This is a genomic window from Acidovorax sp. FG60 (assembly GCF_057808995.1).
In genome coordinates, this window is the sequence record NZ_JBMDJC010000004.1 from 56,241 (window position 1) to 110,710 (window position 54,470).

Below are 54,470 nucleotides of genomic sequence, written 5' to 3' on the forward strand. Positions count from 1 at the left end.
CCCATCTGCAGCGCCACGGCCACAAACCACAGCTGGCTCAGGCGGCTCTCCCAGCGGCCGGGCAGGTCCAGCAGGCTCGCGCCCACGAGCAGAGCCACCACCAGCATCAGCGTGCGGCTGGTGCCTTCCAGCACATCCACCATGGTCTGCGCCATGCCGCTGTGCGACTGCGTGGCCCACACCTTGGCGCGGCGGGTCAGCAGGTGCAGCACCACAAGGATTGCTGCATAGGTGGCCGTGGTGGCTGCCAGGGCCACGCACAGGCTCCACAACGGCACGCCGGCAAAGGTGGTCTCCTGGACCCAGGTCATAAAGGTGGATGGCTGCATGCGGGGGCTCTCCTCTTCGTGGTGCAGTGACGGGATGGGGGGTGCGGGGGCGGGGCTGATACACGGGGTCGACCCGTGACATCGGCCATGCAGGGCGCTTCAGCCCCGCAATGGAGCGCTGAGGTGCGCAACGTCCTTGATCGAGACCCCGTGGAAGTCAGAGTTCCGCAGTTGATCAGGCAACGGCCAATGCGCCGCTGGTCTGCCCCGTTTGCAAGTGTTCGTAAGACATGCCCCACAGCAATACAGAGGCAGGGCCTACGCCCCGGTACTGCACGGGCCCCAACAATGCATCAACACCAGAACACCGCTGGCTGCCCGCCCGAAACCTCGGTGCGGCACATCCCACAACCTCCACAGGAGTCCACCACACCATGCATTCATCCGCACTGATCCGCACCGCCACAGCGGCACTCGCACTGGGCGCACTGGCCGCCTGTTCCTCCACCCCCGCACCCACCGAGCAAATGGCCGTGAGCCGCACCACCGTGAACCGCGTTGCGGCTGCCCCGGCTGTGGCCACCAGCGCCCCCGTGCAGTTGCAACAAGCGCGCGAGAAGCTCATGCAGGCCGAAAAAGCCATGGCTGAAAAGGACTATGTGGCCGCGCGCCGCCTGGCCGCTGAGGCCGAGGTAGATGCCCGCGTGGCCGAAACCCGCGCCGACGCCGCCAGCAATGCCGCCAACCTGACGCAAGTGCAAGACGGCATCCGAGCGCTGCAAGAAGAAATCAACCGCCGATCGCCGCGCTAGGCCAGCGCCAGACGTTGAAGCCTTAGCGCCCAACCTGGCTTCGACTCACGCCCAACACCGTTGAGGCCCCGCGATTGACCTCCCCCCCATTTCAAGGAACACCTGACCATGCATCGCTTTTTTCACCGAACCACCGCCCTGTGCACCAGCCTGATTGCCGTAGGCCTGTTGGCCGCCTGCGCCAGCACCACCCCATCGCCCGCGCTGGAAGAGGCCCGTACCGCAGTGAGCACCGCTGCAGGAGACCCGGCCGTCAACCAGTACGCGCAGCTCGAACTGAAGCAAGCCACCGACGCACTGGCCAAGGCCGACCGCGTGTGGGCCGATGACCGCGACACGTCCGAGACCAACCACTTGGCATACATCGCCCGCCAACGCGCCGAGATCGCCACCAACGCGGCCCGCGCACGCCAGCTCGATGCCAACATCCAGCAAGCGGGCAGCGAAGCCGACCGCATCCGCCTGCAGGCCCGCACCCAAGAGGCTGACGCAGCCCGCCTGCGCGCCCAGCAAGCCCAACAACAGGCGATGAGCGCCGAGCAACGTGCGGCCCAACAGCAGGCCCAGGCCACGGCCGCCATGGCCCAGGCCAACGCCGCACAAGACCGTGTGCGCGCCCTCGAAGCACAACTGCGCGAACTCGAGGCCCAGCAAACCGAACGCGGCCTTCTGGTCACTCTGGGCGATGTGCTGTTTGCCTTCAACAAGGCCGAGCTCTCCGCCCAGGCCGGCCCGCGCCTGGACAAGCTGGCCAACTTCCTCAAACAGTTCCCGGACCGCAAACTGCTGATCGAGGGCTACACCGACAGCGTGGGTAGCGACAGCTACAACCAGGACCTGTCAGACCGCCGCGCCCAAGCCGTGCGCGACGCGCTGGTGCAGCGCGGCGTGGACACCAGCCGCATCACCGCACGCGGCTACGGCAAGGCCCACCCCGTGGCCGACAACGCGTCGCCCGAAGGCCGTGCAATGAATCGCCGCGTGGAGATCGTGATCGCCGATGACAAGGGCAACCTGCGCGGGAGATAAAGTACACCACCTGAGGCGCTGCGCGGCGGCCACTGGCTTGAGCCACGCCGGTTTCTGCGGCCTATATCAATAAACGCTTCAAAGACCGCGCCGCTTACGCCCCGCGGTCTTCGAACGTTTCTGTATCCACTTCGCGCGCGCTCTGGGCGTTGTAGCGATTGCCCACCACCGTGCGCTCATTGATCAGCGCGCCTAGACGCTCCATGGTGGCCGCATCCAGTCGCACGTTCACGGCACCCAGGTCGTCGTGCAGATGCACCACGTTCGTGGTTCCTGGGATGGGGATGATGTGCTCACCTTGGTGCAGCAGCCACGCCAGGGCCAGCTGGGCGGATGTGCAGCCCACATCGCGTGCAATCGCCTGGTAGCCATCGAGCAGCTTCAGGTTGGCCGCATACGCCTCGGGTGCAAAACGCGGCATGGCACGGCGGATGTCCTTGGCGTCCAGCGTGCTCACATCGGTCAAGCCGCCACACAAGAAACCCCGTGCCACCGGGCTGAACGCCACAAAGGCCACGCCCAATTCTCGGCAGGCGTCCAGCACGGCAATCTCGGGGTTGCGCGTCCACAGCGAATACTCGGTCTGCATCGCCGTGATCGGGAACTCGGCATGCGCGCGGCGCAGCGTGGCAGCAGACACCTCGGAGAGACCCACAGTGCGAATGTGCCCCCGCCGCACCAGCTCGCCCAGTGCGCCCACGCTTTCCTCAATCGGCACGCTCTTGTCCCAGCGGTGCAGATAATACAGGTCGATCACATCGGTCTGCAGGCGGCGCAGGCTGTCTTCGCAGGTCTTTCGCAGCGTATCGGGCCGCCCGTCGATCACGCGCACCAGCTTGCCGTCACCCGCCACATCCACGCCCTGCATGCCGCATTTGCTGGCCAGGGTGAAGCGGCTGCGATGGTGCTTCATCACGCGCCCCACCAAGGTTTCATTGGCACCAAAGCCATAGAGCGTGGCGGTGTCAAACAGCGTCACGCCCGCGTCGAGTGCGGCCAGCAGCACACGCTCGCCCTGCTCGGCAGACACGGGCGCTCCATAGGCGTGCGAAAGGTTCATGCAGCCCAGGCCGATGGCCGAGACGGAGAAAGGTCCAAGGGTTCTTTGTTGCATGCCGCGAGCTTACGGCAAGCGCGGCAACCCAGCGGGTGGCTCGGGCTTGGGTGCGGGTCTAAGGCTTTGCGACAAGTGGCCGCTTGGCCCACAGCTCAATGCGCTCGCCCGCAGCGCAGGCAGCCACCAGCTCCGCAAACCGCGCCTCGCGGGTCGCATCGCGCTTGGCCGACGTGACCCAGTGCAACATGCTCTTGCGGTAGCTGGGCGGCGTGGATTCCTGAAAGAACCGCCACGCGGCCTTGTTGCGCTGGAACGCGCGCAGCATGGGTGCGGGCAGCGCGGCCACCCCCGCCTGCTCGTGGGAGTAGACGGCCGACTTGTCTGCCTTGCGGTGTGCAAAGGCCGCGAGCCCCGCAGGCGTCATGCGGCCTGCCGCCTGCAACTGCTCCACCTTGGCGATGTTGACCGCGCTCCAGATCGACGACGGCTTGCGCGGGGTGAAGCGGATCGAATACGTGTTCTCATCCATGCGCCGCCGGATGCCATCGATCCAGCCAAAGCACAGGGCTTCGTCCACCGACTCTGACCAGCCCATGCTGGGGCGGCCCGAGCCCACCTTGTGAAAACCCACCAGCAACTCCGGTGCGCTGGCCGCATGGCGCTCCAGCCACTGGCGGAATGCCTGGGGCGTGGCAAAGAAGGTGGGCGCGGGCGGCTGGGTCATGGTGCGGCAAACGTCCTTCTGTCTGGCCTTCTTTCTACCAACTGCAGCTGCGGGTGCATACGTCAGGCCACCACGGCGTCGTGCACTGGCTCGGCGCGTGGCCCCAACGGCACCACGCACAGCGTCACACCATCCAGCGTGAGCACCAGACCCAACTGTCCACCCACTTGCACCACTCCACCTACCTTGGCCGGTGCGCACATGGCATGCGGTGGCACGGGCTGCACGGAGCCCTGCATTGCCAGCGCACTCACGGGCGGCGGGCGCAGCAGGGCCCACAGGCCCTGGGGATCTCGCAATTGCAGCGACTGCAGGTACAGGCGCAGCACCGCAGGGTCGGCGTCCTTGGATTCATCGCGCCCATCACCTTGGTGCACACCGTCGCCTTCCCGAGCCTGCCGAAGACGCAGCAACGCGCGGCGCAACTGCTGGCGACTGGCCGCTTCAGAACTGCCAATGGCCTGTGCCAGCTCGGCGTGGCTGGCCTCAAACACCACATGCAACAGCACCGCAGCGCCCTCGGCGGGCGTCACACACGCCGCCAACCAGCGCAGCGCGAGCGTGGCTTGCTGCGCCAGCGCGGCATCGGCCTCTGCCGAGGGTGCGACCGAACCGGCAACATCGCCATGCGCGGTCTGCGTGGCTTCGGTCAGCCACTGCGCCATCCACTGGCGCCGCCGCAGGCGGTCGATGGCCAGGTTGCGCACCACCGTCAGCAGCCACGCCTGGGCCGCATTGAGCGCCGGGGTCTGGGCCTCCAGCGCACGCACGTAGGCGTCCTGCACGGCGTCCTCGGCCTCGGCCGGGCCCAGCAGGCGCGTGGCGGCGCGCAGCAGGGTGCTGCGGCTGGCGTTCACCAGCGCCATCAGGTGTTCATCGTTCTGCATCGGGGCATGGTGCCACAGGCTGAATCAGGCCGCACACCGGCAGGCAATGACACGCAAGGTGTTGTCATGACCTCCATCGCATGGATTGGCGGCGTTCAACAGCCCGCAGCGCAAAGGGTATGGTCAACTTTTCCGGCGCCTTGCCGATAACCAGGGATGCAAATTGGAAGCACCACCTCCTCCACCGGCCCGGTCTCTTCCTCCAGTGGCAGCAGCGACATCGCCAAGCTGCAAAAGCAGCTGCGCGAGCTGACCGAGCAGCTCAAGGGCTTGGCCAGCTCCGACATGGATGCCAAGGCCAAGCAACAGAAGGCCAAGTTGCTGCAGGCCCAGATTCAGATGGTGCAGGCCCAGATCACGGCGATACAGCGCACGCAACAGCAAGAGCAGCAACGGGCCCAGGCGGCGAAGGCCGAAGGCGCGGCGGCCGGTGCCGCGCAGCAGCAGAAGGCCCCATCGGCAAAGAATCCACCTGCTGGGCTGGGCAACAACGTCGATACCTACGCCTGACAAAACGGCTTTCTGAACGGGTGGCCTCTGCCTACGGCCCCCGCCCCGGCATGCGCCCAGTGCCACATTTGCCTGCGGCGTCCGCGACAAGCTCCACCCGCCATTGCATGGACAATCCCGGCATGTCTGGCGTACCTCCTACCACTTCACACCCCTCTTCCGCCCGCCCCGTCTTGATCGCCGGTGGTGGCATTGGTGGCATGGCCACCGCCCTGACCCTCCACAAGATCGGCGTGCCCTGCGTCGTCTTTGAGTCGGTGCCCGAGCTGCAACCGCTGGGCGTGGGCATCAACCTGCAGCCCAACGCCGTGCGGGAACTGCACGACCTGGGGTTTGGCAACGACGTGCTGGACACCATTGGCCTGCAGGCGCGCGAATGGGCGCTGGTAGGACGCAACGGAAACGAGGTGTATGCCGAGCCGCGCGGCCTGGAGGCGGGCTACCACTGGCCGCAGTATTCCGTGCACCGGGGGCAGCTGCAGATGATGCTGTACCACGCCGTCAAAACCCGCCTGGGCGACGATGCCGTGCAGCTGGGGCAACGTGTGGTGGGCTACCGGCAGGATGCGCATGGCGTCATCGCCATCGTCGAGACACGCGACGGAGACAAGCGTGAAGTGACGGGCTCGCTGCTGATTGCGGCCGACGGCCTGCACTCAGCCGTGCGGGCGCAGATGCACCCCGCGCAGCCGCCCATCCAGTGGGGCGGTGCCATCATGTGGCGCGGCACCACGCCGGGGGTGCCTGTGCGAACGGGCGCTTCGTTTGTGGGCGTGGGCTCGCTGCGGCACCGTGTGGTGTTCTACCCCATCACACCGCCCGACCCGGCCACGGGCTTGGCCACCATCAACTGGATCGCCGAGATCACGGTGGACAACCAGGGCGGCTGGCAGCAGGGCGACTGGAACCGGCGTGTGGCGCTGGAGGAATTCGCTCACCACTTTGACGGCTGGAACTACAGCTGGCTGGACGTGCCCGCGATGCTGCGGGGTGCGAAGGACATTTTTGAATACCCCATGATCGACCGCGACCCCGTGCCCACCTGGGTGGACGGCCGCGTGGCGCTGCTGGGCGACGCGGCGCATGTGATGTACCCCGTGGGCTCCAACGGCGCCAGCCAGGCCATCGTGGATGCGCGCGTGCTGGGCGCACAGCTGATTGCGCAGGGCGTGGGCCCGCAGGCGCTGCGTGCCTATGACGACCAGCTGTGCAAGGACATCTCGGCGCTGGTGCTGCGCAACCGGGGCTCCGGCCCCTTTTGCCTGCTGGGGCTGGTGGACGAACGCTGCGGCGGGGTGTTCGACCACATCGACGACGTGCTGCCGCGCGAAGAGCGCGAAGGCTTCATGGCGCGCTACAAGGCGGCGGCGGGGTTTGCGATCGAGACGCTGAATGCGGCGCCGCCCACCATCGTGCCGGGGCAGCGCGTGGCCGCAGGCTGAGGGGTGTCACGCCCGGCGTGTCTCGTTCGTCATGGCAGTCCTGTCACTCTTTTCAAGGACCTGCCCCCATGGACACGCCAGACACCAACACCCCATCCTCCACCCAAGGCGCCGAGCCGCGCACGTCGTACTTGGAAGAAAAGGCCTTCAAGGCCCGCACCCTGCTGGTCTTCGGCACCATCACCGACACCCTGGCCGCCGATGTGGCGCGGCGGCTGATTGCGCTGGATGCAGACAGCGCCGAGCCCATCGACATGCTGGTGAGTTCGCCCGGTGGGCACCTGGAGTCGGGTGACACGATGCATGACCTGGTGCGCTTCATCACCGCGCCGGTGAACATGATCGGCACCGGCTGGGTGGGCAGCGCGGCCACGCACCTGTACTTGGCCGCGCCGCGCGAGCGGCGGTTCTGCCTGCCCAACACGCGCTTTTTGATCCACCAGCCCAGCGGCGGCGCAGGTGGCCCGGCCAGCGACATTGCCATACAGGCGCGGGAGATCGTGAAAGCCCGCGAGCGCATTGCGCGCACCATCGCCCGGCAGACGGGCAAGCCGCTGGAGGTGGTGCTGGCCGACATCGAACGCGACCACTGGCTGTCGGCCGAAGAGGCGGTGGACTACGGCCTGGTCTCGCGCATCATCGAGAACAAGGCCGCGTTGAGGGCGTGACGCTGCCCCATCGAATTGCTATCAAACCAATAGCTTATAGCGCTTGATACACAGGCGGTAGCGGCCGGTTTCTCTTGAAATCAGCCTGCGTTGAGCTGCAGCTCCAGGTTGTGCAGCACCTGGTAGCACGGCAGCACCTGCGCCACGCTGGCGTTGGGCTCGCGGCCTTCCTTGATGGCGGCGAAGAACTCGCGGTCTTGCAGTTCGATGCCGTTCATGCTCACATCGACCTTGCTCACATCGATCTTCTCTTCCTTGCCGTTCACCAGGTCGTCGTAGCGCGCGATGTAGGTGGCGGTGTCGCCGATGTAGCGGAAGAAGGTGCCCAGCGGGCCGTCGTTGTTGAAGCTGAGCGACAGCGTGCAGATGGCACCGTTGGCGGCCTTAAGCTGAATGCTCATGTCCATCGCAATGCCCAGCGTGGGGTGGATAGGGCCCTGGATGGCATTAGCCTTCACGATGGGGCTGCCGGCCTGGTAGGCGAACAGGTCCACGGTGTGGGCAGCGTGGTGCCACAGCAGGTGGTCCGTCCAGCTGCGCGCCTGGCCCAGCGCGTTCATGTTGGTGCGGCGAAAGAAGTAGGTCTGCACATCCATCTGCTGGATGTTGAACTCGCCCGCCGTGATCTTTTTGTGCACGTACTGGTGGCTGGGGTTGAAGCGGCGGGTGTGGCCGCACATGGCCACCAGGCCGGTCTGCTTTTGCAGGGCAACAACCTTCTCGCCATCGGCCAGGATGTCGCACAGCGGAATCTCGACCTGCACGTGTTTGCCCGCTTCCAGGCAGGCAATGGACTGGCTGGCGTGCATCTGCGTGGGTGTGCACAAAATGACGGCGTCCACCTCCTTGATGGCCAGGCTGTCGGCCAGGTCAGTGGTGACATGCTTGATGCCGTACTTGTCGGCCACTTCCTGGGTCTTGGCGAGGTCGCGGCTGATGAGGGAGACGACTTCGACGCCGTCAATGTTCTTGATGCCGTCCAGGTGCTTGATGCCGAAGGCGCCGGCGCCGGCGAGTGCGACTTTGATGGTCATGGTGTGTGTCCTTTTACGTGTTCTCAAGAATCAGATGGCCCACGGCGGTGTTGGACGCGGGCACATGGTAGAAGCGGTGCGCCAGCTTCGGCGGCTTGCCACCGGCCACGTCGGCCATCGCGCCACGCGCGATGAGCCACATCACCAGCTCGATGCCCTCGCTGCCCGCTTCACGCACGTAGTCGATGTGCGGAATGCTGGCGGCGGCCTCGGGGTCATTGATGAGCTTGTCGAGGAAGGCGTTGTCAAACTCTTTGTTGATGAGGCCTGCGCGCGGACCCTGCAGCTGGTGGCTCATGCCACCCGTGCCCCAGATGTGTACGTTCAGGTCTTCGTCATAGCTCTCCACAGCCTTGCGAATGGCCTGGCCCAGGTTGTAGCAGCGGCGGCCGCTGGGCACAGGGTACTGCACCACGTTCACGGCGAACGGGATCACCGGGCAGGGCCAGGCGCCCTTCACGGGGTCTTGTTCGCCAAACATCAGCGACAGGGGCACGGTCAAGCCGTGGTCCACGGCCATCTTGTTGACGATGGTGAGGTCAAAGTCCTGCTGGATGACCGACTGCGCAATGTGCGCGGCCAGGTCGGGGTGACCGATGACCTTGGGCACAGGGCGTGGGCCAAAGCCTTCGTCGGCCACTTCGTAGTCGGCAGCGGTGCCGATGGCGAACGTGGGGATCAGGTCCAGGCTGAAGGCCGTGGCGTGGTCGTTGTAGACCAGGAAGATCACGTCGGGCTTGTTGTCCTTGATCCACTGCTTGCCAAAGTCGTAGCCCGCGAACACGGGCTTCCAGTAGTCCTCGTGGGTCTTGCCCAGGTCCAAGGCCGCGCCAATGGCAGGCACGTGCGATGTGAACACGGAGGCGGTGATTTTGGCCATCGTCAAATTCCTTTCTTGCCCGCGCTACCTTGCGGCTGGCGGTGCGCCTGAGCGTCGCCATCTTCGCCCACGTAGCGGTTGCCTTCGGCGCTGCGGCCGCCGTTGATCATCATGTTGCGGTATTCCTCTTCGGTCATGCCGGTCATGCTGCCCGCCATCTGCTGAAAGCTCTTACCGTCGGTCGAGCCGATCTTGGCCAGGAAGTAGATGTTGCCGCCCAGGCGAATGCACCAGTTCAGGTCGCGCGCCAGCACGGCCTGCTTCTGCTCTTCGGTCATCGCCCATTCGTCCAGGTAGGCGCGTTCGTTGGCCTTGAAGCGGACGCGGTTCTCGGCCTTCATCAGGCTCATGCAGAACTGGTTGAGCCAGTAGCCCTTGCGGCTTTGCTCGGCGTCGAAGATGGTCGTGCCGGGCACGTCGAGGTAGGGTTTATCGAGAGACATGGTGTCAGTCCTCCACGGTGACTTCTTCGGGCCAGTACAGGCGCATGGGGTTGTCCACCAGCAGCTTCTTTTGCAACTCCGGTGTCGTTGCGATGTGCGGGATGAAGTCCACCAGCAGGCCATCATCGGGCATGTGGTCCTTGAGGTTGGGGTGGGGCCAGTCGGTGCCCCAGAGCACACGGTCGGGGAACTCTTCCACCACGCGGCGGGCGAAGGGGATCACGTCGGTGTAGGCGTTCTGCTCGCCGTTCAGGGCCTTGGGGCCAGTCACGGAGAGGCGCTCGGGGCAGCTCACCTTGCTCCACACATTGGGGTGCTGGCGCATGAACTTCAGGAACAGTTCGAACTCCGGCCCATCCACCGGCTTGCTCACATCGGGGCGGCCCATGTGGTCCACCACCACCGTGGTGGGCAGGGCGGTGAAGAAGTCCCACAGCTCGGGCAGGTCCACCGCTTCAAAGTAAATCACCACATGCCAACCCAGCTGGTGGATGCGCGCGGCAATCTCCATCAGCTCGTCCTTGGGCGTGAAGTCCACCAGACGCTTGACGAAATTGAAGCGCACGCCACGCACACCGGCCGCGTGCATGGCCTGCAGTTCTTCATCTCTGACCGAGCGCTTGACGGTGGCCACGCCACGCGCCTTGCCGCCCGAGTGCACCAGTGCATCCACCATCGCGCGGTTGTCCGCACCGTGGCAGGTGGCCTGCACCACCACGTTGCGCGCAAAACCCAGGTGGTCGCGCAGCGCGTACAGCTGGTGCTTGCTGGCATCGCAGGGCGTGTACTTGCGCTCGGGCGCGTAGGGGAACTCGGCCCCGGGGCCGAACACGTGGCAGTGCGCGTCCACCGCACCGGCAGGCACCTGGAACCGGGGTTTGCTCGGACCCGCGTACCAGTCGAGCCAGCCAGGGGTTTTTGTGAATTCGCTCATGCGCGTACTCCTTGGTTTCTTGCAGGCTCGCAGATCAATCGAGCGACACGTTGGCCTTGCGGATCACGTCGCCAAAACGCTGGCTCTCGTCCTTGACGAACTGGTTGAACTGCGCGCGTGTGGTGGGGAACTGCTCGTAGCCAAAGGTCTTGAACTTCTCGGCCACTTCGGGGCCAGTCAGGGCCTGTTCGATGTCCTTGCGGATCTTGTCGGCCACGGCGGCGGGCAGGCCGGGCGGCACGGCAATGGCATTCCAGCCCGTGACGGCAAAGTCCTTGGGGCCACCCGATTCGGCCACGGTGGGCACGTCGGGGAACTCGGCCGAGCGCTGGGGCCCGGCAAACGCGACCAGGCGCAGCTTGCCCGCGCGGTACAGCGGGCCTGCGGTGGCGGCGCTGCCCAGCGCAAAGTCGATCTCGCCGGTGGAGACCGAGGTGTAGAGCTGCGTGGTCTCCTTGAAGATCACATGCTCCATCTGCGTGCCGGTGGCCGATTCGAACAGCTCCGAGCCCAGGTGCACCGGGTTGCCCACCGACCAGCTGCCGTAGTTGAGCTTGCCGGGGCGCGCCTTGGCGTCGGCCACGATGTCGCCCACGGTCTTGTACTTGCTGCCCGTGCCCACGGTGAAGAAGAAATGCGTCTTGAACAGCGGCAGCAGCGTGTCGAAGTCCTTGGCCACGTCGTAGGGCAGCTTCTTGAACAGGCTGGGGTACGCGGCCAGGTGCACGTTGTCCAGGATGAGCAGGTCGTGACCATCCTTGGCGCCGCGCTTCCAGGCATCGATGGCGATGAAGCCATTGCCGCCAGGGCGGTTCTCCACGATCACGCCCGTGCCCCAGGTGCGCGAGAGCCTGTCGGCCACCAGGCGGGCCACACCATCAGGGCCGCCGCCCACGGGGAAGGGGCTGATGATGCGCACCTGCTTGGTGGGGAACTGCTGCGCGGCGGCGAATTGCGGCGCCAAAGCTGCGGCCGCGGCCACGCCCAATGCCAGGGACAACGTGCGGCGGAGACGGAAAGAGGGAGACACAGAGAACGTCATGGAATACAGAACAGAAGAAAAACAATAGCTATAAATTAATAGCTACTAGCGCTTATTGAATAAGCGCTAGAGGCCAAAAAGACTTGAGACCGGGGTTCAGTCGATGTACCTGAGGCCTGCCTTCTCCAGGCCGGGGCGCATGTTGTACATGTCCAGGCCCAGCACGCCGCTGGCGAGCTTGGCGCGCTTCTCGCCCTCAAAGCTCTCGCGCTTTTGCGCGGCGGCCAGGGTGTCGGCCGCGCGGGCGGCGGGCACACACACCACACCGTCGTCGTCGGCCACGATCACGTCGCCCGGCGTGACCAGCGCACCGGCGCACACCACGGGGATGTTGACCGAGCCCAGCGTGGCCTTGATGGTGCCCTTGCTGCTGATCGCGCGGCTCCAGACGGGGAAGTTCATCTCCTGCAGCGTCTTCACGTCGCGCACACCGGCGTCGATGATGAGCGCGCGCGCGCCCCGGGCCTGGAAGCTGGTGGCCAGCAGGTCGCCAAAGTAGCCGTCGGTGCACTCCGAGGTGACGGCCACCACCACGATGTCGCCGGGCTGGATCTGCTCGGCCGCCACATGCATCATCCAGTTGTCGCCGGGCTGCAGCAGCACGGTGACCGCCGTGCCGCTGACCTGCTGGCCGCTGTAGATGGGGCGCATGTAGGGCTTGAGCAGGCCCACGCGGCCCATGGCCTCGTGCACGGTGGCCGAGCCCAGGGCGGCCAGGCCGTCAGCGGCTGCGCGGTCGGCACGGTTGATGTTGCGGTAGACAACGCCAAGTTCAAACATTTCAGAGCCCCTTTGCTTTCAGACGGGTATCGAGTCGGGAGAACACACGGCGCGTGTTGGCTTCGTAGATCTGGTGCTTGTCTTCGGCACTGAGGATCTTGGACGCCTCGATATAGCGCTTGGTGTCGTCGTAGTAGTTGCCAGTAGTGGGGTCGATGCCGCGCACCGCGCCAATCATTTCGCTGGCGAACAACACGTTCTTCACCGGGATCACGGTGTTGAGCAGGTCGATGCCGGGCTGGTGGTACACGCAGGTGTCGAAGTACACGTTGTTCATCAGGTGCTCGTCCAAGAGCGGCTTCTTCATTTCCTGCGCCAGGCCCCGGAAACGGCCCCAGTGGTAAGGCACCGCGCCGCCGCCGTGCGGGATCAAAAACTTGAGCGTGGGGAAGTCCTTGAACAGATCGCCCTGGATGAGCTGCATGAAGGCCGTGGTGTCGGCGTTCAGATAGTGCGCGCCGGTGGTGTGAAAGCACGCGTTGCAGCTGGTGCTCACGTGGATCATGGCGGGCAGGTCGTACTCCACCATCTTTTCGTAGATGGGGTACCAGTGCTTGTCGGTCAGCGGGGGGCTGGTCCAGTGGCCGCCGGAAGGGTCAGGGTTCAGGTTGATGCCCACGGCGCCGTATTCGTGCACGCACTTTTCCAACTCAGGGATGCAGGTGGCGGGGTCCACGCCGGGGCTTTGCGGCAGCATGGCCACGGGCACGAAGTGGTCGGGGAACAGCGTGGAGACCCGATAGCACAGCTCGTTGCAGATGGCGGCCCAGGTGCTGGACACATTGAAGTCGCCGATGTGGTGGGCCATGAAGCTGGCGCGCGGGCTGAACAGCGTGATGTCGCTGCCGCGCTCCTTCATCAGCTTGAGCTGGTTGGTCTCGATGGACTCGCGCAGCTCGTCGTCGCTGATGTGCAGGTCTGCCACTTTGGGCATGGCGGCTGGGTCTTTGATGCCGGCGATCTGCGCATTGCGCCAGTTCTCCAGCGCCTTGGGGGCCGTGGTGTAGTGGCCGTGGCAGTCGATGATGAGGCTCATTTTTGGGTGCTCCTGGAAGGTGTTCTTGTGATCGGTCAGGCGGGGGTCATGCCCTGCTTTTGCTTGGCGTCCGCCGCAGCGGGAGAGGCCAGGTAAGCCAGCAACGCACGTGCTGCATCCGCCTGTTGCGAATGCACGCCAACGCCTGCGGAAAACGTGGTGGTGATCTGGATGGCCGGTGGCAACGGGCCCACGATCTGGATGCCCGGCACGTGCAGCAGCTCGCTCAACTGCTGAAAGCCCAGCGCCACCTCGCCCTTGGCCACCAGCGAGCCCACCGGCACCCCAGGGGGCGCCTGCACCATGCGCGGTGCGATCTGTTCGGCAATGCCCCAGCGCTCGAACAGCTTGGCCAGTGCCACGCCGCTGGGGCCGGTGGACAGGCTGATGCTGGGCGCGGCCAGCACGGCCTGGCGTACTGCGTCTTCGGTGCGGATGTCGGGCAACGGTGCGCCTGCAGGCACGGCCACGGCCACGCCGGAGTGCACCCAGTCCACCTTGCTGTCGGGCAGCAGGTGACCCGCAGCCAAAAGCTTGTCGATGGCATCGGAGGCAAGGATGACGACGTCGAACGCCTCACCGGCCGCCACACGCTTGGCCGCGTCCACGCCGCCCACCGATTCGATGGCGGCCTGCGTGCCCGATTGCTGCGCAAACCCGGCCCCCAGCTCGGCCAGCACCTGGCGCGTGGCCATCGACGAAATGCCGCGAATTTCTGGGGGGGTCATGCTGTGTCTCCTGCCGGGCTGCGGGTGGCCCGCGCGTTGCGTGCGCTGGGGTTCCATGGCGCTGATTGTGGTCAGCGCAGGGCCAAACAAGAAGGCGGCACCGGCACTACCAGATATATCATTCCGTGATCGTTGACTTGGAGCTATTCAAATAGCAGAGAGCATTCCCCATGGACCTCAAGCAGATCGAATACTTTGTGCGCGTGGCCGAGCTGGGTAGCTTTACCCGGGCTTCGGTGGTGCTGGACATTGCCCAGCCCGCCCTGAGCCGCCAGGTGCGCCTGCTGGAGGTGGAGCTGCGCCAGAACCTGCTGGTGCGCAATGGCCGGGGTGCCACGCCCACCGAGGCGGGCAAGCTGCTGCTGGAGCATGGGCGGGGCATCCTGCACCAGGTGGAGCGTGCGCGCGAAGAGCTGGGCCGTGTACGCGGCGCCCTCGCCGGGCGTGTGGCCATTGGCCTGCCGCCCAGCATTGCCAAGGTGCTGACCGTGCCGCTGACCCGCGCCTTCCGCGTGAAGCTGCCCGATGCGGCGCTGGCCATCAGCGAAGGGCTGTCGGTGGCCATGCGCGAGTCGTTGACCACAGGGCTGCTCGACATTGCGCTGCTCTACAACACACCCCCTGCGCCGGGCATCGAGATCACCGCGCTGCTGGAGGAAGACCTGTTCCTGGTGCAGCGCCGCGCCGTGGGCCCGAGCGAGGCGGAGGCCGATGCCCTGGCCCGCACGCCACTGCCGCTGAACGAGCTGCCCCGCTTTCCGCTGGTGATCCCCACGCGCCCCAACTCGATCCGCATGCTGGTGGAATCGGAACTGGCCGCGCGCGGCAAACGCCCCCAGATCAGCCTGGAGATCGACGGTGTGGCCGCCATCCTGGACCTGGTGGCTGATGGCGCCGGGTGCGCGGTGTTGCCCATGAATGCTGTCACCACATCGGGCAAATCGGAGGTGTTCAGCACCCGGCCGATTCTTGGCGCCAACTTCGATGGCGAGGACAGCGCCCGCCTGCGCAGCAAGCTGTTTCTGGCAGTGAGTTCGCAGCGCCCCGCCACGCTCACGCAGCAGGCGATGGCAGAGCTCATACGCACCACGCTGCAAGCGCTCTATAAAAGCCCCCCCTGAGCCGCTGCGTGCAGTCCCTCCCAAGAGGGTCGGCGCCCTTGCCGCCGGACGCCCCTTGCACGGCGCCCCTGGCATTGCGCCACGCCAGTTTCACAGGTTGGTAGCGATGCGCAGCATCATCCGTTCTCAGGCGTGTTGGGCAGACTGCCCAACACCCTGTCTGCATAGTCCTGCCAAGGCGCATTCTTGGGCAGGTCCGCAAAAACACCGGCGCGCGCCAGGTCGGCCACCCACTGCTGCTTGGCTGCAATGGCCGATGCCATTAGCGGGTCCATGCCCGCCTCGCGCACAGTGTGTGCCGACTCGCGCATTTCCTCGGAGCGGCGCTGGCCGTGCTGCACCACGCGGCTGAAGAAGTAGCTGCCCTGCTGCTGCCAGTCGATGGATGGAAAGGTTTCGGCCAAGGTGGGCAGCACATGGTCTTCCACACCGTAGTGGCGGGCCGTGGCGTAGCTCTCTATCACCAGCGCCTCCAGCCCCTTGATCATGACGCTGCGGCACATCTTGATGGCACTTGCCACGCCCAGCTGGTCGCTGACTGGCTTGGCGTCCATGCCCCACCCGCGCAACACGGGCGCCAGTGTGGCGGCGTAGGGGCCTCCGAGCAGCATGGGCACGGCGATGCCATAGGGCGGCACCGACGTCATCACTCCCGCCTCGACGTACCGGGCGCCACGCGCATGGATCAACGCGGCGGCCTGCTGCTTGGTGCCGGGGGATGCGGAATTGAGGTCCAGAAAGAACGCGCCAGGCCCAATGTGCAGCGCCACCGCCTCGGCCACCGCCAGCGTGTTGCTGGCCGTCACGGCCGACACAATGAGCTGGCGTCCGGCGCACAGGGCCACAACACTGTCGGCCGCAACCGCGCCCGCCACCTGTGCGTGGGCGAGCGGCTCGGGGTCCTTCGCAGGGTCGATGAACTTCAGGTCCCATACCGCCAGATCGCTCACACCGGCTTTGCGCAGGCCTGCTGCAAAGATACGGCCCACCTCGCCGTAGCCGACGATACCCAGGCGGTCCACGCGGTCCACAGGGGGCAAGACTGGGTTCTCTTCGGTCTGCATGGTGCTGTCAGGTTTCATTGCTTGGGGATGCCCGCGCGCTCCATCACGGCGCGCCAGCGGTCGATGTCGGTTTTGAGCAGGGCAGCGGCCTGCTCGGGTGTGGAGGTGCGGGGCTCGACGTTGAGCGCGCGCAGCTGCTGCTGCACGGCGGGTGTCGCCACGGTGGCCACCACCTCGCGCTGCAGCCGGTCCACCACCGCGCGCGGTGTGCGCGAGGGCACGGCCAGCGCGTTCCATGAAGCGGCCACAAAACCCTTCACGCCCAGCTCCACCGCCGTGGGCGCATCGGGCAACACCACAGAGCGCTGCTCGCCCGTGACCGCCAGAACGCGCAACGCCCCGGCGCGCACCTGCGGCAAGGTGGGGCCCAGAATCTCCACGCCCACATCCACCTGCCGACCCCGCAGCGCGGTGATGAGTGCGGGCGTGCCGTTGAACGGCACCACCTGCGCATCAATGGCCGCGCTGCTTTTGAACAGCTCGGCCGCCAGGTGCTGGGTGCTCCCGATGTTGATGCTGCCGATATTGAGTTGGCCTGGATGGGCCCGCGCATGCGCCAGCAGCTGGGCCAGCGTGCGGTGGGGCGAATCGGCAGGTACCAGCACCGCGATATCGAAGAAACCCAGCGTGCTGACCGGAGCGAAGTCGGCCAGCGTGTCGTAGGGCAGCGACTTGAAAAGGCTTGCGGATACCGCCGTGCCGTTGGACAGGAGGAACAGCGTATGCCCGTCGGGCTCCGCGCGTGCGACCGCATCGGCAGCCGCCACACCCCCGGCGCCGGGGCGGTTGTCGATGACCACGGGCTGCCCCAGCCGCGCGGCCAGCACGGTTGCCACGGCGCGTGCAGTGAGGTCACCCACGCCGCCCGCCGCAAAGGGCACCACGATGCGCAGCGCCTTGGTTGGGAACGCGGGCTGCGCATGCACCCGCAGCGCAGTCAGCGCCAGGGAAGCCGCCGCAGCAGCAAAGACACGGCGGCGCTGCATGGTCAGTGCTCCACTGCGGTACATGCCGCCACAGCCGTCGCAACTGACGCGGCCACGCCAGCGGCCGCCGCGCAAGGGCCGGCCCGCCGCGCTGGCGGCGTCCCCCTTGAGGGGGAAGCTGCGAAGCGGCTCAGGGGGGGCTTCATTCAAAACCTCAAAACGAAGATCACGATGCTCGGGAACGCCACCAGGATCGCGGTGCGTATGAAGTCACTGGCGACAAACGGCAGGATGGCGCGGTAAGTGGCCATGATGGGGACGTCTTTGGCCATGCTGTTGATCACAAACAGGTTCATGCCCACGGGCGGCGTGATGAGGCCCACCTCAACCACGATGAGCACCAGAATGCCGAACCAGATCGCGAACTCTTCGGGCGTGAGGCCAAAGTCCAGCGCAGTGACGATGGGGAAGAACACAGGGATGGTCAGCAGGATCATGGACAACGAATCCATGAAACACCCCAGCACCACATAGATGACCAGGATGGCGACCAGCACCACCATCGGGCTCAGGCCCGACCCGGCCACCATCTGCGCGGCCTCCTGGGGCAGTTGCGACAGCGCCAGGAAGGTGTTGTAGACACCCGCGCCCAGCACGATCATGAAGATCATGCCCGTGGACACGGCTGTGCCCATCACGGCGCCGACCAGAGTCTTGCGGTTCAGCCCACCCGATAGCCAGGCTGCCACGCCCGTGCCAAAGGCCCCCACGGCAGCGCCTTCGGTGGGTGTGAAGAATCCGAGGTAGATGCCGCCCACCACGGCAATGAAGATCAGCAGCACCGGCCAGACCTTGGCCGTGGCTTTCCAGCGCTCCGCCATGGGCATCGGGGGCACGGTGCCCATCTCCTGGGGCCGCCACCGGGCGTAGAGTGCGATCACGATGACGTAGCCAATCGCCGCCATGATGCCCGGCACGAAAGCGGCCAGGAAGAGCTTGGCAATGTTCTGCTCGGTCAGGATGGCGTAGATCACCAGCACCACCGAAGGCGGTATCAGAATGCCCAGCGTCCCCCCCGCCGCCAGCGTGGCAGTAGAGATGCCGCCTGCGTAGCCTGCCTTCTTCAGCTCAGGCAGCGCCACCTGACCCATGGTGGCCGCCGTGGCCAGCGATGAGCCGCAGATGGCACCAAAACCCGCGCAGGCGCCCACGGCCGCCATGGCCACGCCGCCCTTGCGGTGGCCAATCCAGGCCTCCGCCGCCTTGAACAGCGCCTGCGACAAGCCACCCAGCGCCGCAAACTGGCCCATGAGCAGAAACAGCGGAATGACCGACAGCGAGTAGCTGGAGAACGTGCTGAAGGTGACCTGCTTGAGCTGGTTGAGCACCGGCGCCGTAGTGCCGTAGATCAGCCACGCACCCACCAGGCCGCAGACCAGCATGGCCAGGCCAATGGGGATGCGCACAAAGATGAGGAACAGCAGGATCGGGAACGACCAGGCTGCGAGTTCGACGCCGCTCATCAGTGCACCCCCGCTTCGGTGGTCCAGCCTTCGGGCTCCTTGCCGAGGCCCAACAGCGTAGCGGTGCGTGCCAGGTAGGCGAGGCAGCCGATGACGGCGCCCACCAGGCAGGCGGCATAGGCCCACCACAGGGGCATCTGCAGGATGAAGGTGGTTTCCATGTATTGCTTCTTCTCGACCATGCCTTCGTAGAGCTTCCAGGTCATCAGCAGCCAGACCGCCAGCATCAGCAGGTCGCTGACCAGCAGCACCGCACGCTTTGCCCAGGCGGGCAGGTGCGTGTACAGCAGGTCCACCGTGGCATGGCCGCCCTTGAGATACGTCCAGGGCAGAAAGAACAGCACGGCAACACCCGTGCCCATCTCCACCAGTTCAAAATCGCCCGGCACCGGCCCCAGGCCCAGGCCGATCAGCGCCCGGCCCGTGATGCTGGCCACGATCATGAGGGTGAGCGCGACCAGCACGATGCCGCCCACGATGGCGGCCCAACGGGACAGCCGGTAGATAAATGCAATCATGCGGAGTTGTTCCTGCAGAGGTCCAGAAAAGGGGCGGCGCACACAGCCGCTCCCGCAGCGCCCTTGGCGCCGTAGAGACAAAGCAACAAGCAGGCAGCCAGGGCAGGCCACCTTTCGCAACCAGGGCCGGCCCGCCGAGCCACCGGCTTACTTGCTGTGCTTGGCAATCAGTGCGCGGGCTTCAGCAGCGAGCTTGGCGCCATCAAAGCCCTTGGATTTGGACTCGGCGACCCAGTCCGTCTCCACCGCAGCGGCCGTGCGGCGCCAGCGCTGCGTCTCGGCCACATCCAGAGCCACGATGTTGTTCTTGGCGCGCTCGGCAATCTGGCGGCCCACCTTGTCGCCCTCGTCCATGGCACGACCGAACATGGCAGCGGCCTCAATGCCGGAGTTCTTGTCGATCACAGCCTTGAGATCGGGTGGCAGCTTGTCATAGCTGGCCTTGTTCATCGAGAACGCAAAAGTCTGCGTGTACAGGCCTTCCTTGCCAGCAAAGGTCGTGTGGTTGCGCACCAGCTCGGTCACCTTCAACGAGGGCGTCACCTCCCAGGGGATGGTGGTGCCGTCAATCACGCCTTTGGACAGGGCCTCGGTCACAGCGGGCACAGGCATGCCCACAGGCGTGGCGCCCAGCTTGGTGAGCATGTTGTTGATGATGCGCGAGCCCCCACGCACCTTCATGCCGCGCAGGCTCTCCAGGCCGGTGACCGGCGCCTTGGTATGGAACAGGCCGGGGCCATGCGTGTGCACGGCGATCAGCTTGACGTCCTTGAACTCGTCGGCGGCGAACTTCTCGACGTATTCCTGGATGGCGCGCGAAGACGCTTCAGCGCTGCCGCTCATGAAGGGCAGCTCGAACACTTCGGTCTTGGGGAAACGGCCGGGGGTGTAGCCCAGCACCGTCCAGGTGAAGTCCACCACGCCATCGCGCGCCTGGTCAAACAGCTGTGGCGGCGCGCCGCCCAGTTGCATGGCGTGGAACAGTTGCACCTTGATCTTGCCGCCCGAGTCGGCCTCGACCTTCTGGGCCCAGGGCACCAGGGCCTTGGCCGGGATGGTGGCCTGGGGTGGGAGCATCTGGTGCAGCCGCAAGGTCACGGTCTGCGCCATGGCACTGCCAGCCACCGTTGCCAGGGCCGCCGCCCCCAGGGCCGTCAATGCGGCGCGTCGCTTGAAGAAGTTCATTTTTTGTCTCCGGTCTCGATTTATCTGCACATCTGCGAGGCCACACCCCAGGGCCGCAGAGAACCTGCGGCATGGAGCGGGACACTGTCCCGCCCCCACTGTGCATGCAGTCGCATCCACATGCCAGTTCTATGACGGACTTTCAGCTATGCCGTAACGTTATGAAACCGGTGAAACCCGCAGACCCTGCAACCCTCGCGCTTGGTTGGTTGTCCGTCACCCCCGCCGAATGAGCGTGAGGGCGGGCATGTCGGCATGCACCTGCCCACCGGCCTGGCCCGACAAGGCTGCACGCAGGTTGCGCTGCGCGAGGCGCGAATGCTCGCGCATGATCGCCTCGGCCCGCGCGCCCTCGTGGTGCTCAATGGCGTCCAGCAGCTGGCGATGCTGGTCTTGGGCCACCACCAGCAAGTCGCGCGCCTGCGGCGAATGGGTCTGCACCATCACAAAGGCCGAGGGCGACGCAAACGGCAAGCCCTTGACCCGCTCCAGCTCCCGCGCCACCACATCGCTGCCCACCATGCGGCCCAGCAGCAGGTGAAAACGTGCGTTCAGCTCCACATAGCGCGAGAAACCCACGTCGTCCAGCGTGGAAGGGGCCAAGGTGGTGTCGATGGCATCCAGGCAGGCATGGGCGTCGGCCAGCACGGCGGCATCCACCCCGCGCTCGGCCGCCAGGCGCGCGGCCAGCCCCTCCAGCGTGCCGCGCAGTGCAATGGCGTCGGCCACATCGGTTTCGGAAAAGGTGCGCACGGCGTACCCGCCCCCGGGCAGCAGCTGCAGCAGGCCCTCTTGCTCCAGCCGCATGAGCGCGGCGCGGATGGGCGTGCGCGACACCCCCAGCTTCTCGACGATGGCCAGTTCGGCAATGCGCGCACCGCCCGGCAACTCGCCCGCCAGGATCATTTCACGCAGGCGCAGCTGCGCCTTCACCGACTGCGAAGCGCCACCCTCGGCAGCGTCGCCCGGGGCGGAATCCGCCAGGAGGGGCTCAGAGAGGTTCATGTGGAGTGTGCGGAGAGATGATCAAAAAAACCATGCAACCAAGGCTTGGGGCAGCCCGGCGGCCCATTAATGTATACATACAAAAACCAAATCAACTAGAAAATTCAAAAAATAGCTTCAAAAAACAAGGGCATATGCGATATACCCATTCGCGATAGCTGATTTTCAACGATTGAATGTATACATCGAACGGCCTTTTTTGCACAATCCGCTTCACAACACCAAAGCGCTGAAGGCGGCCTGCGGGCCAGGCCAACAACATCCCACCACCCCACGGAGAGAGACAAGCATGTTTCCCAAAAACGCCTGGTACGTAGCCTGCACCCCTGACGAGATTGCCGACAAGCCCCTGGGCCGCACCATCTGCGGCGAGAAGATCGTCTTCTACCGCCCCGCGCCCGACCAGGTCGCCGCGCTGGACGACTTCTGCCCCCACCGGGGCGCACCACTGTCGCTGGGCACGGTGTGCGAAGGCCACCTGCAATGCGGCTACCACGGCCTCAGGGTGGAATGCACGGGCAAGTCGGTGTCCATGCCCGGCCAGCGCGTGCAAGGGTTTCCCAAGGCGCGCAGCTTTCCGGTGGTGGAGCGCTACGGCTTCATCTGGGTGTGGCCCGGCGACGCCGACAAGGCCGACCCCGCCACCATCCACCACCTGCCCTGGGCCAACAACCCCGAATGGGCTTACGGCGGTGGGCTGTACCACATTGCCTGCGACTACCGCCTGATGATCGACAACCTGATGGACCTGACGCACGAGACCTACGTGCACTCCACCAGCATCGGCCAGAAGGAAATCGACGAGGTGCCCTGCAAGACCCGCGTGGAGGGAGACGAGGTGATCACCAGCCGCTTCATGGAAGGCATCGAAGCGCCGCCCTTCTGGAAGATGGCGCTGCGCATGAACGGCCTGCCCGACGACCGGCCGGTAGACCGCTGGCAGATCTGCCACTTCACACCACCCAGCCATGTGCTGATCGAGGTGGGTGTGGCGCTGGCGGGCAACGGCGGCTATGACGCGCCGGCGGACAAGAAGGCATCGAGCATCGTGGTGGACTTCATCACGCCGGAGACGGACACCTCCATCCACTACTTCTGGGGCATGGCGCGCAACTTCAAGCCGCAAGACCCCTCGCTCACCACGCAGATCCGCGAGGGCCAGGGCAACATCTTTGCCGAAGACCAGGACATGCTGGAGATGCAGCAAGAGAACCTGCTGCGTTACCCCGACCGCAAGCTGCTCATGCTGAACATCGACGCAGGCGGGGTGCAGTCGCGCAAGATCCTGGACCGCATCATCGCGGCCGAGCAGGCCGCCGCTGCACCCCAGGCGGTGGCCGCATGACCGCGCAGGAAACGATCCAGGTCCGCGTCGTCAAAAAGCAGGCCGAGGCCGAAGGCATTGCCAGCTTCGAGCTGGCGCGCGTGGACGGCGCCGCACTGCCCCCGTTCAGCGCGGGTTCGCACATCGATGTGCATCTTCCCGGAGGTGTGACGCGGCAGTATTCGCTGTGCAACGCCTCGCACGAATCGCACCGCTACCGCATTGCCGTGCTGCGCGATCCGGCGTCGCGTGGCGGCTCGGTCGCCATGCACGACAGCGTGCACCAGGGCGATGTGATCACCATCAGCACACCCCGCAACCACTTTGCGCTGCACCCAGCGCAGCGCACGGTGCTGCTGGCCGGTGGCATTGGCGTCACGCCGCTGCTGTGCATGGCCGACCGGCTGGCGCGCACGGGCGCCGACTTTGCGCTGCACTACTGCACGCGCTCTGCCGAACGCACGGCGTTTGCTGCCGAAATTGCCGCATCGGCCATGGCACCGCGTGTGCATTTCCATTTCGATGCGGGCCCGGCCGAACAGAAGCTGGACATTGCCGCTGCGCTGGCCGCGCCAGGGCCCGACAAGCGCCTGTATGTATGTGGACCGGCAGGCTTCATCGACCACGTGGTGAACAGTGCCAAGGCCCTGGGCTGGGCGCAGGACCACATCCACCTCGAATACTTTGGCGCCCCTGCGCAGGACACCTCGGGCGATCAGGGCTTTGACGTGCGCATTGCCAGCACGGGCAAGGTCTACGCGATTGCGCCCGATGTGTCGGTGGTGGAAGCCCTGCGCAAGGAGGGCATCGACATCCTGACCTCGTGCGAGCAGGGCGTGTGTGGCACCTGCCTCACGCGCGTGCTGGAGGGCGAGGTGGACCACCGCGACATGTACCTGACGGACGAAGAAAAGGCAGCCAACGAGCAGTTCATGCCCTGCTGCTCGCGCGCGCGCAGCAAGCTGCTCGTGTTGGATTTGTGAAGTTGAACACCCCCTGAGTCGCCTGCGGCGCCTTCCCCCTGAAGGGGGACGACGCCCTCGCTGCGGGGCGGCCCTTGCCACGCGTCCCCCGCGTGGGGCTCGCGAGAGTTTGGCTGAAAACTCCTGAATTGATAGCTGCTAGCGCTTATCTATCAAGCGCTAGCAGCCAATTTCACTCAAAACTCACTCTTCCACGGCCGTGCGGATCGTGTCGCGGCCGTGCCGGTCTTTGACGCGGCCCAGGTCGGTGTCGAGCGCGCGGGCCAGTTTGTCCACAGCGCCGATGAAGGCGTTGGCCATCTTGTCGGCTTCGTCGGTCACAGTGACCGGCTGGCGGCCGGTCACGCGGGCCTCGATGCGGCAGCGTTTGTCATTGGCGCCGGACTTGCCCGCATCCAGATCTGACAGAAACACCTCCAGCCGCGTGATGTGGTCCTGAAAGCGCGTGAGGCGGCTCTTGGACTCGTCCGTGATCCATTGCGCGAGCGACTCGCCGCCGTGGATGTGGTCGTCAGTGTTGACTTGTACTTGCATCAGAGTTCCTTTCAGATGACGTTGCTCAGGGGTCCATGATGGCACCGCAGGCCTTGACCCCGGAAAACACATGTCAAAACATCCTCAGAACCTGTTCAAGGTCTTTTCGGGGATCGCATTGGAGTGCCATCGGGAGGAGTGGAAGCTTCGGATGCGCCGCATGGGCTCGTGCCCATGCAAGCAGCCGGGGCGCCAAAGCTCCGAGTTCATCGGCCCGATTTCACTCCAACCCTTCGGGCAAGTGCCTTGTGCGACCCCGAAAAGACCTTGAACAGGCTCCTACAACTTGTCCAGCGCCACGGCGGGCGACCAGTCGCTGCCAACGGGCAAGGCGCGCGCCTCTGCCACGCGCTGCTGCAGGTGCAGCGCCGCCGCATCCCCAGGCACGCGTGCCAGCACCTGCGCCAGATAGCCGCTGGCACCGTCCCAATCGCGCGCGTGGAAGGCACTGAGCGCGGCCAGGCTGGCATCCCGCACAGCGACATCGTCACACGGTGTGAACACACGCACGGGCTCGGTTTTTCCCTTCACGACCACATCATCGAGCGCGCGCAGAGCCACCGAGGAAGGTAGCTGCGCGGCGGTGGCGGCAGAGAGCAGGATGCCGGTGCCAAAGGCCTTGTTGGCGCCCTCCAGCCGTGCGGCCAGGTTCACCGCATCGCCAATCGCGGTGTACGAAAAGCGCTGCTCCGACCCCACGTTGCCCACCACCACCCGCCCCGTGTGCAGGCCAATGCGCATGTGGATGGGCGGCAGGCCCCGCGCACGCAGGTCGGCCACCAGCACCTGCATGGCCTGCTGCATGGAGATGGCCGCAGTCACCGCGTGCTCGGCGTGCTGCGGGTCGTCGAGCGGCGCTCCCCAAAAGGCCATCACCGCGTCGCCGATGAACTTGTCCACCGTGCCACCCGTGGCGTGCACGATGGGCGTCATGGCGTTGAAATACGCAGTGAGCACTTCCACCGTCTGCTCGGCACTCAGCTGCTCCGATAGCGTGGTGAAGTTGGCCAGGTCAGTGAACATGAGCGTGACCTCGCGCGCCTCGCCGCCTAGGCGCATCAGCTCGGGCTGCGCAATGAGGCGCGAGACCACGGCGGGCGGCACATACTGCGCAAACATCGCCCGCGTCTGGCGCGCGCGCCGGCGCACAAAGGCATAACCCGCCAGCGCCGCTGCACCATAGACCGCCACTGCCGCCGCCGCAGGCAGCAAGGGCGGCCACCACAGCTGAAAGCGCCCGAACAGCCACCACGAGGCCCCCGCTATCGCCGCCACCAGCGCCGCCGCCAGCGCTGCGGCGCCCGCCGGGTGCAGCCTGCGGTTGCCCCAAAGCAGCAAGGGGACCAGCAGCGCTACGAGGGCCAGCGTCCAGCCTTCGGGCACGCTGCGCAGCCCGCCGCCGGTGAGGTAGTTGTCCACCAGCGTGGCCTGCAGTTCCACACCGGGAAACAGGCGCTCGCCCCCTGCGGTGCCAAACGGTGAATTGAACAGGTCGGCCTGCGACCGCGACAACTCGGTCGCGGTGCGCGCCGAGCGCCCCACCAGCACGATCTTGTTCTTGAAGAAGCCCGCTGGCAGCAGGCCCGGCTCCAGCGCCTGGTAGTACGAGCGCGTGTCAAACGTGCCGCGAGGGCCCCGGTAGCCGATCCAGTCGAAGTGGCGCAGCACCGGCAGCCTGGGATGCTCCGCACAAATCGCCGCGCCGTGTGCATCTGTGGCCTCGGGCGGGCTGCGGCGTTGCAAATCCTCGCAATAGCTGCGGCTATTGCTGCGTTTTGCGCCTGGCAGCCCATCCCGATCCACAGCGCACACTTGCCGCTCGATTTGTGCAAAGCATCCCTGCCCCCACGCCTCGGCCGCGCGCTGGGCCAGCCGCAGGGCAAAACCCTCGCGCGCCACGGGCACACGGCGCACCACAAAGTCATCGTCGGGCTCCACCCCGGCATCGCCCGCATCTGCTCCGGCGTCCAGAAACCGCTGCAGTGGCATCACGTCCAGCCACAGCGCAGCGTTGCTGCTGTCGATCTTTTCACGGGTGGCGGCCAGCACCACGGGGCCGGTCTCTGCGATGGCCTGCGCCAGTGCGGCATCTTCGGTTTCGGTTGATGGGTCGGCGAACACGATGTCCAGGCCCACAGCGGCGGCACCCTCGTCGTGCAAACGCTTCAAAAGCGCTGCATGCACGCTGCGCGGGAAGGGCCAGGTGTGTTGCAGCTCTTGAAACGTGGGTTCGTCAATCGCCAGGATCACCACGGGCAGCGCCGTGCGCTGCGGCGCAGTCCAGGCCGTGAGCACGTCGAAGGTCTTGAACTCCAGCGCGTGCCAGGTGCGGCTGAACGTGGCCGCCCCCACCAGCAGCAGCGCCAGCGCGCAGGCTGCCAGCGCGTAGACCTGTTGCTGGCGCCGGACCGCTGGTGATGCGGAATCAGAAGCGGTAGCGCGCGTCCAGAACATACCGGGTCTTTCTGCGGTCTGACTTCGGCGCCCACAGGTTCAATGCGGCCACGCCCACCACCCAGTGTTTGTCCTGCGATTCCCAGAAACCCATCAGGTCCAGGCCCCAGCCGGGCGCCATGCGCGTGAGGTTTTCCTTGTCTTCAAAACGCTCCGACCGGTACACCGCACGGCCGCTGACATAAAACCGCTGCGGGCTGACCCAGGTGGCGCCCAGCACTGCGGTGTGGCGCGGAATGTAGGGGATGCGCCCTGCCGGCCCTTCCGTGTCGTAGATATGGCTTTCGCTGCCCTGGTAGAGGTACTTGGCGTAGCCCGACCAGCGCCGGTTGAACATGTGGTTGACACCGGCACCCAGTGTCTTGAGGGTGCCAGCGTCGAAGCTGGGCGTGTCTTCCAGCAGATCTGTGGTGGAGAGGTTGACCAGCTGGACGTTGCGCATTTCTTCCAGGAACGGCAGGCTGGGGGTGCGCAGGTCTACGCCCACGGTACCGGGGTTGCGCACACGCAGATGGTCTGCACGCAGGCTCAGGAACGTATTGGCTCCCAGTTCCATGCCCAGTTGCGCCACGGTGCGCTTGTGGCGGCCACCGGCTTCCACCAGCCGGTCTTCCACGGGAATGCCGGCCGTTTCCACACTGGTGAGGGTGGAAACGCTGAGTGGCCGCAGCCAGTCCTGGTAGGCCATGCGCACGGTGGTGCCTGCGGCGGGTTGCCACACCATGCCTACGCGGGGGGTGACGACGCGTTCCATCTCTGCGCGGCGCGCTTCCACCTCACTAAATCGGTCCAGCCCCACCAGGTAGCTTTGCGTCAGGCCATCCACGCGGTGGCGTATCTGCTGCAGCCCCAGCGCGGCATCCAGGTTCAGCGCCGGGTCCAGCCGCTGCGTCGTCGCCAGGGTAAGGCCCGTGTAGCGCCGATCCACATGGTTGTAGCCGCCTACCAGCAGGTAATCACGATAGGGCCCCTCACCGGGAATGTCGGCGCCCACCACGGCCTCGCCACCGATCAGGTTGTTCTGGCGCTCGCGCACATGCTCCAGCGCTACGCTCCAGCGGCTTCCGGGCGCTGTGTCTACCGTATGGCGCAGCTGCAGGTCGTTGATCTGCTTCTTCGGTTCGCTGCTCACACCCATCAGGCTTACAAAGGGTGGCTCCAGGTACAGGGTCGGATAGCGCAGCAGCAGGATGTTTTCCACGCTGCGGCCGAGCTTGATCCAAGTCTGTTCGGTCGGGCCCCAGCGGTAGGACATGCCCACGGCGCCCTGGGTACTGGTGTTGTCCATCGCCGTCTCGAACAGGTTCTGGCTGCGCAAACGCATGTCGAACTGGTTGACATAGGCAAACAGGTTGATGCGCTCGGTAGGCTGCATGCCAGCCCCCACCGTGACTGCCCGCGCGCGCACGTCGCCATAGCCACCGCGCACGGCAGGCGCATCGTTGACCTGGAGGTCAAACGGAAAATCGCTGGCATTGGCTGACTGCGCCTTGAAGAACCACGACACGGGCACACGGCTGTTGTCCATGCCGTTGAGCGTGACCGCAGGGGCCCGCATGCGGTACTGGTCGCGGTCCAGCGTCACCCCCACCGCCCCATGGGCCCCGGGTTGCTGCAGCAGCGACGAATAGCGCTGGCTCGCACCAAACGCCATCGGGTCTGTGAGGAAACCCTGGAACAGCGCCGAGTTCTTGTTGAACTCGCCGGCATACCGGTCCGCCAGGAACAGGTGGCTTCCGCCCCAGTAGGGATAGAAGCTCTGCTGCGCCAGTTCCAGCGCCCAGTCTTCCATGCCAAAGAAGGCCATGGAGGCACCCAGGTTGGCGCTGCCTTTCTGGTCGTTGGCGACCTGGTTGAGCGACTTGAGGTAGGGCATGCGTTGCACCGCTGCGCGCGCAGCCTCCACGGCTTCGCCGGGCTGGAACAGGTCGGTGTGGATCTGTGCCAGCAGCATGTAGGGCACGGGGTCCTTGTCGTCCAGGCTGCTGGCCTGGCGCAGCGTGGCCAGTGCGTCCTGGTGGCGGCCGAGCTGGTAGTACGCCACGGCCGTCCAGGTTTTGGCGCGGGCGTAGCGGGGCTCCATAACGCCCGCGCGCAAAAAGGCATCCAGCGCGGCCTGAGGGTCGCCCTGCTTGAGGTGCAGCAGCCCCTGGCCGGTGAGTGCCACGTAGTCCGCCGGGTTGTCGCCCAAAGCGGTGGCAAAGGCCTGGCCCGCCTCGGTGAACTGGTTGGTGAAGGTTTCCAGCGTGCCCAGTTCGCCCCAGGCGCCGGGGTTTTGGGGCGACAGCGCCAGCGCCTGCTGCAGATTGGCGCGGGCGGGGCGGGCGTCTTCGCGTTCGGTGTGGGCACTGCCCAGGCCCTGCCAGCCCCGGGCGTCTTGCGGCGCGAGCTGCGTGGCCTCGGTGTACGCACTCAGCGTGCCGGGGGCATCTCCCCGGCGGCGGGCCAATTCAGCCCGCACCATCGCAAGCTCTGCATGCGCCGTGCCCTGTGCCGGGGCCAGCGTGGCGGTGGCCTCGTCCACGCGGTCGCTCAGCAGTTGCACCCGGGCCAGCTGGGCCACCAGGGCCGGGTGCGCGGGCCAGCGCTGCAGGGCGGCGCGCAGCGTGGTGGCCGCGGCGGCGGCGTCGCCTTCCATGAGCAACACGTCCGACTGCATGAGCCAGACCGGCAGCGGGGCGGCCGGCGTGGCCGCCTGGCGGGCCAGCTGTTCGCGCGCAGCGAGGACATCGCCCGCCTGCAGCGCGATGGCAGTCTCCATCACGGCCGCCCAGGGTGCGGGTGCGCTGCCGTTTGCTTTCGCCTGCGCCAGCGCGGCACGCGCGGCAGGCAGATCGCGGGCCACCAGCGCGGTGCGCACGGGGGCCAGCGCTTCGGGCACGGGTTCAGCAGAAAGGTGCGGCAGCGGGTCGGCGCGCAGGGCGTTCACCCACTGGATGCGGTCGCGCGGCTGACTCAGCACCAGCTTGACCGGGGCCTTGCCCACCTCGGCATAGGCAGCCTCGTTGGCGCCCACCGACACCTGCCCCTGGGCATTGGAGAACTCCACCGTGCCCGACAGCACGGTCAGCAAGGTGCGGCCGTCGTCCTCCACGCTGATGTCCCAGTCGGTGCCCCGGATCGCCGCCGTGGCCGCCGGGGTCTCCAGGTTCAGCCGCGAGCCATCGGCGCGGCGCGTCTGCGTCCAGGCCCGGCCCGCGTTGAGCAGCAGCGTGGTCACCGGCTGGGCGGGTGTGGCCACGCCCTTGACCTGCAGCACCGTGTTCTGGTGCAGGCGCAGCTGGGTGTCGTCGGCAAACAGCAGGGCCATCCGCGCGGCTTGCCGGGTGCGCACGAAATCGCCCGTGGCGAGGGCCTGGGCCGGGCGAGCGGGCTGCCAGTCGGCTGCAGCTGCGGCACGCTGGTCGCCCGTGCCCTGCAGGCTGACGATCTCGGCGGCAGCACCTGCGGGCACAGCAGCCTGGGCCAGCAGCGGCCAGGCCAGGGCGGTCAACGTGGCCAGCGCCGTGAGCGCGGGCAGGCAATGCTTCTTGTGGGACATGTCGTGGGCTTTCGGGGAAGGCTAGAGGGGCACCACCTGGCGCAGCCTCCCTGGCGCCCGGCGAGCAGAAATTATGGCCAGCCCACCGCCCCAACCGGCCTCTTGCGAGACACCGCACGGTTGCATTTTCATGAAGAAAGCCACATTTCGTAGCACTGCTTTACCGGCGGCAGGCCTCGCGCAGCCCTGCACGGCCCCTTCCTACAGACGTGGCGCGGGGGCGGTGCTACAAATTGGTAACCCAAGATTGCATTGATCACACGCCCCGCGCGTGTTCCCTGGAGCCCACCACCCATGCCCGCCGCACCCCGCCTCAAGATTGGCCTGTCCGCCTGCTTTCAACACGCCGACCCCGCCCGCCCGTTGTTCACTGGCAAGACGCTGCAGTACGTCGAGCAGTCCATCGCCCACTGGCTCATGTCGGCCGGTGCCATGGTGGTGATGGTGCCCTGCCCCACGGGCGAGACGGCACGCGGTGACGTGACGCTGGACCACTACGCCGAGTGGCTCGACGGCATCGTGATGCACGGTGGCGCCGACGTGTGGCCGGGCAACTATGGCGAGGAGCCCCTGCGCGAAGAGTGGGTGGGCGACCGCGTGCGCGACCTGTACGACCTGGCCGTGGTGAAAGCCTTTGCCCAGGTGGGCAAGCCCATCTTTGGCGTGTGCCGGGGCCTGCAGCTCATCAACGTGGCCTTTGGCGGCGCGCTGTACCAGGACATCGAGACCCAGCACCCCGGTGCGCAGCAGCACCGCAACGCCAGCACCTACGACCAGCATTTCCACGACATCCAGATCCTTCCCGACTCGCACCTGGCCACGCTGTACCCCAACACGCCACGCGCTCGGGTCAACAGCATTCACCACCAGGGCATCAAGCGAGTGGCGCCCGAGTTTGTGGTCGAGGCCCTGAGCGAGCCCGACGGCGTGCCCGAGGCGATTCGCCTCAAGCCCGCGCCGGGGCGCGGCTACATCGCCGCCACGCAATGGCACCCGGAGTTCCACAAGCAGGGTTCAGACACGCTGGACGACACGGCCATCCTGAATGACTTTCTGGCGGCGTGCGAACAGGCCAAGGCCCACCCACGGCCGGTGCTGCGCCCCGCGCCTTCGTTGCGGGAACGGGCGGCGCGGCGGCTGCGAAAGGCGCTGTCACGGCAGCGCGACTGACCCCGCGGGTCAGGCTCCTTCCACAGGCAACACAGCGGCCAAGACCTCTTGCAGCTGCGCCCGCAGCCAGCGGTGTGCCGCGTCTTGCTGGTAGCGCACATGCCAGATCAGGTACATGGGCAGACTGGGGCAGGCCACGGGCACCGGCACACCCGCCAGCGCGGCCAACGCGGTGCGCCCCATCAGCGACGGCGCTGTAGTGAGCAGCGAGGTGCCCCGCACAAACGCGGGCAGCGCGGCAAAGCCGGGCACGCGCACCACCAGGCGGCGGCGCACACCACGTGCTTCCAGTTGCCGGTCCAGTTCCAGCCCCCGGTGCGCCTCGTAAGCCACCGTGGCGTGGTCCGCCGCCAGGTACTCCGCCTCTGAGGCCGGAGCGCTGCGCACGACCGGGTCATAGAACACGCGGTATTGGTCTTCAAACAGACGCTTTTGCACGATGTCGGTGCCCTCGGGCGGGCGGGGGCTGATGACCAGTTGGCACGCGTCAGACCGCAGCAGCTCGGCACTGGGCGCGCCGCTGGGCACGATGCGCAGCGTGACGCCCGGTGCAGCAGTGCGCAGGCGCGCGGCCAGCGCGGGCAAAAGCAGATCGCGCTGAAAGTCGTTGGCGGCGATGGTCAGCTCGGTCTGCCAGGCGCTCGGGTCAAACTCGGCCCCTTGGGCAAACAGCTGCATCTGGTGCAGCATGTCACGCGCGGGCTGGGCCAGGGCCTCGGCCCGGGCGGTGGGCACGATGCCACGCCCGCGCTTCACAAAAAGCGGGTCGCCGGTAATGGCGCGCAGCTTGTCGAGCAGGTGGCTCACGGCCGACTGGGTGACGCCCAGGCGATCAGCCGCCGCCGTGATGCTGCCCGTCTCCAGCACCGCCAGCAGCAGCTTCAGCAGGTGGCCGTCCAGCGCTGATCCATCGAAATTGCTCATGCATTCGATGATGTTTTGAGGCTTCATCTTTGGCAATGGCGTCGCGACACTGCGGGCTGACTTACATCAAGCCCCGGAGACTTCCATGCCTTCCCCACTGCCCCCGATCCCCGGCACCACGCCGTTCGATGGCGACCAGGCCCGCAAGGGCTACGCGCTGAACAAGATGTGCTTCTCGTTCAACGACGAAGCCAACCGCAAGGCCTTTCTGGCCGACGAAGAGGCGTACATGAAGAAGTACGGCCTGAACGAACAGCAGGCCGCCGCCATCCGCGCCAAGAACGTGTTGCAGCTGATTGCCGCGGGCGGCAACGCCTATTACCTGGCCAAGTTCGCGGGCATCTTCAAGCTGGACATGCAGGACATCGGCGCGCAGCAGACGGGCATGACCAAAGACGAATTCAAGGCCATGCTGGTCGCAGCGGGCAAATAAGGAGACAAACCCATGGCACAACTCATCGGTGGCCTCGGCACCTCGCACATCCCGGCCATTGGCAACGCCATCCACAAGGGCCTGCAGAACGATCCGTACTGGAAGCCCTTCTTCGACGGCTTTCCGCCCATCCGCCAGTGGCTGGACGAGAAGAAGCCGGACGTGGTGGTGATGTTCTACAACGACCACGGCCTGAACTTCTTTCTCGACAAGATGCCCACCTTTGCCGTGGGTGCGGCGGCGCAATACAACAACGCCGACGAAGGCTGGGGCATCCCCACGCTGCCGCCCTTCCCGGGCGAGGTGGACCTGTCATGGCACCTCATCAACACGCTGATCGAGCAAGAGTTTGACGTGACCACCTGCCAGGAGATGCTGGTGGACCACGCCTGCACGCTGCCGCTCAAGCTCTTCTGGCCCGAGGGCGATTGCCCCGTGGCGGTGGTGCCGGTGTGCATCAACACCGTGCAGTTCCCGCTGCCATCTGCCAAGCGCTGCTACGCACTGGGCAAGGCCGTGGGCCAGGCGATCCAGAGCTGGGACAGCGACAAGAAGGTGGCGGTGATTGCCTCGGGCGGCCTCAGCCACCAGCTCGACGGCGAGCGCGCGGGCTTCATCAACAAGGCGTTTGACCTGCAGTTCATCGAGAGCCTGACCACCAACCCCGAATGGGCCACGCAGTTCAGCGTGCACGAGCTGGTGGAAAAGACCGGCACCCAGGGCGTGGAGCTGCTGATGTGGCTGGCCATGCGGGGCGCCCTGGCCACTGCGAGTGCGGGCGTGCGGCGGGTGCACAGCAACTACCACATCCCGATCTCGAACACGGCGACCGCAGTCATGGCACTGGAAACGGTCTGACCTCGTCGATTTCAAGCATTTTTAGCCGCTAGCGCTCATCCATAAAGCGCAAGCAGCTATCAATTCAGGATCGGCAACCTCTCCACAATTCCCCCCAGGCTGGTGTCAGGCATCCGAGATACTGTAAATTCATCCAGTGAATTTACAGTCCAAACTCGCCATCCTGGCCGACGCCGCCAAGTACGACGCCTCGTGCGCATCCAGCGGTGCTGCGCCGCGCAACTCGGTGGGCGGGCGCGGCATGGGGTCCACCGAGGGCATGGGCATCTGCCACAGCTATGCGCCGGACGGGCGCTGCATCTCCCTGCTCAAGATTCTGCTCACCAACTTCTGCCAGTACGACTGCCTGTACTGCGTGAACCGGCTGACCAGCAACGTGCCCCGCACACGCTTCACGGTCGATGAGGTGGTGCAGCTCACGCTCGATTTCTACCGCCGCAATTGCATCGAGGGGCTGTTCCTGTCCAGCGGCATCATCCAGAGCCCGGACTACACCATGGAGCAGGTGGTGGAGGTGGCCCGCGTGCTGCGCGAAGAGCACGACTTTCGCGGCTACATCCATCTGAAGACCATTCCCGATGCAGCGCCGGAGCTGATGGAGCGCGCAGGCCGCTATGCGGACCGCCTGTCCATCAACATCGAGCTGCCCACGGCCGAAGGCCTCACGGCCCTGGCGCCAGAAAAAGACAGCGCCGCCATCGACCGCTCCATGGCCCGCATGGCGGTGCACATTGGAGAATCCCGCGCCGCGCGCAAGGAGCAGGCTGCACTGCCCATCGTGTCCATGCCGCAGTCGCGCACCACACTCCGCGCCAGCGTGCCGCACTTTGCGCCCGGCGGGCAGAGCACGCAGATGATCGTGGGGGCGGATACGACCAACGACCGCACCATCCTCGCCACCAGCGCGCGGCTGTACGGCGTGCACCGGCTGCGGCGCGTGTACTACTCGGCCTTCAGCCCCATCCCCGACGCGGCCCGCGCCCTGCCACTGGCCGCGCCACCCACGGTGCGCGAGCACCGGCTGTACCAGGCCGACTGGCTGATGCGCTTTTACGGTTTCACCCACGACGAGATCGTGCCGCCCAGCCAAGGCAACCCAGGCAGCCAGGCCGGCATGCTGGCGCTGGACATGGACCCCAAGCTGGCCTGGGCGCTGGCGCACCGCGAGCGTTTTCCGGTCAACCTCAACACCGCCCCGCGCGAACTGCTGCTGCGTGTGCCGGGCCTTGGCGTGCAGACCGTGGACCGCCTGCTGACCGCGCGCCGAGTGCGGCGCCTGCGCCATGCGGACCTGGCGCGGCTGCACGTGCCGCTGAAGAAAGTGCTGCCCTTTGTGGAGGCGGCCGACTACCGCCCCGGCCGTGCGCTGGACGCTGCCGACCTCGCCGCGCAGTTCACGCCGCCGCCGGTGCAGCGCAGCCTGTTCTGAGCTGGAGCGACCCGCATGCAACGCCACACCATCACGCTGGACCACCCCACCGACTGGCCTGGCTTTCGCACTGCCGCGCGCGCCCTGGTGCAAGCCAACGTGCCCCCAAAGGCTGTGGATTGGGGCTGCAAGGCCGATGCAGAGGAAGACCTGTTCGCGCCCGAGCCCGCAGCCAGCCACACCTTGCCCAGTCCGGCCCCCGATGCGCCCACGCTGCGCGTGCCCCCCGACTTTGTACACCTGTGTGAACAGCTCATCCTGCACCGCGACCCGGCCCGCTTTGCGCTGATGTACCGCCTGCTGTGGCGCTTGGCCCAGGGTGGCAGCGATGCCGAAGCCGCGCGGCACGACCCGCTGGACGCGGACCGCATGTTGGCCCACCACATGGTCCGTGCCGTGGGGCGCGACAAACACAAGATGCACGCCTTTGTGCGCTTTCGGCCTGTGGTGGAACCCGATGGCCAGACCCTGCACATGGCCTGGTTCGAGCCCGACCACTACATCACCGTGGCCAACGCAGGCTTTTTCATCCGCCGCTTCACGCAAATGCGCTGGGCCATCCTCACCCCCGACGCCAGCGTGCGCTGGGACGGCCAGCAGCTGCACACCGGCCCCGGCGCGCAGCGCAGCGACGCGCCGCCGCCCGATGCGGGCGAGGCGCTGTGGCTCACCTATTACCGCCACATCTTCAACCCCGCGCGGCTCAAGCTGGCCATGATGAAGAAGGAGATGCCCACGCGCTACTGGCACAACCTGCCCGAGGCCGCGCTCATCACCGAGCTGGCGCAGACAGCACAAGAGCGCAGCGCCAAGATGGTGGAGGCCGAGGCCACCGTGCCGCGCAGGCGCATCGCGGGGACAACGGCACCCCGTGCGCGGCCCGCTGGTGGTGCCCCACTCAGTCCAGCGCCGCCTCGCGCATCACCCGGAACTGAGGGGCCGACACCGGCGGTGTCCAGCGCCACGGCAGCACCTGCGGCCGCCACAGGGCGCGCAACACCGTGAGCCGCAGCACACGCTGTGCGCCGGGCCAGGCAGCACGCGCAGCGCGGTCCCACAGCACCTCGGCCTGCGCGGCAATGTGCAGCAAGCCGCCCTCTTCATAGTCCACCACCAGCAAGCCTGCCAGCGGGTGCAGCGCAAGGTTGCCCAGGGTGTTGAAGAACTGGTTGCCAGGGTAGTCCGGCAGGCTCAGCACCACGCCGGCCTCCGTGTGCGCCACCTGCACAAAGCCTGGCTCGCCGCCCCGGTGCGATACATCCACGCCTTCGCTGTGCCCGGCACCAGGGCGTGGCGCCGAGGCACTGGCAATGAACAGGGTGTCGGCACGCTGCACGCGCGCAATGGCGTCGGCGTCCAGTCCGGCGCCCAGCCACTGCACCGGGCCCGGAGCGGCCAGCGCAGCGCGCAGGCCTGGCTGCCGCGCCTGGATGTATTTGGGGCAGTTGCCAAAGCTCTGCACCACCTGCACGTCCAGGCCGCTATCGCCAAACGCTGCCACCCGCCCGTTCATGCGGTTGCGCCGCCGCGTGTGCGGCTCCAGCCCCAGCACGCCCACGGCCGCGCCAGGCGCCAGGTGTGTGAGCACCGGGTCCTGGGAATCCGGCGCGGTCGCGATCTGCATGCGCTGCGCATCGGGGGTGTGCACAAACCCAGGTGGGCCAGCGAGCATCGTGGCCCACGGCTGGCCTTGTTCATCCACCGCCCCCAGCAGCAAGGTGGGCAGCTTTTCAAACAGCTCACGGTGCTGGTCCGGCATGTGATCGCGCAGCACCATCGCACCCACGGCCGCCATGCGCTCGCGCACGCCCACGCGTACCTGCAAGGCCTGCTCACCGGGGTGGAATGCCTCGGGCGGCACCGGCACCACAACCGATGCAGCGGGCACGGTGGCTGTCATGCCGCCACCTGCTCGGCAGCGGGCAGCTGGTCGGCCAGCACCGGGTAGCCCGGCAAGGCCTGCATGCGCGCCACCCAGGCCGCAATGCGCGGGTAGGCATCCAGCGGCAGCCCCGCCAGGTGGGCCTGCGAGGTGTAGCTGACCATGGCCACATCGGCCAGGCTGGGTGCTGAGCCCCCTAGCAACCAGGCACGCCCCTGCAGTTCGTCCTCCATGAAGGCGAGCAGGCGCTTGCCGGTGGCCTGCGCTACCTCGTTCACGGCACGGCCCGTCAACGTCGCAAAGCGCGGCCCCCCGATGCCCGGCGCCAGAAAGCCCGCCGCCAGGCTGAGCCAGCGCTGTAACTGCGCCTGCCCCACGGCGTCTTGTGGCAGCCAGGCACTGCCGGGGGCGTAGCGCTGCACCAGGTACACCAGGATGCCGTTGCTGTCGCAGAGCACTTGGCCTGCGTCTACCAGCACGGGCACCTGGCCCAGCGGGTTGAGCGCGAGGAACTCCGCGCGCTGGTGTTCGCCGCGCAGCAGGTTCACATCGATCAGCACATAGGGCAAGCCGAGCAGGGACAGCATCAGCTCCACGCGATGGCAATGGCCCGAGATGGGCATGCGGTACAGCTGGAGCGGGGTGGTGGGGAACATGGTGAGGCCTCGTCGGTGGGTGAGTGAAAAGATGGCTCGACGATATCTATTGCAAGCTGCGATGTGAATAGCCAATCACCGCTTTTCATAATTGCGGCATCCGCAATAATGGGTCACATGGACTACCTCGACACCTTGCGCTGTTTTGTGGCCGTGGCCGATGCGGGCGGCTTTGCCGTGGCGGGCCGGCGGCTGGGCTGCTCCGCCACGGCCGTCACGCGCGCCATTGCGGCGCTGGAGGCGCGGCTGGGTGTGCTGCTGTTCCAGCGCAGTACGCGTTTGGTGCGGCTGACCGAGGCGGGCGAGCGCTTCTTGCACGACTGCCGCCCCCTCCTGAACGACCTGCACGAGGCCGAGCAGGCAGCCAGCGGTGCACAGGTCGAGGCTCAAGGGCTGCTGTCCATCACCGCACCGCAGATGTTCGGCATCCAGCACGTGGCGCCCATCGTGCAGGGCTTCTTGCAGGCCCAGCCGCGTGTGCAGGTGCGCACGCTGTTCGTCAACCGCCTGGTGCACTTGCTTGATGAAGGCATGGATGTGGCCATCCGCATCGCGCACCTGCCTGACTCCGGCCTCACTGCGGTGCAGGTGGGCGCACTGCGCCGCCTGGTGGTGGCGTCACCCGCCTACCTGGCGCAACACGGCGAGCCCCGGCACCCCGACGAGCTTGCCGCGCACCGCGCCATCGGCTTCTCATTCGATGCGCGGGCCGTGGCACCCTGGAAGTTCAAGGACGGCGCCACGGGCCAGCCGCAGTTTGCATGGATCAGCAACAGCAACGAGGTGGACATCGCCGCTGCCGAAGCAGGCCTGGGCCTCACGCGCTGCCTGGCCTACCAGGCCGCCGCCAGCCTGCGCGCGGGGCGGCTGCGCATCGTGCTGGCCGAGCACGAACTACCGCCCGTGCCCGTGCACATCGTCTACCCCGCCGGGCGGCGCGCACCGGCCAAGGTGCGCGCGTTTGTGGAGTTTGCGCGCGAGCGGCTGGCGGCAGAGCCGGTGCTGCGCGGGCGTGGGCTGGTGCGCGGCGGTGCGCAGTGACAGGCCATACTTCGAGTATTTTTGGCCTCTAGCGCTTATCTATAAAGCGCTGGTAGCTATCAATTTTGAAGTTTTTGCGAGGCAACGTTGTTCGACTGGGATGGGACCGTCGCCCGCTCTTTCACCATGACACGGAACACGCCGCCCGGAGCGGCGGCCGCATCTGGAATACTTGCGCCCTGTGGACACGAGATGTGCGAACGCGCCCGTCACTCACCCATTCAGCGGCCATCCGCTGGAACCCAGCGAACGCAATGACCCGCCGCCCGCCATCCAAGAACGAAAGAAACGAGACAGCACCATGAGCATCTTCGACCGGCTTCTGGGCAGTGTGCGCAAACCGACGGGGAAGCCCGAAGCCCCCGCCGTCCCACCAGCGGCACCCGTGGAACGCCGCCAGCGCAAACGCGTCAACGCCCGCAAGGGCACCACGGTGCTGATCATTGACGACTCGCCGACTGTTGTGGCCGTGCTGCGCAAGGCACTTCGATCTGCAGGCTATGACACCCGCGAGGCGCTCGACGCCGAGCAGGGCCTCGCCCTGATCGCAGAGGAAGCGCCCGAACTGATCTTCCTCGACATCATCCTGCCGGGCATGAACGGGTTCAACGCGCTGCGCGCGATCCGCAAGTTGCCCGCTTCGCAGCACATCCCCGTGATCATGATCAGCGGCAACGAACATGCCACCGAGCAGTTCTACGCCAACCGTATCGGCGCGGACGACTTCATGAAGAAGCCGTTCTCGCGCCACGAGATCTTTGCCCGCATCGAGGCGCTGCTCGACGAGCAGTTCGTCCCCCGGCGCAAGGTGGACGCAGCGCCAACGTCCTCGCCCACTGCGGCCGCTCCAGCCACGCCCACCGCGCCCTGACTACGCCCCCTGACATGCAGGCCGATCGCGCCGCTTTCTTAGCCGCGATCACATGAACAGCCATCCTGGGTCTCAAGCTGCAGGTGGTGCACAGACGCGCAGCGCCGTCGCCGTGGCCTGCAGGATTTCGTCCGAAAAGTCCGGATCGTCCACCGCGCGCGCCAGCACCATGGCGCCGACCATGCTCGCGTAGTCGGCCAGCGCGCGCTGGCGTTTGGCCGCCTTGGTGCGGCCGGGCATCAGCGTAGCCAGGGCGTCCACCTGTTTTTGCACCCCCTCGGTCACGGCCTGCCGCACGGCGGGGCCCTGGCGCGCGGCGTCGCTGCCCAGCGCGGCCAGCAGGCAGCCGTGGCCGGGCGCGTCGCGATGTCGGGCTGACAGATAAGCGGCTTCCACCGCTCCCAGCGGGTCTTGCCCGTTGTGTGCAGCGTCGCGCGCCAGCGCAGCCCAAGCGGTGTGCAGCTTGCCCAGCGCGCGTTCGGTGGCCTGCGCCATGAGGTCGTCCTTGGATGCAAAGTGGCCATAGAAGCCACCGTGCGTCAGCCCCGCGCTCTTCATGAGGTCGGCCACGCCAATGCCATCGAAACCTTTCTCACGGAACAGCTGCGCGGCCGTGTCCAGGATGCGCTCGCGGTTCTCTGCCATCTGTTCCTTGCTGACTTTCATCGCATTCCCCTTGTTTGCTGCGCTGTCTGAAATCACCCGCTTGACATTTTAAATGATGGTCGTCATATAATTCAAACATGATGATCATCATGTAAAACATCTTTCGCCTTTTTCTGTTTTCTTCAGGAGCCTTTCATGTCCACTGCTGCATCCCATTCATCCCGCACCTCTATGCCCTCCCTGGGCACGGCTGTTGTCACCGGCGCGTCGTCCGGCATAGGGGCGGTGTATGCCGACCGCCTGTCCCGGCGCGGCTATGACCTGGTGCTGGTGGCCCGCGACGCTGCACGCCTGACGGCACTGGCCGACCGCCTGGCACGCGAGACCGGCGTGCGCACCGAGGTGCTGCAGGCCGACCTGACCGACCCCGTCGAACGGGCCCGCGTTGAGCAGCGCCTGCAGTCGGACGACAGCATCACCTTGCTGCTCAACAACGCAGGCATGGCCGTGAGCGGTACGTTCCTCGAGTCCGACATCGATGCGGTGGAACGCATGATTGCGCTCAATGTGGTGGCGCCTACGCGGCTTGCAGCGGCCGTGGCCAAGGGGTTTGCAGCACGCAAGGCGGGCACGCTGATCAACATCGCATCGGTGCTGGCGCTGGTGCCCGAGATGTTCAGCGGCACCTATAGCGGCACCAAGGCCTATGTGCTCAACCTCTCCAAGTCACTGCAGGCCGAACTGGGCCGCCACGGCGTGCGCGTGCAGGCTGTGCTGCCGGGCGCTACACGCACGGAGATCTGGGACCGCGCGGGCACACCCATCGCCCACCTGCCGCAAGAGATGCTGATGGATGTGGACACCATGGTGGACGCAGCGCTGGCAGGCCTGGACCAGGGTGAAGAGGTGACCATCCCGTCGCTAGAAGCCGTGCATGAATGGACCGCACTGGAAGACGCCCGCCGCGCGCTGGGCCCCTTCCTGTCGCTGCGCGACCCGGCACGCCGCTACCTGGCCGCCGCTGTCGCCTAACCCGCAACCCACCGCACCAAACGTCACCCCCGAAAGGCATTGCCATGAAAGCCCTGATCACCGCCTATGCCCGCTCGCCCTTCCACTTTGCGCGCAAGGGCGCGCTGGCCGACATGCGCCCTGACACCCTGGCCGCGCAGGTGGTCACCGGCCTGCTGCAGCGCACCGGCATTGACCCCGCCACACTCGAAGACGTGATTGCCGGCTGCGCCTACCCCGAGGCGGCGCAGGGCAACAACATCGCGCGCATCGTGTCGCTGCTCGCGGGCCTGCCGCAGGAGCTGGGCGGCATGACGGTCAACCGCTTCTGCGGCTCGTCCATGTCAGCCATCCACATCGCCGCCGCGCAGATCGAGGCGGGCCTGGGCGAGGCATACCTGTGCATCGGCGTCGAGTCGATGACCATGGTGCCGCAGGGCGGCTTCAACTTCTCGCCCCACCCCGCGCTGTACGAACACAGCGACGCCTACATAAGCATGGGCGAGACGGCCGAGAACGTGGCGCAACGATACGCGGTGACGCGCGCCGACCAGGAGGCGCTGGCCGTGGCATCGCACCGCAAGGCGGCCGCCGCGCGCGATGCAGGCCGCCTGCAGGCCGAGATCGTGCCGATCACGCCGGCATCCGGCGACATGGTGGCGCAGGACGGATGCATCCGCCCTGGCACCACGCCCGAGGCCCTGGCCGCGCTGCGCCCTGCGTTCAGGGACGATGGCGTGGTCACCGCAGGCACCTCTTCGCCACTGACCGACGGCGCCGTGGCCGTGCTGGTCACCACCGAGGCGTATGCCACCCGCCACGGCCTGGCGCCCCTGGCCCGCATCCTGGCTATGGCGACTGCGGGCGTAGACCCCGCCTACATGGGCATGGGCCCGGTGCCCGCTACGCGCAAGGCACTCGCGCGCGCAGGCATTGCAGCGCAAGATCTGGATGTGGTGGAAATCAACGAAGCGTTTGGATCACAGGCCCTGGCCTGCATCCGCGAACTGGGCCTGCGCGAGGACGCGATCAACCTGGACGGTGGCGGCCTGGCCATCGGCCATCCGCTGGGCGCGACAGGTGCGCGCATCACCGGCAAGGCGGCGGCGCTGCTGCAGCGGGAGAAGGGCCGCTATGCGCTGGCAACGCAGTGCATAGGCGGCGGGCAGGGGATTGCGACGGTGCTGGGGGCCGTGTAGCAATCTGTCGTGATCAGTGCTGGTGTCCGTGCGCCCCGTGCACATGCCGGTGTGCAATTTCTTCAGCACTGGCAGCGCGCACTTCGGTGACCTTGCAGCTGAACTTCAGCGCCTGCCCGGCCAGCGGGTGGTTGCCGTCCAGGTGCACTTCGGGGCCCTTGATCTTGACGACGTTGAACAGGGCGGGCTGGCCGTCAGTGCCCATGCCCTGCAGCTGGCCGCCCACCTTCACGCCCGGGGGGAACTCGGTCTTGGGGATGGTGCGCACCATGCTTTCGTCGCGGGCGCCGAAGGCGTCTTCCACGGCCAGGTCCAGCGCGGTGGTGAAGCCGACGGCCTGGCCTTCGAGGGCGGCTTCGACCTTGGGGAAGATGTTTTCATAGCCGCCGTGCAGGTATGACAGGCTGCCCGCGTCCAGCGGCTTGCCCTGCGGTGTAGTGACCTTGTACGTGATGGTGACGGCGGTGTCTTTGGTGATGGTGGTGGCCATGGTGGTATCTGCTTGCGCTAAAAGCGTGCATTGTCCACGAGGCGCCCGGTGGCCGCCGGGCACCTCGGGGGCGGGGCGCGCCGCCCCGGCTTACGCGCCAGCCGTCGCCTCTGCCGGCCGCTCTTCTTCCGCCTGCCCCGGATACCGCGCAAACCGCCGTGCCTCGGTGCCATGCACCGGGTCCTGGTCGGGCCAAGGCCACCCGCCGAACTGGGTGCGGCGGTAGTCGTTCATGGCCTGCATGATCTCCGCCTGCGTGTTCATCACAAACGGGCCGTACTGCGCCACGGGCTCGCCAATGGGGCGGCCCTGCAGCACCAGGCATTCGACGGCGGTGGTACCGGTGTTGGTCAGGGTCCAGTCCTCGGAGGCCCGCACCTGCAGCGCGGCGTGGCGGTCCACGTCTTGCGGGCCGACGCGCAGGCTGTCGCCCACAAAGAAGTACAGCATGCGCTGCGTGGTCTCACCCTTCGCCGCAGGCAGTGTCCATTCCGCACCGGGCTCCAGGTGCAGCGTCCAGATGGCGACGTCGCCTTCGGGCTGGGAGGCCCAGGATTCGGGCGGCGGCGGCAGCGGATCGGGCGCGCCGGACAGCGCACCGGCCACCACTGTCACCGTGGTGGCGCGGCCTGCAGCGTCGTGGTGCACCAGGCGCGGGATGCGCTCGTTCCACAGCATGGTGAAGTGCGGCGCCACCATCTTGTTCTTCGCGGGCAGGTTCAACCAGATCTGGAACAGCTCCAGAGGGTTGGGCTCCGTGGCGTTGAGCAGCGGGAACATCTCGGAATGCACGATGCCCTTGCCGGCGGTGACCCACTGCACATCGCCACCGCCAAAACGCGCGGCTGCGCCCAGCGAGTCGGAATGGTCGATGAGGCCCTTGCGCACCAGCGTCACCGTCTCAAAACCCCGGTGCGGGTGGCCCGGAAAGCCCGGCACGGTGTCGCCGTGGTACATGCTCCAGCCGTCCTTGCCGCTGAAGTCGCTGCCGATCTGGCGGTCTTCAATCGGCACGGCGGGGCCGAACGCTGCGTTGCCTGCCGGGTAGGCATCGTCGTGGTGGGCGCAGAAAAGAAACGGGTCGAGCGTGGGCCACTGCGGACCGAGCAGCTGGGCGCGCACGATGGGCACCAGAGCGGTGCTTGCTGCAGCAGGTGTGGGCGACGACATACGGGGGCTCCTCATGTTGTGCACCGCCACGATCGGGCGGTATGCCTGTGGAATATGGAGCCTATGGTGCCTGAGCAGAAGTGCTGTGGGTGGAACAGTGCGATGCGGCGGGCAGGACAGTGGGGGCTTTGCACCGCGTGCTCTTACAGAACACATAGGGATGACCTGCATAACTCCCTGCGGTCTGTGATGGCACGGCCTCGGGCGGGTTGTGCAGGACATCCCTAGCCAAGTCCGGCCCTGGCGCTTGTCCACCAAGCACCGATTGCTATCAGTTTCGACGGCTGGTCAAGCCTTCACCTCCACCACCTGCTCGAAGCCGCCGAAGATCATGCGTTTGCCATCAAAGGGCATGGGAGGGTTGCCGGGTTGGGACGGGTCCATGCGCGGGTCTTCCATCATCTTCTTCATGCCCGCGTCGCGCGTGGCTTTGTCGGGCCATTCGACCCACGAAAAGGCCACCGTCTCCTCGGCCGTGGCCTGGACCGCGCGGCGGAAATCGGTGACTTTGCCGTCGGGGACGTCGTCGCCCCAACCTTCGATCACACGGATCGCGCCCAGCTCGATGAACATCGCGTCGAAATGGCGCGCGTGCTCAATGAACTTCTGCTTGTTGGCGGTGGGGACCGCGATCACGAAACCATCGATGTAGGACATAGCTTGACTCCTGTGAGGTTGACCAAGGGATGCGCCCGCCTGTGGGCGCCACGTATTCGTTCGGCGGACGCGGACCGGGGCCCGCCCCCATCACTTGCGCCGGTACGTTGCCTGCATCATCTGCGACCAGCTGCCATCCGGCTGCAGCCCGAACGATGTCAAGGTGCGTTCGTTTGCGCTCACCAGCGTGATCACATCGCGGTAGCGGGCGGTCTTGCCGTCGTCCTTGAAGCTCGGGCCTTCGGTCTCCAGGGTCAGCACCTTCTGGTCGGCATCGAGCGTGCCTTCGTACACGAACATGTGGGTCATCATCGAGCCCACCCAGGTGCCGCGAAACACGCTCTTCTCGGGGTCGTAGCCCAGCGTCATCAGCATGTGGGCTTCGCCCCCGCCGGGCATGGTGCCCGTGCCTTCGCACAGCACCCACAGGTCGCCCAGGGCGCGCACATGCTCGGAGCCGGTGGATTGCTCTTGAGCGGGCGCGCCGGACTCGCCGGGTGGAGCGTCGCAGTTGGCGTCGCTGGTCCAGTCGCCAATCAGCTGCTGCAGCCAGCGGTGCATGGCGTGGGGTTCGGCATTCATCATTTCGGTCTCCTTGGTGGTTGGGGTTTGGCAATTCAGTCAGCTTGGGGGTCGATCCCGTCAATCACGGTCTGGCGCCCCGAGCGGAAAGTAGTGGCGGTAGGGGCGGCCGCCCTCCACGGCTTGCGCAAATGAGGGTCGCGCCAGCAGTCGCGCGCGGTAGGCGCGCAGCAGGGGGTAGCTGGCAGCAATGGGGTGCGTCCAATCGGCATAGAACAGCGCGGGCGCCGCTGCGCAGTCGGCCATCGTGAAGCCGTCGCCCGCAGCCCAGGTGCGGCGGGCCCATTCGCCTTCCAGCCATGCATAGGCCTTCTCCAACTTGTCAGCGGCCCAGGCCACGCCGTCAACGCGCTTGGCGGGGTCGCCAGTCAACGCAGCGTTCACCGCGTGCTGGACGGGCGCCATCACGTGCAGGTCAAAGAACCGGTCCATGAACCGCACCTGCAACGCCGCTGCAGGGTCGGCCGGTATCAGCTGCACAGGCCCCGGGTGGGCCATCTGCAGGTGCTCGATCACGATGCTGCTCTCCACCACCGTGTGATCGCCATCCACCAGAAGCGGAAACTTTGCCAACGGCCAGCGGCGCAGCCATTCGGGCGCATGGTTGCCCGGCGCAGCGGGGTCGAGATTGCGCAATTCAAAGGGAGTCCCGTTTTCATACAGCGCAGTCAGCACCTTCTGGGTGTACGACGAGAAAGGGTGTCCATAGAGGGCGAGCATGGCCGTACCTGTGTTGGGGCTCTGGTGCGCTTCGCTCATTCGGGCGCCACCACCATCCACGGCACGCCAAAGCGGTCGGCCACCATGCCGAAGGCCTGCGAGAAGAAGGTCTTGGCCAGCGGCATCTGCACCTGGCCACCGTCGGCCAGCGCATTGAACAGGCGCTGGGCCTCCGCTTCGCTCGCGGGGCTCAGCGCCAGCGAGATGCCCTGGAAGCTGGCCTTGCCCGACCCCATGCCGTCCGATGCCATCAGCGTCGTCTCGCCCAAGGTGAATTCGGCGTGCATGACCATCTCGGGCGTGGGGCCTGGGCCGCTGCCGTCGGCGCAACCCTGTCCTGCTGCGGGCTCGGGGTTGTCCTTGTAGCGCATGAGGGTGCCGACCTTGGCGCCCAGGGCGCTGCGGTAGAAGTCCAGCGCTTCCTCGCAACGGCCTTCAAACATCAGGTAGGACTCGACTTTCATGGGGTCTCCTTGCAAACCAGGCCGTTCATCGCATGAAGGCCTGGGAGGGTCATAAAAAAGAAAGTGTCCACCTCATTGTGAACACCGTCCACAAACAATAGCAAAGATAATGGACAGTGTCCACATCCAAGTCCGCCATGCCCGTAACCAATCGCAACGCCCCCGCCGCTAGCACTGCCAAGACTGCCAGCGCAGGCCCCGCCCCGCGCGCCACCTACCGCCATGGCGACCTGCGGCGCGCGCTGCTGGACGCCGGTGTCGAGCTGGCCCGACAGGGTGGCCCCGACGCTGTGGTGCTGCGCGAGGCCACACGCCGCGCGGGGGTGGCGCCCAACGCGGCCTATCGCCACTTTGCCAACCGCGACGATTTGCTGGCCGCCGTGCGCGCCGCCGCCGTGGCCGCTGCCGCGCACTTCATGGAGGCCGAACTGGCCCAGGTACCCACCACCGGCACCCGCACCGAACAGGCCCACGCCAAGGTGCGCGCCGTGGGCGCAGGCTACATGCGGTTTGCGCATGCCGAAACGGGCTTGTTCCGCACCGCGTTCGGAGGCCGCTTCACCGTGCAGACCCATCCCGACCCGGCCATGGGCGGCGCCACGGGCCTCAATCCTTTTCAGCACCTGAGCGCCGCGCTGGATGACCTGGTCACCGCTGGCGCCCTGCCAGCCGAGCGCCGCCCCGGCGCGGAGTACCTGGCATGGTCCACCGTGCACGGTATGGCGCTGCTCAGCATTGACGGGCCACTGCGCGGCACGCCGCAGCCCCTGCTGGACGGGCTGGGGCAGCGGCTGCTGGACATGGTGGAGCGGGGGATCTAAGAGCGGCTCACAAAACTCAGCGCAGCGGCCCTGGCTAGGCGTTCCGTCGCAGGCAGTACAAGCGGTACGACAAGACGGAACAACGACGCCAGGGGAGTTTTGTGAGCCGCTCTAAACCCGCGCCGGATGGCAGGTGCAATGCCCACGTCGCCACAGGCCCGCCAAGTGCGCCCCCTGCACAGCCTGGCGCCACGCCCACTGCGCGTACACCGTCGTGCGGGTGCCAAAAAACCCGCTCAGCAACACGCTGGGGGTGTGGTTCACCACTTCATGCCACCAGCGCGCGGGCACATAGAGCACGTCCCCGGGCTCCAGGTCCACCACCCAGGCGTCGCCTGCAACAACACCTCGGTCCACCACGGCATCAGCATTCAGTGAAGCCAGGGCCGCCCAGCGGTCATGCTTGGCGGCAACGGCACCCAGCCGCTCCACCGCCCCGGGGCGCAGCAGATAAAAGCGCTTGCGCCCCACCAATTGCACGGCAAGGTTGTCGAGGTAGTCGTGGTGCAAGCCCGTTCTGGCCCCTGCGGGGCCGATCCAGGTCTGGGCATCGTGCAGTGCCCCGGGCGGAAACAGCTCCCGCGGACGCACATCGGCGCGCAGCGTGGGAAAGGCACCCAGAAGGTTGAATTCCTTGAGGTACAGCGGCGCCTCACCGGCGGTGGCGGGGCCTTGCAGGGACTGGAGATAAGCGCCCAGAGTGGAAGGCTGGAACACGGTCGCGCCCAGCTCGCGGTTGCCCTGCACCAGCCGCACGGGCAGGTCGGGGGCCAGCGCCCCCAGGCGCTCCCAGGTCCACTGCGCCACTGCGGGCCAATGGGCCGCGCGCTGGCGCAACACACAGGGCTCGCGGCGGCCGACGGCCTCGGCCACGGAAACTGCCTGCGCGCCCAACGGCTCCCACGCGCTTTCCTGGTCTGCCATCACAGCACCCTGGCCATGCAGCGTTGCATCCCCCGCAACCAGGGCAGCGGCACATGGCGCCACAGCGGCGCCAGGGACGACAACGGGATGCGCCCCCGCACCACCACCCCGTAGTCCAGCGACGCGGCATGCGGAAAGTAGTCTGGCTTGCAGGCCACGATGGTCTTGAAGCCCTTTTGCCAGTAGTAGCGCAGCTGCGGGTCTTGCGGCATGCCCCGGCGGGTGGCGTAGACGTACGACTCCACCGGGGCATGGGTCTCGCTCCTGCGCCAGCGGGCCAGGCCCGGCACGGGCGAGCCCAGGTAAATCTGGCGCCAGCCAGCCTTCAGCGCACGCGGCCAGAAGAACGCAAAGATCGCCTCCACCCCTTGCGGGCTGACGCTGCTCAGACTGATGCCAAACAGGTCACGGCTGGGCTGTGCCCCGTCCTGGCTTCCAACCTCCGCGCAATCGGCCCAGGTGCGGGCGCTTTGCAACTGTGCCGCTGAAATGGGCTTGAGGAACAGCGAGGCCAGCGCCTCGCCCGTGCGCGGGCAGAACGCCCCCATGCACAGCTGCGGGTGGGCCGCGATGCGTTGCGCCATGGCCTGCGCGCTGGCGGCCTGGTCGTCGCTCCACTTCCGGTGCTCCAGCACCAGCAGGCGGGGAATGTCGCGGGCCTTCAGCGGGCGCACTTCGATGCGGGTCTTCTCTGCGTTTCGGCCCGCGTGCGGCGCAGGCACCAGGCGGTGCAGCGGCAGCCCGTAGCCCAGCCACCCCACCGCCATGCGGGCCAGGCCCATGCCCTGCCGCAGCACAAACTCCGCCGCAGACCGGACACCACCACCCCAGGTCAACCGGCCCTGCGCGCGATCTGTCTGAAAGAAGTCCCAGGTGTGGCGCGCCACATCGCCCAGCAATATCAGGGACGCCAGCACATACAGCCCCAATCGGCGCCCATAGCCCACCTGGCCCACCTCATTGAGAAGGCGCAGCGCCACGCCATGGTGCGCCACCTCTTCTTCGCAGTGCCAGCGCCACAGGCTGGACTGGCGGCACGCGTTGTGAACCAGCCAGCCCTCGCCGCGCAGTGCCTGGCGCGAGATCAGCGCTGTCAGGTATTCCAGCGCCGCCGCCAGGGCCAGGCGCTCCTTCCAGGCCAGGGCCTGCTCCAGGCCCTGCACGGCGCGCTCGATGCGCGCCTCCAGGGCCACGGCGTTGTAGCCCTGGGCCGCCAACTGCGTGTTGTACAAGCGGTGCGCGCGCTGGTGGGCGCGCTCCTCGCGCACGAACTGGGCCACCTCTTCCTGCAAAGGTGCCCCTTCGGGCAGGCGCGTGGCAGCGTCTTCCATCGCCCGGATCACAAACTGCTCCCCCGAGGGCAGCAGCAGCGAAAACGCATTGAACAAATACGAACGAAAGGGGGTCTGGTTCCAGAACCGCTCGGACGCCCCCGACACCACCATCACTGTTTGCATCACCGCAGGCCATTGTTAAAGCCTGTCGAAGGTAGTGGGGGTACGTGTCGCGCATGTGACACCTCCAACACCACCCAACCGGCAGGGCGGCTGCAGTGGCAGGGCACGGTCTGCATTGAAGTGCCTGCTCAGTTTCAGAAGATTTTTAGGCCCTAGCGCTTATCTACATTGCGCAAACAGCTACAACTTTAATAGCAATTCCCTACAACCCAGATCACGGCAATCCATACAGGCGCGCCGTGGCCACCACCCGCTCCATGAGCGCGCGGCGCAACGCCACAGGCCGCAGCACCTCCACCTGCGGAGACAGCCGCATGAGTTGCCCACAGGCGTGTTCCACCGACTCAATGGGAATGGTCACGGCCACGCGCCCGTCCTTGCGGCGGGGCGGCGGGGCCGCAGCCACCGCGCGGGCCACGGCGCTGCTGAGCGCGCGCAGGCCCTTGAGCCCGGCCGGTGTGGCCAGCAACGCCGCCTCGCCGGTGTAGATCCCTGCTTCAAAACGCTGGATCGACTGCGCCCAATAGCTGGCCAGGTCAAACCGCGCCGGGCGGCGCACGGGTGTGGCCAGCGCCGTGGCAGCCCGGATGTTCGACACGCGGTAGGTGCGCGGTCCGCCTTCTGTCGTACCGGCAGGCCCTGCCACCAGGTACCAGACACCCGCCTTGAGCACCAGCCCCAGCGGGCTCACCGTACGCTCCACCGTGTCGGCCCAGCTCTCGTAGCGCATCGCGATCTGGTGACCGCTCCACACCGCAGCGGCCACGGTGGGCAGGTGGGGCGTGGGGTCGCTCTCGCGGTACCAGTCCACCGGGTCCAAATGCAGGCGGGTGCTCACGCGCTGGGCGTCTTCGCGCCACGAAGCGGGCAGCGACGACAAAAGCTTCAGCCGCGCGCCTTCCACATCGCCGCCCAGCCCCAGATCCTGCGCGGGTCCGGGCAGGCCGCTCAAGAACACGGCCTGCGCCTCGGAAGGCGTGAGCCCGGTGAGCGTGGTCTTCCAGCCTGGCAGCAGCGCAAAGCCACCGTTGCGCCCGCGCTCGGCATAGATGGGCACACCGGCCGCGCTGAGCTGGTCCACATCGCGGTACAGCGTGCGCACCGAGACCTCCAGTGCCTCGGCCAGCGCCTGCGCACTCATGCGGCCCTGGGTTTCGAGCAGCATTTGAAGGGAAAGCAGGCGGCTGGCGCGCATGGGCAGGCGGTTGTGCGGGGTAACTGGGGGTAATCGGGCAAAGACAAAAGATAGCGCAAATACCTGCCATGGGTTGGCAGGTATTGCGGCGCAGACTCTGATCCTGACCTTGTCTTACCCCCGCAAACCCGGAGCCCGCATGCCCACCGCCGACCTTCACCCCATCGTCGAACTGCGCCAATACACCCTGCACCCAGGGCAGCGCGACGCACTGATCGACCTCTTCGACCGCGAGTTCGTTGAAACACAGGAGGCCCATGGCATGCGCGTGCTGGGCCAGTTCCGCGACCTCGATCAGCCCGACCTGTTTGTCTGGCTGCGCGGCTTTGCCGACATGGACTCACGCCGCCGCGCGCTCGAAGCCTTCTACGGCGGCCCCGTGTGGGCGGCGCACCGCGCTGCCGCCAACGCCACCATGATCGACTCTGACAACGTGCTGCTGCTACGCCCCGCGTGGCCCGGGGCGGCGTCCACGTTGCCGCAACACGCCCGGCCCGCGCCGGGCGCCACAGGCACTGCGGCGGGTGTGCTGGACGCCACGGTGTTCTATCTGCACGAGCCCGCCACCCCGGCCTTGCTGGACTATTGCCGCCACCGCATGGCCCCCGCGCTGCAGCGCGGCGGCGCACGCCAGGTGGCGTGGTACAGCACCGAAGCCAGTCCCAACACCTTTCCCCGCCTGCCGGTGCGCACGGGCGAGCATGTGCTGCTGGGGCTGGCGCTGTTTGGCGATGCAACGGCGCTGCAGTCCTTTACCAACAGCGGCGCCTGGGCGCGGGACATAGCCCCGGGCCTTGCCCCCTGGCTGGCCCGGGCGCCCGAGACGCACCGGCTGCAGCCCACGGCGCGCTCGGCGTTGCATGCCTGATCGGAAAGGAGAAGAGCCCATGTCCACACCCGCCTCCCTGCTGCTGTACGGCGCCGCAGGTTCCGGCCACTCGTACAAGGTTCGGTCGCTGCTTTTACTGACTGCCACCCCGCACCGCTACCAGCCCATTGCGCTCGATACGCCCCGGGCCGAGCGCCCCGCAGACTTTGTGGCCGCCAGCCACTTCGGTGAAGTGCCGGTCCTCGTCGATGGCGGCACCGCCTATTGCCAATCCAATGCCATCCTGCTCCATCTGGCGCAGCGCACCCGCGCCTTCTGCGGCGCTGCGGCGGAAGGGAGCGCCATCCTGGAATGGCTTTTCTGGGAGACGAACCGCATTGGCTTCAGCGTGCCCAACCTGCGCTTTGCAATGCGCTGGGCGCCACAGCCTGGCGAGGTTCTGGCGTACCTGCGCGCACGCGCCATCGCAGACTTGACCACGCTGAACGAAACACTCGCAAGCTCGGAGTTCCTGGTGCCTTCCGGCCCCAGCATCGCAGACCTCGCCTGCTCGGCCTATCTCTTCTGGCTGCCCGAAGCGGGCCTCGCCGCCGAAGACTTCCCCTGCGTGTCGCGCTGGCTGAATGCTCTGCGTGCCCTGCCCGGCTGGGTTCATCCCAACGAAGCCATGGCTTCGTCCTGATCCTTCATCCCCCTCACGAACCCCCATCACCACACACCATGCAAAACTCCACCACAACCCCCACCACTGGCAACAACGCCGCCCGCGACTTCGACTTCCTCATGGGCTCCTGGCACATCCGCAACACGCGCCTGGTGCACCGGCTTCAAGGCTGCAAAGACTGGGAGGTGTTCGACGCCACCGGCACCGCGCGGCCGCTGCCCGGCGGCATCGGCAACTACGACGACTTCATCCCCACCACCTGGAAGCCCGGCTTTGTGGGCATGGCGCTGCGCGTGTTCAGCCCTGAGGCACAGCGCTGGAGCATCTACTGGCTCGACAACACCACCGGCGGCGTGGACGCGGCCACTGGCCTGCTGCATCCGCCCGTGGTGGGCGGGTTTCGCGATGGCGTGGGCATCTTCGAAGGCCAGGAGAACTTCGAGGGCCGCCCCGTGCACGTGCGCTTCGAGTGGTCGCAGATGCACACCGGCGCACCGCGCTGGCAGCAGGCTTTTTCGGACGACGGTGGGGCCACCTGGGAAGTCAACTGGGTGATGGAGTTTGCGCGGCCGGTGTGAGGCCCTGCACACCATTGCAGGGGTGGCCGGCTGGCAGGGCATCCGCCATTCCATCCAACCACACCATCGCCACCGATTGAGAGCAAAAATAGCATCCAGCGCTTATCCTATAAGCACTAACAGCTATTAAATCAGGAGCTTCTATCCAGCAGACAGCGCCTGGGCGTCCTCACGCTCCTGCACCGGGAAATCCGTGGACGCCGCCACGGCCCGCCACTGCGCGGTCTCTTGCGCCACGAAGGCATGCGTGTCGGCAATGGTCTGAAGCGTGTCCGTGCCCAGCGGCAGGCGCAGCGGCGGCGTGGGGCTGGCTACCAGCTTCATCACGGCCTGGGCCAGGCGCACGGGGTCGCCAGGCTGGTTCAGGTTGATGCGGCGCGCAGCCTCGCGCACGGCGCCCGCGCTGGCGGCGTAGTCGTCCAGCACACGTGGCGCCACGGCCAGCGAGGCACCATCAAGGAACTCGGTGCGGAAGTACCCGGGCTGCACCGCCGTGGCATGGATGCCCAGCGGGGCCAGTTCGGCGTGCAGCGCCTCGGTCAGGCCTTCCACCGCGAACTTGGTGGCGCAGTACACGCCAAAACCGGCACTGGAGCGCACGCCACCCAGCGACGAGATGTTGATCACGTGCCCTGCGCGGCGCGCGCGCATGGCGGGCAGCACGGCCCGGGTCACATGCAGCAGGCCGAACACGTTGGTGTCGAACAGTCGCAGCACTTCGTCGGCGGTAGATTCCTCCACCGCACCCAGCAGGCCGTAGCCCGCGTTGTTGACCAGCACGTCGATGCGGCCAAAGCGCTCCAGCGCGGCGCCCACTGCGTGGCGCGCCTGGGCTTCGTCGGTCACGTCGAGCGCCACCGGCAACAGTGCGTCGCTGGCGCCCAGGCGCCTTTCAATCGACGCGGCATCACGGGCCGTGGCGACCACGGCGTCGCCCTGGGCGAGCGCAGCCTCGGCAATGCGGGCGCCAATGCCGCGCGAGGCGCCGGTAATCATCCAGACGCGGGGGAAGGAGGAAGGGAGAGCAGTCGAAGCCGTCATGGCGGAAGTCCTTGAAAGGGATTGAAAGCGGGGCTCTGGCAAGCGCAACACGCTGAGATGCAGCGGCGCGGCCATGGAGGTGAACTGTAGGCAGACCATTGCCATCGCACTAGCCCATAATTGCTGAATTCATTCACAAGTAAAACTTGCCAATACCTCCGAACGGACACCATGGCCATCAATGAACTGCGTGCCATTGCCACGTTTGCCAAAGCCGCCGAGCTGGGCAGCCTGCGGCAGGCGGCCTCGGCCCAGGGCATCACCCCGCAGGCCGCCAGCCTGGCGCTGGGGCAGCTCGAATCGCACCTGGGCGTGCGGCTGTTCCACCGCACCACGCGCAGCCTG

General features: G+C 66.6%; 57 protein-coding genes (2 of these 57 cut by a window edge). 22 read left to right on the plus strand and 35 right to left on the minus strand.

The features are described 5' to 3' along the window. Positions 1-329, minus strand: the 5' portion of a protein-coding gene (locus ACODS0_RS07410) for a mechanosensitive ion channel family protein (protein ID WP_488833950.1). 820 nt of this gene lie to the left of the window's left edge; 329 of the gene's 1,149 nt are visible here — the first part of the coding sequence; the start codon lies at positions 327-329; its stop codon lies beyond the left edge, outside the window. Between the two features lie 374 nt (positions 330-703). On the opposite strand from ACODS0_RS07410, the gene ACODS0_RS07415 reads away from it, so the two are divergent. Continuing rightward, entirely contained in the window at positions 704-1,081 is a 378-nt protein-coding gene (locus ACODS0_RS07415; protein WP_055398468.1) for a DUF4398 domain-containing protein, read from the plus strand. A 108-nt stretch (positions 1,082-1,189) separates the two neighbouring features. After that, on the plus strand, positions 1,190-2,110 hold the full coding sequence (locus ACODS0_RS07420; RefSeq protein ID WP_055398498.1) for an OmpA family protein: 921 nt from the start codon (positions 1,190-1,192) through the stop codon (positions 2,108-2,110). 94 nt (positions 2,111-2,204) lie between these two features. On the opposite strand, the gene ACODS0_RS07425 is transcribed toward ACODS0_RS07420, so the two are convergent. The 3 genes from ACODS0_RS07425 to ACODS0_RS07435 all read right to left on the minus strand — a co-directional run bounded on the left by ACODS0_RS07425 (position 2,205) and on the right by ACODS0_RS07435 (position 4,778). Further along, positions 2,205-3,224, minus strand: a complete 1,020-nt coding sequence (locus ACODS0_RS07425; protein WP_488833951.1) for an aldo/keto reductase — start codon at positions 3,222-3,224, stop codon at positions 2,205-2,207. A 58-nt stretch (positions 3,225-3,282) separates the two neighbouring features. After that, on the minus strand, positions 3,283-3,891 hold the full coding sequence (locus ACODS0_RS07430) for a YdeI/OmpD-associated family protein (protein ID WP_488833953.1): 609 nt from the start codon (positions 3,889-3,891) through the stop codon (positions 3,283-3,285). Between the two features lie 62 nt (positions 3,892-3,953). After that, positions 3,954-4,778, minus strand: a complete 825-nt coding sequence (locus tag ACODS0_RS07435; protein ID WP_094291863.1) for a sigma-70 family RNA polymerase sigma factor — start codon at positions 4,776-4,778, stop codon at positions 3,954-3,956. Between the two features lie 156 nt (positions 4,779-4,934). Here ACODS0_RS07435 and ACODS0_RS07440 point away from each other — a divergent pair, with 156 nt between their 5' ends. The 3 genes from ACODS0_RS07440 to ACODS0_RS07450 all read left to right on the plus strand — a co-directional run bounded on the left by ACODS0_RS07440 (position 4,935) and on the right by ACODS0_RS07450 (position 7,398). Continuing rightward, positions 4,935-5,288 (plus strand): FlxA-like family protein, encoded by a 354-nt coding sequence (locus tag ACODS0_RS07440; protein ID WP_488833955.1) that lies wholly within the window; start codon positions 4,935-4,937, stop codon positions 5,286-5,288. Positions 5,289-5,410: 122 nt separating this feature from the next. After that, positions 5,411-6,730 carry a flavin-dependent oxidoreductase gene (locus ACODS0_RS07445; RefSeq protein ID WP_488833956.1) on the plus strand — a complete coding sequence of 440 codons (1,320 nt, stop codon included), beginning with the start codon at positions 5,411-5,413 and terminating at the stop codon, positions 6,728-6,730. Between the two features lie 68 nt (positions 6,731-6,798). Next, positions 6,799-7,398, plus strand: a complete 600-nt coding sequence (locus ACODS0_RS07450; RefSeq protein WP_488833957.1) for an ATP-dependent Clp protease proteolytic subunit — start codon at positions 6,799-6,801, stop codon at positions 7,396-7,398. Positions 7,399-7,478: 80 nt separating this feature from the next. Here ACODS0_RS07450 and ACODS0_RS07455 read toward each other — a convergent pair whose 3' ends face one another. The 8 genes from ACODS0_RS07455 to ACODS0_RS07490 form a co-directional block, all read right to left on the minus strand. Then, positions 7,479-8,432 carry a Gfo/Idh/MocA family oxidoreductase gene (locus ACODS0_RS07455; protein WP_488833959.1) on the minus strand — a complete coding sequence of 318 codons (954 nt, stop codon included), beginning with the start codon at positions 8,430-8,432 and terminating at the stop codon, positions 7,479-7,481. A gap of 13 nt (positions 8,433-8,445) precedes the next feature. Beyond that, complete coding sequence (locus ACODS0_RS07460; protein WP_488833962.1) at positions 8,446-9,312, minus strand: class III extradiol dioxygenase subunit beta; 867 nt, start codon at positions 9,310-9,312, stop codon at positions 8,446-8,448. Positions 9,313-9,314: 2 nt separating this feature from the next. Beyond that, on the minus strand, positions 9,315-9,755 hold the full coding sequence (ligA, locus tag ACODS0_RS07465; protein WP_055398479.1) for a protocatechuate 4,5-dioxygenase subunit alpha: 441 nt from the start codon (positions 9,753-9,755) through the stop codon (positions 9,315-9,317). A 4-nt stretch (positions 9,756-9,759) separates the two neighbouring features. Continuing rightward, the gene (locus ACODS0_RS07470) at positions 9,760-10,689 is read right to left on the minus strand and encodes an amidohydrolase family protein (RefSeq protein WP_436131396.1); all 930 of its coding nucleotides are present in this window, start codon (positions 10,687-10,689) and stop codon (positions 9,760-9,762) included. A gap of 34 nt (positions 10,690-10,723) precedes the next feature. Further along, positions 10,724-11,731, minus strand: coding sequence for a Bug family tripartite tricarboxylate transporter substrate binding protein (locus ACODS0_RS07475; protein WP_488833964.1), 1,008 nt, complete (start codon positions 11,729-11,731; stop codon positions 10,724-10,726). A gap of 96 nt (positions 11,732-11,827) precedes the next feature. Next, complete coding sequence (gene ligK / locus ACODS0_RS07480; protein WP_488833965.1) at positions 11,828-12,511, minus strand: 4-carboxy-4-hydroxy-2-oxoadipate aldolase/oxaloacetate decarboxylase; 684 nt, start codon at positions 12,509-12,511, stop codon at positions 11,828-11,830. Position 12,512: 1 nt separating this feature from the next. Then, the gene (locus tag ACODS0_RS07485; protein WP_488833967.1) at positions 12,513-13,547 is read right to left on the minus strand and encodes an amidohydrolase family protein; all 1,035 of its coding nucleotides are present in this window, start codon (positions 13,545-13,547) and stop codon (positions 12,513-12,515) included. Between the two features lie 35 nt (positions 13,548-13,582). Beyond that, positions 13,583-14,275 (minus strand): substrate-binding domain-containing protein, encoded by a 693-nt coding sequence (locus tag ACODS0_RS07490; protein WP_488833969.1) that lies wholly within the window; start codon positions 14,273-14,275, stop codon positions 13,583-13,585. A 170-nt stretch (positions 14,276-14,445) separates the two neighbouring features. Between ACODS0_RS07490 and ACODS0_RS07495 the strand changes: the two genes are divergently transcribed. Beyond that, entirely contained in the window at positions 14,446-15,396 is a 951-nt protein-coding gene (locus ACODS0_RS07495) for a LysR substrate-binding domain-containing protein (protein ID WP_488833970.1), read from the plus strand. Positions 15,397-15,512: 116 nt separating this feature from the next. Here the strand turns inward: ACODS0_RS07495 and ACODS0_RS07500 are convergent, their stop codons facing one another. From ACODS0_RS07500 to ACODS0_RS07525, 6 genes are all read right to left on the minus strand, one after another. Continuing rightward, the gene (locus ACODS0_RS07500) at positions 15,513-16,460 is read right to left on the minus strand and encodes an NAD(P)-dependent oxidoreductase (RefSeq protein ID WP_488833972.1); all 948 of its coding nucleotides are present in this window, start codon (positions 16,458-16,460) and stop codon (positions 15,513-15,515) included. A 14-nt stretch (positions 16,461-16,474) separates the two neighbouring features. Beyond that, positions 16,475-17,446, minus strand: a complete 972-nt coding sequence (locus tag ACODS0_RS07505) for a Bug family tripartite tricarboxylate transporter substrate binding protein (protein WP_431151146.1) — start codon at positions 17,444-17,446, stop codon at positions 16,475-16,477. Between the two features lie 146 nt (positions 17,447-17,592). Beyond that, positions 17,593-18,909: a TRAP transporter large permease gene (locus ACODS0_RS07510; protein WP_488833974.1), complete on the minus strand. Its 1,317-nt coding sequence runs from the start codon at positions 18,907-18,909 to the stop codon at positions 17,593-17,595. After that, positions 18,909-19,427, minus strand: a complete 519-nt coding sequence (locus ACODS0_RS07515) for a TRAP transporter small permease (RefSeq protein ID WP_488833976.1) — start codon at positions 19,425-19,427, stop codon at positions 18,909-18,911. The genes ACODS0_RS07510 and ACODS0_RS07515 overlap by 1 nt, the downstream gene beginning before the upstream one ends. A gap of 147 nt (positions 19,428-19,574) precedes the next feature. After that, positions 19,575-20,612 (minus strand): TRAP transporter substrate-binding protein, encoded by a 1,038-nt coding sequence (locus tag ACODS0_RS07520; protein ID WP_176887441.1) that lies wholly within the window; start codon positions 20,610-20,612, stop codon positions 19,575-19,577. A gap of 216 nt (positions 20,613-20,828) precedes the next feature. After that, on the minus strand, positions 20,829-21,617 hold the full coding sequence (locus tag ACODS0_RS07525; protein WP_055398490.1) for a GntR family transcriptional regulator: 789 nt from the start codon (positions 21,615-21,617) through the stop codon (positions 20,829-20,831). Positions 21,618-21,906: 289 nt separating this feature from the next. On the opposite strand from ACODS0_RS07525, the gene ACODS0_RS07530 reads away from it, so the two are divergent. Both ACODS0_RS07530 and ACODS0_RS07535 read left to right on the plus strand, forming a co-directional pair. Continuing rightward, complete coding sequence (locus tag ACODS0_RS07530; protein WP_488833978.1) at positions 21,907-22,962, plus strand: aromatic ring-hydroxylating dioxygenase subunit alpha; 1,056 nt, start codon at positions 21,907-21,909, stop codon at positions 22,960-22,962. After that, positions 22,959-23,924, plus strand: a complete 966-nt coding sequence (locus ACODS0_RS07535) for a PDR/VanB family oxidoreductase (RefSeq protein ID WP_488833982.1) — start codon at positions 22,959-22,961, stop codon at positions 23,922-23,924. Before ACODS0_RS07530 ends, ACODS0_RS07535 begins: the two co-directional genes overlap by 4 nt. Before the next feature lie 183 nt (positions 23,925-24,107). Here the strand turns inward: ACODS0_RS07535 and ACODS0_RS07540 are convergent, their stop codons facing one another. The 3 genes from ACODS0_RS07540 to ACODS0_RS07550 form a co-directional block, all read right to left on the minus strand. Next, positions 24,108-24,458, minus strand: coding sequence for an HPF/RaiA family ribosome-associated protein (locus ACODS0_RS07540; protein WP_055398493.1), 351 nt, complete (start codon positions 24,456-24,458; stop codon positions 24,108-24,110). A gap of 279 nt (positions 24,459-24,737) precedes the next feature. Next, positions 24,738-26,912, minus strand: a complete 2,175-nt coding sequence (locus ACODS0_RS07545; RefSeq protein WP_488833984.1) for a CHASE2 domain-containing protein — start codon at positions 26,910-26,912, stop codon at positions 24,738-24,740. Continuing rightward, positions 26,884-30,453, minus strand: a complete 3,570-nt coding sequence (locus ACODS0_RS07550; protein WP_488833986.1) for a TonB-dependent receptor domain-containing protein — start codon at positions 30,451-30,453, stop codon at positions 26,884-26,886. The genes ACODS0_RS07545 and ACODS0_RS07550 overlap by 29 nt, the downstream gene beginning before the upstream one ends. A 294-nt stretch (positions 30,454-30,747) precedes the next feature. Here ACODS0_RS07550 and ACODS0_RS07555 point away from each other — a divergent pair, with 294 nt between their 5' ends. Beyond that, entirely contained in the window at positions 30,748-31,623 is an 876-nt protein-coding gene (locus ACODS0_RS07555; protein WP_218300916.1) for a gamma-glutamyl-gamma-aminobutyrate hydrolase family protein, read from the plus strand. 9 nt (positions 31,624-31,632) lie between these two features. Here ACODS0_RS07555 and ACODS0_RS07560 read toward each other — a convergent pair whose 3' ends face one another. Next, complete coding sequence (locus ACODS0_RS07560; protein WP_488833988.1) at positions 31,633-32,574, minus strand: LysR family transcriptional regulator; 942 nt, start codon at positions 32,572-32,574, stop codon at positions 31,633-31,635. A gap of 58 nt (positions 32,575-32,632) precedes the next feature. Between ACODS0_RS07560 and ACODS0_RS07565 the strand changes: the two genes are divergently transcribed. The 4 genes from ACODS0_RS07565 (at position 32,633) to ACODS0_RS07580 (ending at position 36,272) form a co-directional block, all read left to right on the plus strand. Continuing rightward, complete coding sequence (locus ACODS0_RS07565; RefSeq protein ID WP_228897247.1) at positions 32,633-32,980, plus strand: protocatechuate 4,5-dioxygenase subunit alpha; 348 nt, start codon at positions 32,633-32,635, stop codon at positions 32,978-32,980. A gap of 12 nt (positions 32,981-32,992) precedes the next feature. After that, positions 32,993-33,838, plus strand: coding sequence for a class III extradiol dioxygenase family protein (locus tag ACODS0_RS07570; protein ID WP_228897246.1), 846 nt, complete (start codon positions 32,993-32,995; stop codon positions 33,836-33,838). A gap of 136 nt (positions 33,839-33,974) precedes the next feature. After that, on the plus strand, positions 33,975-35,267 hold the full coding sequence (locus tag ACODS0_RS07575; protein ID WP_488833990.1) for a putative DNA modification/repair radical SAM protein: 1,293 nt from the start codon (positions 33,975-33,977) through the stop codon (positions 35,265-35,267). A 15-nt stretch (positions 35,268-35,282) separates the two neighbouring features. Further along, positions 35,283-36,272, plus strand: a complete 990-nt coding sequence (locus ACODS0_RS07580; RefSeq protein ID WP_488833992.1) for a TIGR03915 family putative DNA repair protein — start codon at positions 35,283-35,285, stop codon at positions 36,270-36,272. Here the strand turns inward: ACODS0_RS07580 and ACODS0_RS07585 are convergent. Continuing rightward, entirely contained in the window at positions 36,166-37,167 is a 1,002-nt protein-coding gene (locus ACODS0_RS07585; protein WP_488833994.1) for a pyridoxamine 5'-phosphate oxidase family protein, read from the minus strand. The two genes, ACODS0_RS07580 and ACODS0_RS07585, sit on opposite strands and share 107 nt — an antisense overlap. Next, a complete protein-coding gene (locus ACODS0_RS07590; RefSeq protein ID WP_487261319.1) occupies positions 37,164-37,805 on the minus strand; it encodes a glutathione S-transferase family protein in 642 nt (213 codons plus the stop codon). The genes ACODS0_RS07585 and ACODS0_RS07590 overlap by 4 nt, the downstream gene beginning before the upstream one ends. 117 nt (positions 37,806-37,922) lie before the next feature. Here ACODS0_RS07590 and ACODS0_RS07595 point away from each other — a divergent pair, with 117 nt between their 5' ends. Together ACODS0_RS07595 and ACODS0_RS07600 are read left to right on the plus strand one after the other, a co-directional pair. After that, complete coding sequence (locus ACODS0_RS07595; protein WP_488834000.1) at positions 37,923-38,846, plus strand: LysR family transcriptional regulator; 924 nt, start codon at positions 37,923-37,925, stop codon at positions 38,844-38,846. A 301-nt stretch (positions 38,847-39,147) separates the two neighbouring features. Further along, a complete protein-coding gene (locus ACODS0_RS07600) occupies positions 39,148-39,717 on the plus strand; it encodes a response regulator (RefSeq protein WP_218300909.1) in 570 nt (189 codons plus the stop codon). 72 nt (positions 39,718-39,789) lie between these two features. On the opposite strand, the gene ACODS0_RS07605 is transcribed toward ACODS0_RS07600, so the two are convergent. Continuing rightward, a complete protein-coding gene (locus ACODS0_RS07605; protein ID WP_488834003.1) occupies positions 39,790-40,383 on the minus strand; it encodes a TetR/AcrR family transcriptional regulator in 594 nt (197 codons plus the stop codon). 135 nt (positions 40,384-40,518) lie between these two features. Here ACODS0_RS07605 and ACODS0_RS07610 point away from each other — a divergent pair, with 135 nt between their 5' ends. Then, the gene (locus tag ACODS0_RS07610; RefSeq protein ID WP_488834005.1) at positions 40,519-41,355 is read left to right on the plus strand and encodes an SDR family NAD(P)-dependent oxidoreductase; all 837 of its coding nucleotides are present in this window, start codon (positions 40,519-40,521) and stop codon (positions 41,353-41,355) included. Between the two features lie 44 nt (positions 41,356-41,399). Continuing rightward, the gene (locus ACODS0_RS07615; protein WP_488834007.1) at positions 41,400-42,533 is read left to right on the plus strand and encodes a thiolase family protein; all 1,134 of its coding nucleotides are present in this window, start codon (positions 41,400-41,402) and stop codon (positions 42,531-42,533) included. 13 nt (positions 42,534-42,546) lie between these two features. On the opposite strand, the gene ACODS0_RS07620 is transcribed toward ACODS0_RS07615, so the two are convergent. From ACODS0_RS07620 to ACODS0_RS07645, 6 genes are all read right to left on the minus strand, one after another. Next, the gene (locus tag ACODS0_RS07620; protein WP_488834009.1) at positions 42,547-43,023 is read right to left on the minus strand and encodes an FKBP-type peptidyl-prolyl cis-trans isomerase; all 477 of its coding nucleotides are present in this window, start codon (positions 43,021-43,023) and stop codon (positions 42,547-42,549) included. A 90-nt stretch (positions 43,024-43,113) separates the two neighbouring features. Then, positions 43,114-44,193, minus strand: coding sequence for a pirin family protein (locus ACODS0_RS07625; protein ID WP_488834011.1), 1,080 nt, complete (start codon positions 44,191-44,193; stop codon positions 43,114-43,116). A 288-nt stretch (positions 44,194-44,481) separates the two neighbouring features. After that, a complete protein-coding gene (locus ACODS0_RS07630) occupies positions 44,482-44,850 on the minus strand; it encodes a DUF1428 domain-containing protein (RefSeq protein WP_055397674.1) in 369 nt (122 codons plus the stop codon). Positions 44,851-44,940: 90 nt separating this feature from the next. Beyond that, on the minus strand, positions 44,941-45,435 hold the full coding sequence (locus ACODS0_RS07635) for a DUF1579 domain-containing protein (RefSeq protein WP_228897238.1): 495 nt from the start codon (positions 45,433-45,435) through the stop codon (positions 44,941-44,943). 57 nt (positions 45,436-45,492) lie between these two features. Further along, positions 45,493-46,152 carry a glutathione S-transferase family protein gene (locus tag ACODS0_RS07640; protein WP_121508929.1) on the minus strand — a complete coding sequence of 220 codons (660 nt, stop codon included), beginning with the start codon at positions 46,150-46,152 and terminating at the stop codon, positions 45,493-45,495. Positions 46,153-46,187: 35 nt separating this feature from the next. Then, positions 46,188-46,616 carry a VOC family protein gene (locus ACODS0_RS07645; protein ID WP_055397673.1) on the minus strand — a complete coding sequence of 143 codons (429 nt, stop codon included), beginning with the start codon at positions 46,614-46,616 and terminating at the stop codon, positions 46,188-46,190. 137 nt (positions 46,617-46,753) lie between these two features. Here ACODS0_RS07645 and ACODS0_RS07650 point away from each other — a divergent pair, with 137 nt between their 5' ends. Then, the gene (locus tag ACODS0_RS07650; protein ID WP_121421539.1) at positions 46,754-47,437 is read left to right on the plus strand and encodes a TetR/AcrR family transcriptional regulator; all 684 of its coding nucleotides are present in this window, start codon (positions 46,754-46,756) and stop codon (positions 47,435-47,437) included. Positions 47,438-47,548: 111 nt separating this feature from the next. Here ACODS0_RS07650 and ACODS0_RS07655 read toward each other — a convergent pair whose 3' ends face one another. The 3 genes from ACODS0_RS07655 to ACODS0_RS07665 form a co-directional block, all read right to left on the minus strand. Continuing rightward, on the minus strand, positions 47,549-48,361 hold the full coding sequence (locus ACODS0_RS07655; protein ID WP_488834020.1) for a cupin-like domain-containing protein: 813 nt from the start codon (positions 48,359-48,361) through the stop codon (positions 47,549-47,551). Continuing rightward, positions 48,361-49,818 carry a metal-dependent hydrolase gene (locus tag ACODS0_RS07660; RefSeq protein WP_228897234.1) on the minus strand — a complete coding sequence of 486 codons (1,458 nt, stop codon included), beginning with the start codon at positions 49,816-49,818 and terminating at the stop codon, positions 48,361-48,363. The genes ACODS0_RS07655 and ACODS0_RS07660 overlap by 1 nt, the downstream gene beginning before the upstream one ends. A 214-nt stretch (positions 49,819-50,032) precedes the next feature. Beyond that, the gene (locus ACODS0_RS07665; RefSeq protein WP_488834022.1) at positions 50,033-51,013 is read right to left on the minus strand and encodes a helix-turn-helix transcriptional regulator; all 981 of its coding nucleotides are present in this window, start codon (positions 51,011-51,013) and stop codon (positions 50,033-50,035) included. 139 nt (positions 51,014-51,152) lie between these two features. Here ACODS0_RS07665 and ACODS0_RS07670 point away from each other — a divergent pair, with 139 nt between their 5' ends. From ACODS0_RS07670 to ACODS0_RS07680, 3 genes are read left to right on the plus strand one after another with little or no spacing between them, the layout of a single operon-like run. After that, positions 51,153-51,881, plus strand: a complete 729-nt coding sequence (locus ACODS0_RS07670) for an NIPSNAP family protein (protein WP_488834024.1) — start codon at positions 51,153-51,155, stop codon at positions 51,879-51,881. A gap of 19 nt (positions 51,882-51,900) precedes the next feature. Further along, complete coding sequence (locus ACODS0_RS07675; protein ID WP_426305550.1) at positions 51,901-52,524, plus strand: glutathione S-transferase family protein; 624 nt, start codon at positions 51,901-51,903, stop codon at positions 52,522-52,524. 38 nt (positions 52,525-52,562) lie between these two features. Beyond that, positions 52,563-53,084, plus strand: a complete 522-nt coding sequence (locus ACODS0_RS07680; RefSeq protein WP_488834026.1) for a hypothetical protein — start codon at positions 52,563-52,565, stop codon at positions 53,082-53,084. Positions 53,085-53,225: 141 nt separating this feature from the next. On the opposite strand, the gene ACODS0_RS07685 is transcribed toward ACODS0_RS07680, so the two are convergent. After that, the gene (locus ACODS0_RS07685) at positions 53,226-54,125 is read right to left on the minus strand and encodes an oxidoreductase (RefSeq protein WP_488834028.1); all 900 of its coding nucleotides are present in this window, start codon (positions 54,123-54,125) and stop codon (positions 53,226-53,228) included. Positions 54,126-54,296: 171 nt separating this feature from the next. Between ACODS0_RS07685 and ACODS0_RS07690 the strand changes: the two genes are divergently transcribed. After that, positions 54,297-54,470, plus strand: the 5' portion of a protein-coding gene (locus tag ACODS0_RS07690) for a LysR family transcriptional regulator (protein WP_488834030.1). The gene runs 801 nt beyond the window's last position; only the first 174 of its 975 coding nucleotides appear in the window; its start codon is at positions 54,297-54,299; its stop codon lies off the right edge, out of view.

Coding starts and splice junctions, on each gene's coding strand:
- ACODS0_RS07685 (WP_488834028.1), bottom strand. CDS start 54,125: ATGACGGCTTCGACTGCTCTCCCTTCCTCCTTCCCCCGCGTCTGGATG.
- ACODS0_RS07540 (WP_055398493.1), bottom strand. CDS start 24,458: ATGCAAGTACAAGTCAACACTGACGACCACATCCACGGCGGCGAGTCG.
- ACODS0_RS07505 (WP_431151146.1), bottom strand. CDS start 17,446: ATGCAGCGCCGCCGTGTCTTTGCTGCTGCGGCGGCTTCCCTGGCGCTG.
- ACODS0_RS07445 (WP_488833956.1), top strand. CDS start 5,411: ATGTCTGGCGTACCTCCTACCACTTCACACCCCTCTTCCGCCCGCCCC.
- ACODS0_RS07600 (WP_218300909.1), top strand. CDS start 39,148: ATGAGCATCTTCGACCGGCTTCTGGGCAGTGTGCGCAAACCGACGGGG.
- ACODS0_RS07635 (WP_228897238.1), bottom strand. CDS start 45,435: ATGATGAATGCCGAACCCCACGCCATGCACCGCTGGCTGCAGCAGCTG.
- ACODS0_RS07510 (WP_488833974.1), bottom strand. CDS start 18,909: ATGAGCGGCGTCGAACTCGCAGCCTGGTCGTTCCCGATCCTGCTGTTC.
- ACODS0_RS07680 (WP_488834026.1), top strand. CDS start 52,563: ATGCAAAACTCCACCACAACCCCCACCACTGGCAACAACGCCGCCCGC.
- ACODS0_RS07420 (WP_055398498.1), top strand. CDS start 1,190: ATGCATCGCTTTTTTCACCGAACCACCGCCCTGTGCACCAGCCTGATT.
- ACODS0_RS07625 (WP_488834011.1), bottom strand. CDS start 44,193: ATGTCGTCGCCCACACCTGCTGCAGCAAGCACCGCTCTGGTGCCCATC.
- ACODS0_RS07640 (WP_121508929.1), bottom strand. CDS start 46,152: ATGCTCGCCCTCTATGGACACCCTTTCTCGTCGTACACCCAGAAGGTG.
- ACODS0_RS07460 (WP_488833962.1), bottom strand. CDS start 9,312: ATGGCCAAAATCACCGCCTCCGTGTTCACATCGCACGTGCCTGCCATT.
- ACODS0_RS07670 (WP_488834024.1), top strand. CDS start 51,153: ATGCCCACCGCCGACCTTCACCCCATCGTCGAACTGCGCCAATACACC.
- ACODS0_RS07470 (WP_436131396.1), bottom strand. CDS start 10,689: ATGAGCGAATTCACAAAAACCCCTGGCTGGCTCGACTGGTACGCGGGT.
- ACODS0_RS07585 (WP_488833994.1), bottom strand. CDS start 37,167: ATGACAGCCACCGTGCCCGCTGCATCGGTTGTGGTGCCGGTGCCGCCC.
- ACODS0_RS07570 (WP_228897246.1), top strand. CDS start 32,993: ATGGCACAACTCATCGGTGGCCTCGGCACCTCGCACATCCCGGCCATT.
- ACODS0_RS07535 (WP_488833982.1), top strand. CDS start 22,959: ATGACCGCGCAGGAAACGATCCAGGTCCGCGTCGTCAAAAAGCAGGCC.
- ACODS0_RS07490 (WP_488833969.1), bottom strand. CDS start 14,275: ATGACCCCCCCAGAAATTCGCGGCATTTCGTCGATGGCCACGCGCCAG.
- ACODS0_RS07630 (WP_055397674.1), bottom strand. CDS start 44,850: ATGTCCTACATCGATGGTTTCGTGATCGCGGTCCCCACCGCCAACAAG.
- ACODS0_RS07545 (WP_488833984.1), bottom strand. CDS start 26,912: ATGTTCTGGACGCGCGCTACCGCTTCTGATTCCGCATCACCAGCGGTC.
- ACODS0_RS07665 (WP_488834022.1), bottom strand. CDS start 51,013: ATGCGCGCCAGCCGCCTGCTTTCCCTTCAAATGCTGCTCGAAACCCAG.
- ACODS0_RS07615 (WP_488834007.1), top strand. CDS start 41,400: ATGAAAGCCCTGATCACCGCCTATGCCCGCTCGCCCTTCCACTTTGCG.
- ACODS0_RS07525 (WP_055398490.1), bottom strand. CDS start 21,617: ATGAACCTCTCTGAGCCCCTCCTGGCGGATTCCGCCCCGGGCGACGCT.
- ACODS0_RS07485 (WP_488833967.1), bottom strand. CDS start 13,547: ATGAGCCTCATCATCGACTGCCACGGCCACTACACCACGGCCCCCAAG.
- ACODS0_RS07555 (WP_218300916.1), top strand. CDS start 30,748: ATGCCCGCCGCACCCCGCCTCAAGATTGGCCTGTCCGCCTGCTTTCAA.
- ACODS0_RS07580 (WP_488833992.1), top strand. CDS start 35,283: ATGCAACGCCACACCATCACGCTGGACCACCCCACCGACTGGCCTGGC.
- ACODS0_RS07515 (WP_488833976.1), bottom strand. CDS start 19,427: ATGATTGCATTTATCTACCGGCTGTCCCGTTGGGCCGCCATCGTGGGC.
- ACODS0_RS07530 (WP_488833978.1), top strand. CDS start 21,907: ATGTTTCCCAAAAACGCCTGGTACGTAGCCTGCACCCCTGACGAGATT.
- ACODS0_RS07560 (WP_488833988.1), bottom strand. CDS start 32,574: ATGAAGCCTCAAAACATCATCGAATGCATGAGCAATTTCGATGGATCA.
- ACODS0_RS07475 (WP_488833964.1), bottom strand. CDS start 11,731: ATGACGTTCTCTGTGTCTCCCTCTTTCCGTCTCCGCCGCACGTTGTCC.
- ACODS0_RS07620 (WP_488834009.1), bottom strand. CDS start 43,023: ATGGCCACCACCATCACCAAAGACACCGCCGTCACCATCACGTACAAG.
- ACODS0_RS07430 (WP_488833953.1), bottom strand. CDS start 3,891: ATGACCCAGCCGCCCGCGCCCACCTTCTTTGCCACGCCCCAGGCATTC.
- ligK (WP_488833965.1), bottom strand. CDS start 12,511: ATGTTTGAACTTGGCGTTGTCTACCGCAACATCAACCGTGCCGACCGC.
- ACODS0_RS07565 (WP_228897247.1), top strand. CDS start 32,633: ATGCCTTCCCCACTGCCCCCGATCCCCGGCACCACGCCGTTCGATGGC.
- ACODS0_RS07645 (WP_055397673.1), bottom strand. CDS start 46,616: ATGAAAGTCGAGTCCTACCTGATGTTTGAAGGCCGTTGCGAGGAAGCG.
- ACODS0_RS07440 (WP_488833955.1), top strand. CDS start 4,935: ATGCAAATTGGAAGCACCACCTCCTCCACCGGCCCGGTCTCTTCCTCC.
- ACODS0_RS07605 (WP_488834003.1), bottom strand. CDS start 40,383: ATGAAAGTCAGCAAGGAACAGATGGCAGAGAACCGCGAGCGCATCCTG.
- ACODS0_RS07450 (WP_488833957.1), top strand. CDS start 6,799: ATGGACACGCCAGACACCAACACCCCATCCTCCACCCAAGGCGCCGAG.
- ACODS0_RS07500 (WP_488833972.1), bottom strand. CDS start 16,460: ATGCAGACCGAAGAGAACCCAGTCTTGCCCCCTGTGGACCGCGTGGAC.
- ACODS0_RS07455 (WP_488833959.1), bottom strand. CDS start 8,432: ATGACCATCAAAGTCGCACTCGCCGGCGCCGGCGCCTTCGGCATCAAG.
- ligA (WP_055398479.1), bottom strand. CDS start 9,755: ATGTCTCTCGATAAACCCTACCTCGACGTGCCCGGCACGACCATCTTC.
- ACODS0_RS07655 (WP_488834020.1), bottom strand. CDS start 48,361: ATGGCAGACCAGGAAAGCGCGTGGGAGCCGTTGGGCGCGCAGGCAGTT.
- ACODS0_RS07435 (WP_094291863.1), bottom strand. CDS start 4,778: ATGCAGAACGATGAACACCTGATGGCGCTGGTGAACGCCAGCCGCAGC.
- ACODS0_RS07610 (WP_488834005.1), top strand. CDS start 40,519: ATGTCCACTGCTGCATCCCATTCATCCCGCACCTCTATGCCCTCCCTG.
- ACODS0_RS07425 (WP_488833951.1), bottom strand. CDS start 3,224: ATGCAACAAAGAACCCTTGGACCTTTCTCCGTCTCGGCCATCGGCCTG.
- ACODS0_RS07660 (WP_228897234.1), bottom strand. CDS start 49,818: ATGCAAACAGTGATGGTGGTGTCGGGGGCGTCCGAGCGGTTCTGGAAC.
- ACODS0_RS07495 (WP_488833970.1), top strand. CDS start 14,446: ATGGACCTCAAGCAGATCGAATACTTTGTGCGCGTGGCCGAGCTGGGT.
- ACODS0_RS07595 (WP_488834000.1), top strand. CDS start 37,923: ATGGACTACCTCGACACCTTGCGCTGTTTTGTGGCCGTGGCCGATGCG.
- ACODS0_RS07550 (WP_488833986.1), bottom strand. CDS start 30,453: ATGTCCCACAAGAAGCATTGCCTGCCCGCGCTCACGGCGCTGGCCACG.
- ACODS0_RS07675 (WP_426305550.1), top strand. CDS start 51,901: ATGTCCACACCCGCCTCCCTGCTGCTGTACGGCGCCGCAGGTTCCGGC.
- ACODS0_RS07520 (WP_176887441.1), bottom strand. CDS start 20,612: ATGAACTTCTTCAAGCGACGCGCCGCATTGACGGCCCTGGGGGCGGCG.
- ACODS0_RS07650 (WP_121421539.1), top strand. CDS start 46,754: ATGCCCGTAACCAATCGCAACGCCCCCGCCGCTAGCACTGCCAAGACT.
- ACODS0_RS07415 (WP_055398468.1), top strand. CDS start 704: ATGCATTCATCCGCACTGATCCGCACCGCCACAGCGGCACTCGCACTG.
- ACODS0_RS07590 (WP_487261319.1), bottom strand. CDS start 37,805: ATGTTCCCCACCACCCCGCTCCAGCTGTACCGCATGCCCATCTCGGGC.